The 57,671-nt window shown below is 39.8% G+C and carries 54 protein-coding genes (1 of these 54 cut by a window edge); 24 read left to right on the top strand and 30 right to left on the bottom strand.

Annotated features, from left to right (window positions below; all coding sequences use genetic code 11):
* Both PROVRUST_RS13465 and umoD read left to right on the top strand, forming a co-directional pair.
* Positions 1 to 485, top strand: the final stretch of a protein-coding gene (locus tag PROVRUST_RS13465; protein ID WP_006815409.1) for an NAD(P)/FAD-dependent oxidoreductase. It extends 820 nt beyond the left edge of the window; the window shows 485 of its 1,305 coding nt (coding positions 821-1,305); the start codon falls outside the window, past its left edge; it ends in the stop codon at positions 483 to 485.
* Positions 486 to 974: 489 nt separating this feature from the next.
* Positions 975 to 1,580, top strand: a complete 606-nt coding sequence (gene umoD / locus PROVRUST_RS13460) for a UmoD family flagellar biogenesis regulator (RefSeq protein ID WP_006815408.1) — start codon at positions 975 to 977, stop codon at positions 1,578 to 1,580.
* A 61-nt stretch (positions 1,581 to 1,641) separates the two neighbouring features.
* Here the strand turns inward: umoD and mfd are convergent, their stop codons facing one another.
* The gene (gene mfd, locus PROVRUST_RS13455) at positions 1,642 to 5,088 is read right to left on the bottom strand and encodes a transcription-repair coupling factor (protein WP_006815407.1); all 3,447 of its coding nucleotides are present in this window, start codon (positions 5,086 to 5,088) and stop codon (positions 1,642 to 1,644) included.
* Positions 5,089 to 5,315: 227 nt separating this feature from the next.
* Here mfd and lolC point away from each other — a divergent pair, with 227 nt between their 5' ends.
* From lolC to lolE, 3 genes are read left to right on the top strand one after another with little or no spacing between them, the layout of a single operon-like run.
* Positions 5,316 to 6,518, top strand: coding sequence for a lipoprotein-releasing ABC transporter permease subunit LolC (gene lolC / locus PROVRUST_RS13450; protein WP_039855287.1), 1,203 nt, complete (start codon positions 5,316 to 5,318; stop codon positions 6,516 to 6,518).
* Entirely contained in the window at positions 6,511 to 7,212 is a 702-nt protein-coding gene (gene lolD, locus PROVRUST_RS13445; protein ID WP_006815404.1) for a lipoprotein-releasing ABC transporter ATP-binding protein LolD, read from the top strand. The genes lolC and lolD overlap by 8 nt, the downstream gene beginning before the upstream one ends.
* Positions 7,213 to 7,214: 2 nt before the next feature.
* Positions 7,215 to 8,459, top strand: coding sequence for a lipoprotein-releasing ABC transporter permease subunit LolE (lolE, locus tag PROVRUST_RS13440; protein WP_211207515.1), 1,245 nt, complete (start codon positions 7,215 to 7,217; stop codon positions 8,457 to 8,459).
* A gap of 36 nt (positions 8,460 to 8,495) precedes the next feature.
* Here lolE and PROVRUST_RS13435 read toward each other — a convergent pair whose 3' ends face one another.
* Together PROVRUST_RS13435 and PROVRUST_RS13430 are read right to left on the bottom strand one after the other, a co-directional pair.
* Positions 8,496 to 9,677, bottom strand: coding sequence for an SGNH/GDSL hydrolase family protein (locus tag PROVRUST_RS13435; protein ID WP_006815402.1), 1,182 nt, complete (start codon positions 9,675 to 9,677; stop codon positions 8,496 to 8,498).
* A 19-nt stretch (positions 9,678 to 9,696) separates the two neighbouring features.
* Positions 9,697 to 10,305: a TetR/AcrR family transcriptional regulator gene (locus tag PROVRUST_RS13430; protein ID WP_006815401.1), complete on the bottom strand. Its 609-nt coding sequence runs from the start codon at positions 10,303 to 10,305 to the stop codon at positions 9,697 to 9,699.
* A 209-nt stretch (positions 10,306 to 10,514) separates the two neighbouring features.
* Between PROVRUST_RS13430 and PROVRUST_RS13425 the strand changes: the two genes are divergently transcribed.
* Positions 10,515 to 11,492 (top strand): alpha/beta fold hydrolase, encoded by a 978-nt coding sequence (locus PROVRUST_RS13425; RefSeq protein ID WP_039855283.1) that lies wholly within the window; start codon positions 10,515 to 10,517, stop codon positions 11,490 to 11,492.
* A gap of 64 nt (positions 11,493 to 11,556) precedes the next feature.
* On the opposite strand, the gene PROVRUST_RS13420 is transcribed toward PROVRUST_RS13425, so the two are convergent.
* Positions 11,557 to 12,054: a TIGR00645 family protein gene (locus PROVRUST_RS13420; RefSeq protein ID WP_006815399.1), complete on the bottom strand. Its 498-nt coding sequence runs from the start codon at positions 12,052 to 12,054 to the stop codon at positions 11,557 to 11,559.
* 272 nt (positions 12,055 to 12,326) lie between these two features.
* Between PROVRUST_RS13420 and cobB the strand changes: the two genes are divergently transcribed.
* Positions 12,327 to 13,154: a Sir2 family NAD+-dependent deacetylase gene (gene cobB / locus PROVRUST_RS13415; protein ID WP_039855281.1), complete on the top strand. Its 828-nt coding sequence runs from the start codon at positions 12,327 to 12,329 to the stop codon at positions 13,152 to 13,154.
* 44 nt (positions 13,155 to 13,198) lie between these two features.
* On the opposite strand, the gene PROVRUST_RS13410 is transcribed toward cobB, so the two are convergent.
* Positions 13,199 to 13,909: an SDR family NAD(P)-dependent oxidoreductase gene (locus tag PROVRUST_RS13410; protein ID WP_039855279.1), complete on the bottom strand. Its 711-nt coding sequence runs from the start codon at positions 13,907 to 13,909 to the stop codon at positions 13,199 to 13,201.
* A 404-nt stretch (positions 13,910 to 14,313) separates the two neighbouring features.
* Here PROVRUST_RS13410 and pepT point away from each other — a divergent pair, with 404 nt between their 5' ends.
* On the top strand, positions 14,314 to 15,558 hold the full coding sequence (pepT, locus tag PROVRUST_RS13405) for a peptidase T (protein WP_006815396.1): 1,245 nt from the start codon (positions 14,314 to 14,316) through the stop codon (positions 15,556 to 15,558).
* 89 nt (positions 15,559 to 15,647) lie between these two features.
* Here pepT and PROVRUST_RS13400 read toward each other — a convergent pair whose 3' ends face one another.
* The 8 genes from PROVRUST_RS13400 to rluE form a co-directional block, all read right to left on the bottom strand.
* Complete coding sequence (locus PROVRUST_RS13400; RefSeq protein WP_006815395.1) at positions 15,648 to 16,772, bottom strand: ribosomal protein uL16 3-hydroxylase; 1,125 nt, start codon at positions 16,770 to 16,772, stop codon at positions 15,648 to 15,650.
* A gap of 89 nt (positions 16,773 to 16,861) precedes the next feature.
* Complete coding sequence (gene phoQ / locus PROVRUST_RS13395; protein ID WP_006815394.1) at positions 16,862 to 18,319, bottom strand: two-component system sensor histidine kinase PhoQ; 1,458 nt, start codon at positions 18,317 to 18,319, stop codon at positions 16,862 to 16,864.
* Position 18,320: 1 nt separating this feature from the next.
* The gene (gene phoP, locus PROVRUST_RS13390) at positions 18,321 to 18,995 is read right to left on the bottom strand and encodes a two-component system response regulator PhoP (protein WP_006815393.1); all 675 of its coding nucleotides are present in this window, start codon (positions 18,993 to 18,995) and stop codon (positions 18,321 to 18,323) included.
* A gap of 197 nt (positions 18,996 to 19,192) precedes the next feature.
* Positions 19,193 to 20,563 carry an adenylosuccinate lyase gene (purB, locus tag PROVRUST_RS13385; protein ID WP_006815392.1) on the bottom strand — a complete coding sequence of 457 codons (1,371 nt, stop codon included), beginning with the start codon at positions 20,561 to 20,563 and terminating at the stop codon, positions 19,193 to 19,195.
* A gap of 17 nt (positions 20,564 to 20,580) precedes the next feature.
* Positions 20,581 to 21,207, bottom strand: coding sequence for a high frequency lysogenization protein HflD (hflD, locus tag PROVRUST_RS13380; protein ID WP_006815391.1), 627 nt, complete (start codon positions 21,205 to 21,207; stop codon positions 20,581 to 20,583).
* A 2-nt stretch (positions 21,208 to 21,209) separates the two neighbouring features.
* Positions 21,210 to 22,331 (bottom strand): tRNA 2-thiouridine(34) synthase MnmA, encoded by a 1,122-nt coding sequence (gene mnmA / locus PROVRUST_RS13375; protein ID WP_006815390.1) that lies wholly within the window; start codon positions 22,329 to 22,331, stop codon positions 21,210 to 21,212.
* Positions 22,332 to 22,414: 83 nt separating this feature from the next.
* On the bottom strand, positions 22,415 to 22,864 hold the full coding sequence (locus tag PROVRUST_RS13370) for an NUDIX domain-containing protein (protein ID WP_006815389.1): 450 nt from the start codon (positions 22,862 to 22,864) through the stop codon (positions 22,415 to 22,417).
* Complete coding sequence (gene rluE, locus PROVRUST_RS13365; RefSeq protein ID WP_006815388.1) at positions 22,857 to 23,528, bottom strand: 23S rRNA pseudouridine(2457) synthase RluE; 672 nt, start codon at positions 23,526 to 23,528, stop codon at positions 22,857 to 22,859. Before rluE ends, PROVRUST_RS13370 begins: the two co-directional genes overlap by 8 nt.
* A gap of 314 nt (positions 23,529 to 23,842) precedes the next feature.
* Here rluE and icd point away from each other — a divergent pair, with 314 nt between their 5' ends.
* From icd to PROVRUST_RS13340, 6 genes are all read left to right on the top strand, one after another.
* On the top strand, positions 23,843 to 25,096 hold the full coding sequence (icd, locus tag PROVRUST_RS13360) for an NADP-dependent isocitrate dehydrogenase (protein WP_006815387.1): 1,254 nt from the start codon (positions 23,843 to 23,845) through the stop codon (positions 25,094 to 25,096).
* 267 nt (positions 25,097 to 25,363) lie between these two features.
* Entirely contained in the window at positions 25,364 to 25,810 is a 447-nt protein-coding gene (locus PROVRUST_RS13355; protein ID WP_006815386.1) for a DUF3290 domain-containing protein, read from the top strand.
* Between the two features lie 8 nt (positions 25,811 to 25,818).
* A complete protein-coding gene (locus PROVRUST_RS13350; RefSeq protein WP_006815385.1) occupies positions 25,819 to 26,454 on the top strand; it encodes a DUF421 domain-containing protein in 636 nt (211 codons plus the stop codon).
* 276 nt (positions 26,455 to 26,730) lie between these two features.
* Positions 26,731 to 26,907, top strand: coding sequence for a hypothetical protein (locus tag PROVRUST_RS19785; RefSeq protein WP_006815384.1), 177 nt, complete (start codon positions 26,731 to 26,733; stop codon positions 26,905 to 26,907).
* Positions 26,908 to 27,222: 315 nt separating this feature from the next.
* A complete protein-coding gene (locus PROVRUST_RS13345; protein ID WP_006815383.1) occupies positions 27,223 to 27,981 on the top strand; it encodes a YnfC family lipoprotein in 759 nt (252 codons plus the stop codon).
* 221 nt (positions 27,982 to 28,202) lie between these two features.
* Positions 28,203 to 28,961: a YnfC family lipoprotein gene (locus PROVRUST_RS13340; RefSeq protein ID WP_006815382.1), complete on the top strand. Its 759-nt coding sequence runs from the start codon at positions 28,203 to 28,205 to the stop codon at positions 28,959 to 28,961.
* 38 nt (positions 28,962 to 28,999) lie between these two features.
* Here PROVRUST_RS13340 and PROVRUST_RS13335 read toward each other — a convergent pair whose 3' ends face one another.
* Entirely contained in the window at positions 29,000 to 29,566 is a 567-nt protein-coding gene (locus PROVRUST_RS13335; protein ID WP_039855272.1) for a cytochrome b/b6 domain-containing protein, read from the bottom strand.
* A 191-nt stretch (positions 29,567 to 29,757) separates the two neighbouring features.
* Here PROVRUST_RS13335 and PROVRUST_RS13330 point away from each other — a divergent pair, with 191 nt between their 5' ends.
* On the top strand, positions 29,758 to 30,147 hold the full coding sequence (locus PROVRUST_RS13330; RefSeq protein ID WP_039855271.1) for a hypothetical protein: 390 nt from the start codon (positions 29,758 to 29,760) through the stop codon (positions 30,145 to 30,147).
* A 73-nt stretch (positions 30,148 to 30,220) separates the two neighbouring features.
* Here the strand turns inward: PROVRUST_RS13330 and PROVRUST_RS13325 are convergent, their stop codons facing one another.
* Positions 30,221 to 31,063 carry an MBL fold metallo-hydrolase gene (locus tag PROVRUST_RS13325; protein WP_006815379.1) on the bottom strand — a complete coding sequence of 281 codons (843 nt, stop codon included), beginning with the start codon at positions 31,061 to 31,063 and terminating at the stop codon, positions 30,221 to 30,223.
* 220 nt (positions 31,064 to 31,283) lie between these two features.
* Between PROVRUST_RS13325 and PROVRUST_RS13320 the strand changes: the two genes are divergently transcribed.
* The gene (locus PROVRUST_RS13320; RefSeq protein WP_039855268.1) at positions 31,284 to 31,622 is read left to right on the top strand and encodes a GlpM family protein; all 339 of its coding nucleotides are present in this window, start codon (positions 31,284 to 31,286) and stop codon (positions 31,620 to 31,622) included.
* Between the two features lie 208 nt (positions 31,623 to 31,830).
* Positions 31,831 to 32,175 carry a hypothetical protein gene (locus tag PROVRUST_RS13315; protein ID WP_223844679.1) on the top strand — a complete coding sequence of 115 codons (345 nt, stop codon included), beginning with the start codon at positions 31,831 to 31,833 and terminating at the stop codon, positions 32,173 to 32,175.
* Between the two features lie 28 nt (positions 32,176 to 32,203).
* Here the strand turns inward: PROVRUST_RS13315 and PROVRUST_RS13310 are convergent, their stop codons facing one another.
* Positions 32,204 to 32,983 (bottom strand): class I SAM-dependent methyltransferase, encoded by a 780-nt coding sequence (locus PROVRUST_RS13310; RefSeq protein ID WP_006815376.1) that lies wholly within the window; start codon positions 32,981 to 32,983, stop codon positions 32,204 to 32,206.
* 186 nt (positions 32,984 to 33,169) lie between these two features.
* Between PROVRUST_RS13310 and PROVRUST_RS13305 the strand changes: the two genes are divergently transcribed.
* Positions 33,170 to 33,514 carry a DMT family protein gene (locus tag PROVRUST_RS13305; protein ID WP_006815375.1) on the top strand — a complete coding sequence of 115 codons (345 nt, stop codon included), beginning with the start codon at positions 33,170 to 33,172 and terminating at the stop codon, positions 33,512 to 33,514.
* A 38-nt stretch (positions 33,515 to 33,552) separates the two neighbouring features.
* Here the strand turns inward: PROVRUST_RS13305 and PROVRUST_RS13300 are convergent, their stop codons facing one another.
* Entirely contained in the window at positions 33,553 to 34,704 is a 1,152-nt protein-coding gene (locus tag PROVRUST_RS13300) for a pyridoxal phosphate-dependent aminotransferase (RefSeq protein WP_006815374.1), read from the bottom strand.
* A 413-nt stretch (positions 34,705 to 35,117) separates the two neighbouring features.
* Positions 35,118 to 35,459 carry a hypothetical protein gene (locus PROVRUST_RS13295; RefSeq protein ID WP_006815373.1) on the bottom strand — a complete coding sequence of 114 codons (342 nt, stop codon included), beginning with the start codon at positions 35,457 to 35,459 and terminating at the stop codon, positions 35,118 to 35,120.
* Between the two features lie 308 nt (positions 35,460 to 35,767).
* On the opposite strand from PROVRUST_RS13295, the gene PROVRUST_RS13290 reads away from it, so the two are divergent.
* A complete protein-coding gene (locus PROVRUST_RS13290; RefSeq protein ID WP_006815372.1) occupies positions 35,768 to 36,142 on the top strand; it encodes a hypothetical protein in 375 nt (124 codons plus the stop codon).
* 50 nt (positions 36,143 to 36,192) lie between these two features.
* Here PROVRUST_RS13290 and PROVRUST_RS13285 read toward each other — a convergent pair whose 3' ends face one another.
* Complete coding sequence (locus PROVRUST_RS13285; protein ID WP_039855263.1) at positions 36,193 to 36,564, bottom strand: hypothetical protein; 372 nt, start codon at positions 36,562 to 36,564, stop codon at positions 36,193 to 36,195.
* A gap of 332 nt (positions 36,565 to 36,896) precedes the next feature.
* Entirely contained in the window at positions 36,897 to 37,145 is a 249-nt protein-coding gene (locus tag PROVRUST_RS13280) for a DinI-like family protein (RefSeq protein ID WP_006815370.1), read from the bottom strand.
* A 635-nt stretch (positions 37,146 to 37,780) separates the two neighbouring features.
* Between PROVRUST_RS13280 and PROVRUST_RS13275 the strand changes: the two genes are divergently transcribed.
* Together PROVRUST_RS13275 and yddG are read left to right on the top strand one after the other, a co-directional pair.
* The gene (locus PROVRUST_RS13275; protein ID WP_039855261.1) at positions 37,781 to 39,241 is read left to right on the top strand and encodes an alanine/glycine:cation symporter family protein; all 1,461 of its coding nucleotides are present in this window, start codon (positions 37,781 to 37,783) and stop codon (positions 39,239 to 39,241) included.
* Between the two features lie 167 nt (positions 39,242 to 39,408).
* Entirely contained in the window at positions 39,409 to 40,296 is an 888-nt protein-coding gene (gene yddG, locus PROVRUST_RS13270; protein ID WP_039855476.1) for an aromatic amino acid DMT transporter YddG, read from the top strand.
* A gap of 41 nt (positions 40,297 to 40,337) precedes the next feature.
* Here the strand turns inward: yddG and brnQ are convergent, their stop codons facing one another.
* The 3 genes from brnQ to PROVRUST_RS13255 form a co-directional block, all read right to left on the bottom strand.
* Positions 40,338 to 41,669 carry a branched-chain amino acid transport system II carrier protein gene (gene brnQ, locus PROVRUST_RS13265; protein WP_006815367.1) on the bottom strand — a complete coding sequence of 444 codons (1,332 nt, stop codon included), beginning with the start codon at positions 41,667 to 41,669 and terminating at the stop codon, positions 40,338 to 40,340.
* A gap of 224 nt (positions 41,670 to 41,893) precedes the next feature.
* Positions 41,894 to 42,703, bottom strand: a complete 810-nt coding sequence (gene yidA / locus PROVRUST_RS13260; protein ID WP_006815366.1) for a sugar-phosphatase — start codon at positions 42,701 to 42,703, stop codon at positions 41,894 to 41,896.
* A 170-nt stretch (positions 42,704 to 42,873) separates the two neighbouring features.
* Complete coding sequence (locus PROVRUST_RS13255; protein ID WP_006815365.1) at positions 42,874 to 43,257, bottom strand: helix-turn-helix domain-containing protein; 384 nt, start codon at positions 43,255 to 43,257, stop codon at positions 42,874 to 42,876.
* Positions 43,258 to 43,505: 248 nt separating this feature from the next.
* On the opposite strand from PROVRUST_RS13255, the gene mgrB reads away from it, so the two are divergent.
* Positions 43,506 to 43,646 (top strand): PhoP/PhoQ regulatory lipoprotein MgrB, encoded by a 141-nt coding sequence (mgrB, locus tag PROVRUST_RS19355; RefSeq protein ID WP_071599555.1) that lies wholly within the window; start codon positions 43,506 to 43,508, stop codon positions 43,644 to 43,646.
* A 173-nt stretch (positions 43,647 to 43,819) separates the two neighbouring features.
* Positions 43,820 to 45,184 carry an amino acid permease gene (locus PROVRUST_RS13250; protein ID WP_039855259.1) on the top strand — a complete coding sequence of 455 codons (1,365 nt, stop codon included), beginning with the start codon at positions 43,820 to 43,822 and terminating at the stop codon, positions 45,182 to 45,184.
* Between the two features lie 85 nt (positions 45,185 to 45,269).
* On the opposite strand, the gene pagP is transcribed toward PROVRUST_RS13250, so the two are convergent.
* A complete protein-coding gene (pagP, locus tag PROVRUST_RS13245; RefSeq protein WP_006815363.1) occupies positions 45,270 to 45,845 on the bottom strand; it encodes a lipid IV(A) palmitoyltransferase PagP in 576 nt (191 codons plus the stop codon).
* 465 nt (positions 45,846 to 46,310) lie between these two features.
* On the opposite strand from pagP, the gene thiD reads away from it, so the two are divergent.
* On the top strand, positions 46,311 to 47,108 hold the full coding sequence (gene thiD / locus PROVRUST_RS13240) for a bifunctional hydroxymethylpyrimidine kinase/phosphomethylpyrimidine kinase (RefSeq protein WP_039855256.1): 798 nt from the start codon (positions 46,311 to 46,313) through the stop codon (positions 47,106 to 47,108).
* 211 nt (positions 47,109 to 47,319) lie between these two features.
* Here thiD and trhP read toward each other — a convergent pair whose 3' ends face one another.
* The 6 genes from trhP to PROVRUST_RS13210 form a co-directional block, all read right to left on the bottom strand.
* Positions 47,320 to 48,675 carry a prephenate-dependent tRNA uridine(34) hydroxylase TrhP gene (gene trhP / locus PROVRUST_RS13235; RefSeq protein ID WP_006815361.1) on the bottom strand — a complete coding sequence of 452 codons (1,356 nt, stop codon included), beginning with the start codon at positions 48,673 to 48,675 and terminating at the stop codon, positions 47,320 to 47,322.
* Positions 48,676 to 48,828: 153 nt separating this feature from the next.
* Entirely contained in the window at positions 48,829 to 49,530 is a 702-nt protein-coding gene (baeR, locus tag PROVRUST_RS13230; protein WP_006815360.1) for an envelope stress response regulator BaeR, read from the bottom strand.
* The gene (gene baeS / locus PROVRUST_RS13225) at positions 49,530 to 50,921 is read right to left on the bottom strand and encodes an envelope stress sensor histidine kinase BaeS (RefSeq protein ID WP_006815359.1); all 1,392 of its coding nucleotides are present in this window, start codon (positions 50,919 to 50,921) and stop codon (positions 49,530 to 49,532) included. The genes baeR and baeS overlap by 1 nt, the downstream gene beginning before the upstream one ends.
* On the bottom strand, positions 50,911 to 54,012 hold the full coding sequence (gene mdtC / locus PROVRUST_RS13220) for a multidrug efflux RND transporter permease subunit MdtC (protein ID WP_006815358.1): 3,102 nt from the start codon (positions 54,010 to 54,012) through the stop codon (positions 50,911 to 50,913). Before mdtC ends, baeS begins: the two co-directional genes overlap by 11 nt.
* Positions 54,012 to 57,134, bottom strand: coding sequence for an MdtB/MuxB family multidrug efflux RND transporter permease subunit (locus tag PROVRUST_RS13215; protein WP_006815357.1), 3,123 nt, complete (start codon positions 57,132 to 57,134; stop codon positions 54,012 to 54,014). Before PROVRUST_RS13215 ends, mdtC begins: the two co-directional genes overlap by 1 nt.
* Positions 57,134 to 57,671: efflux RND transporter periplasmic adaptor subunit (locus tag PROVRUST_RS13210; RefSeq protein ID WP_006815356.1), on the bottom strand; the 538-nt coding region annotated here is incomplete at its 5' end. The genes PROVRUST_RS13210 and PROVRUST_RS13215, both read right to left, overlap by 1 nt.

The following is a 57,671-nucleotide window of genomic DNA, read 5'->3' as shown; positions in this document are numbered from 1 at the left end:
CCGGTATTAAAGCACCTGATTTTATGAAAGATATTGCTGGGCTAGAGACTAACCGTATCAACCAACTAGTCGTTAAGCCGACACTACAAACGAGCCTTGATGACACGATTTTTGCAATTGGTGACTGTGCCTCTTGTGCAAAACCAGAAGGGGGTTTTGTGCCACCAAGAGCGCAATCCGCTCATCAAATGGCGAGTTTATGTTATGACAATATCATTGCATTAATGAAAGATAAGCCGCTTAAAAATTATATTTATAAAGATCACGGTTCATTAGTTTCTCTTTCTCGTTTTAGTACTGTCGGTAGCTTAATGGGGAACTTAGTACGTGGAAATATGATGGTGGAAGGACGTATTGCTCGTTTTGTCTATATTTCACTCTACCGAATGCATCAGATAGCTCTACATGGCTATGTGAAAACAGGGCTGATGATGTTGGTTGGAAGTATTAACCGTATTATTCGTCCGAAACTTAAGCTACATTAATCCACAACGATTATTGTTCATCGTTATCGATGATAAATAAACCCTCTATTATTTATTCGATAATAGAGGGTTATTCATATTATTGGCCCAATTAATAACAATGAATTAAATAGATTAGTGACATTGATTAATTAAATAGAGGTGATAAAACAGTCTAATTGTCGCCATTGATTTTGGTTAAGTATGTTTTAATATTTAAAATTACCTATAAATAATCATTTCTAATACATAGATATACTCACTAGTGAGTATGGTTAGTGTTTTGTGTTATATAACCTGATGTAAAATATATATTTTTTATAATAGATTAAAAAATAAATAGTTATTATTTACGGTATTAAATATGAAGCGATGTAAGAGTTTAAAAATATATTTACCGAGGACTAAGAAAAGTCTAAAAAAAAACTATTTTCAATAGGTAAATATCGTAGAACCTTAGCGATAGGTTACAATGATTTTATTCGTTCATTTAAATGTTAAGGGCAAGCTATGAAGCTAAAAATAAAGTTGTTATTAGCCACATTTCTTATTGTTTGCCTGACTACGCTTATTTATTTTTCTTTTTTTTATCACGCCAATGACCCCAAACTTGCCACTGTATTATCGACAGAGCCGATAAAATCTAGCCGCCTTATTGAGCATGAAAATTGCTCAGTGACAGGGATCCTAGGTTCGTTTAGTCAAGAATCTTTATCTCGTTATCATCCAGCGCAACGAGAATGTAGAACCATTTTAATTATCCAGTCTTTACAGAGTAAAACATTACCTTTAAGGATGGAAAACCAGCAAAAAACCTGCGTAATAACAAATAGTATTGAGCAAGTTATTGTGAGTTATGACGTGGTTTATCAAATAGGGAATTCAGTCGGTAAAGTGAGAATGCCATACAAACCAAATATGTTTATTCCATTAAATGAGGATGGGCGTTTAGATTTAAGTATGGCGAGTCGAGCTGTGTGTGAAAGTGTTCGTAGTGGAAGCAAAGATTTAATGCCATTTTACTGCTTACATCCAGATGAATTACCTTTATCGACCCAGCAGAATGATGTTCTTGAAGTACAAAAAAGCCAAAATACTTTTGGGATTTTTCAGTAATTCTAGAATAGAAAAGGCTATCAATTTAATGTGATAGCCTTTTTCGCACCGGCTTAGATATTTATGATGGTAATTGATGCTCTTCGAAATCAGAGATTAGCTGCTTAATAAATTCTAAGCGCCCAGCTCTATCTGCCAGATCATGGAAAAATTTCAGTCTAACGGGGCCGTCTAGCCGGAAGGTTTTTGGCTGATTTTGCAGTAAGCTAATCAAGAAACTTGGGTCGACCTTATTTTTCTCACCAAATTCGACAAACCCGCCTTTTTCATGAGCTTCGATACGTTTGACTCCCAGTTTTTGGGCTTGTAATCGGATCCCCGCAGTGGCTAATAAAAATTTACCAGCATCAGGTAACATGCCAAAGCGGTCAATCAACTCAATGCGAAGTTCATCCAGTTCCTGTTGGTCTTTAGCGCTAGCAATACGCTTATAGAAAGAAAGTCGAATATTAACATCATGAATATAGTCATCCGGTAAAAGTACCGGCATACGTAATTCAATTTCAGTTTGCTGGCTGGTGAGATCTTCAAGAGAAGGCTCTCGACCTTCTTTCAAGGCATCAACCGCACTTTCGAGCAGTTCCATATATAGCGTAAAACCAATCGTGGTCATTTGACCGCTTTGGTCATCACCGAGTAGCTCGCCAGCCCCGCGGATCTCAAGATCATGGGTCGCAAGAGCAAAGCCAGCGCCTAAATCCTCAAGGGATGAAATAGCTTCCAATCGTTTTTGAGCGTCCGTCGTCATGGCTTTTGGATGTGGAGTTAACAAATACGCATAAGCTTGATGATGAGAACGACCTACGCGTCCACGCAGTTGGTGTAACTGGGCTAAACCAAAATGATCAGCACGTTCAATAATGATGGTATTGGCCGTTGGAATATCGATACCGGTTTCAATAATTGTGGTGCAAATTAATACATTAAAACGCTGATGGTGAAAATCGGTCATAACGCGTTCTAATTCTCGTTCACGCATCTGACCGTGACCAACCACAAAGCGCGCTTCAGGAACCAAGGCTTCAAGTCGAGCTTTGGCTTTTTCAATATTTTCGACGTCGTTATATAGATAATAAACCTGACCACCGCGTAAAGTTTCCCGCAGGATTGCTTCGCGAACGATCAAATCATCATATTGGCGAACAAAGGTTTTTACGGCTAATCGGCGAGCGGGTGGAGTTGCTATAATCGAGAGATCGCGCATTCCACTCATGGCCATATTTAAGGTTCGAGGGATAGGCGTTGCGGTCAATGTTAAAATATCCACATCGGCGCGCATGGCTTTAATGCGCTCTTTATGGCGCACACCAAATCGATGCTCTTCATCAACGACCAGTAGCCCAAGGTCTTTCCAGTGGATATCATTTTGCAATAATTTATGGGTACCAATCAGAATATCCACTTTACCTTCTGCGGTATCACTAATAATTTGCTGCTGCTCTTTCGCGGTTCTAAAGCGGGATAACATTTCAATTCGTACGGGCCAATTTGCAAATCGGTCACGGAAATTATCAAAATGTTGCTGAGCTAATAGGGTCGTTGGCACCAGTACGGCGACTTGCTTATTATTACTGATGGCTAAAAATGCTGCGCGCATGGCGACTTCTGTTTTACCAAAGCCCACATCACCACACACTAAACGATCCATCGCAATAGGTTGGCACATGTCACTCAAGACGGCATTGATTGCCATCTCTTGGTCAGCAGTGGTTTCAAACGGGAACCCGTGGCAAAATTCTTGATATTGCTGCTTATCGTGTTTAAATGCAAAGCCTGCTTTGGCAGCGCGCTGAGCGTAAATATCCAATAGTTCAGCAGCCACATCACGGACTCGCTCCGCCGCTTTTTGGCGAGCGCGTCCCCAGCTATCGCTACCCAATTTATGCAAGGGTGCATTCTCATCAGCGCCACCTGCGTAACGGCTGATCAAATGTAATGAAGAGACAGGCACATACAGCTTGTCATTCCCAGCATAGGTAAGGATTAAATATTCGGCTTGGATACCGCCAGCCTCTAGAGTTGTTAAACCCTGATAGCGGCCGACACCATGCTCAATATGCACCACGGGTTGGCCAGGGCGTAACTCTGCAAGGTTGCGGATCAGAGTATCGGTGTTAATTGTTCGACGGGTGTCACTACGGCGACGGGCAACACGTTCACCCAGCAAATCACTTTCACAAATAAGGGCGCGACGGCTTTCAGTTTGAATAAATCCATGCTCAGCAGCCCCGATGGTAATGGCAAAGCGGCTTTCTGTCGGAGATGTGTAATGGGGAATAATCTCTGGACGAATTTTTAAGCGCGCTAGCAGCTCGCTAACCGTTTCTCGGCGACCTTCACTTTCTACAGAAAAAACAATCGTACCATCGAACTGTTCCGTAAACTGGCGTAATTTTTCTAGCGGTGTTTTACTCTGACCTTGGGTACTAATGTCCGGTAGTGGTTGGTAATCTAAATTGGTATTTGCCGCTTTCTTCGGTAATGAATCAATGGAAAGTTGAATCCGTGGCCAGTTTTTTAAATGTTGATTCAGTTGTTCGACGGTTAACCACAGTTCTTCAGGAGGAAGTAGCGGGCGCATTGGGTCAACACCACGGCTCTCATAGCGTTGTTTGGCATCTTGCTGAAAACGCTCGGCAGGTTCTTGTAGGTTTTGTGAAACAAACAAGGTATTTGCAGGTAAATAGTCAAACAAAGAAGGCAGTGGCTCAGCAAAAAATAGTGGCTGCCAATACTCAATACCACTGGGTAAAGTCTGTTTACTCACTTGCTGATAAATATGCTCAGGATCACGGCGTACTTCAAAACGTTCCCGCCATTGACTGCGAAAACGCTCAATCGCGTCTTTATCTGTTGGGAATTCGTGAGCCGGCAGTAAATTAATGTCAGGAACTTCTTCTAAGGTTCGTTGGGTATCTACATCAAAGGTACGTAAACTATCGATTTCGTCGTCAAAAAAATCAATGCGGAACGGTAAGTCACTGCCCATGGGAAAGAGGTCGAGGAGTGCACCACGAATAGCATATTCACCATGTTCAAGAACCTGTTCAACATGACGATAGCCCGCCTTATCCAGTTCTTCTCGTAAATTGTCTCGGGACAGTTTATCCCCTTTCGCCATCACCAATGCATGCCCAGTAAGAAAATCGGGTGGACACACTTTTTGCATCAGCGTATTAACAGGGAGGATCAGCGCCCCTTTTTGCATAGTAGGCAAACGATACAACGTCGATAAGCGATGAGAAATAATTTCTTGATGTGGTGAAAAATTATCGTAGGGGAGAGTTTCCCAATCTGATAAGGCTTCAATAGGATATTGAGTGAACTGGTGGAGTTCATCACGAACGCGTAGTGCATTTTGCATATCGCGAGTAACAATAACAACCGGTCCTTGGTGGCGTTCAATCATTTCCGCACATTCGAGGGGACCTGCGGCACCAACTAAACAACCTAAATGGCGGATATCACCAGCACGGCTTGGGAGTTCATAACGAAATTTTGACGACATAGAAATATTCAGCTTCTCATATCTAACTAGCTAATTAATGATTAGTTAGGCAATTAAAAATCAAGTAAACAACCCACAGAATTCATTGAATAGTCTGAAAGTGATCTAAACAAATTGTATCAGTAATAAAAAAAACCACAAAAGCGTGGTTGGGTGGTTCCATTCATCTATCGTACCCTTTATTATCCCTGAACACTTCGCTTTGGCAACAGGGACATTACGTTTTGATGCACCAATCTGTCTCACTATTTATAGGTCTACGTTATATGCGTGGACGGGCTGTCGATAAGTTTGGTCGTTTTGTATCAAGCTTGTCGGCAATAGGCATCACTCTAGGGGTTGCCGCACTCATTACTGTAACTTCTGTAATGAACGGTTTTGAACGTTCATTACAAGATAGCATACTCGCTTATATGCCACAGGCTATATTGACATCAAGTGCGGGAAATATCGACCCAAAACAATACCCGATCACCGATTTACAGCATTTACAGGGTGTGAAGAAAATCGAACCCATTGTGCAATCGGACGTGGTATTACAAAGTCGCACTAATGTTGGTGTTGGGGTAATGGCTGGGATCAATTCCGATGAATCATCGCTATTACTCGATAAATTAATTAGTGGAGACCGTAATGACCTGATTGACGGGCGTTATAACGTCTTTCTCGGTAAGCGTCTTGCGGAAACGTTAGGCGTTAAGCGCGGAGAAGACATCCGCCTTATCATTCCAGGTGTTAGCCAATTAACCCCAATGGGGCGTATTCCTAGCCAACGTTTATTTACGGTTGCGGGTATTTTCCAAACTAATGGTGAAGCCGATACTAGCGAATTGATCGTTGCTCAAGCTGATGCTGCACGCATGCTTCGTTATCCTGCGGGCAATATTACAGGCTGGCGTTTATATCTTGATGAACCACTGAAAGTGGATGTATTGAGTGAACAGATATTGCCAAAGGGATTAATTTGGACCGACTGGCGGGAACGTAAAGGCGAATTTTTCCAAGCCGTTAGGATGGAAAAAAATATGATGGGATTATTACTTAGTCTAATTATTGCTGTCGCAGCATTTAACATTATTACGTCCTTATCTTTGTTGGTGATGGAAAAACAAGGGGAAGTGGCAATCCTGAAAACCTTAGGACTCAAACGTAGCAAAATATTGGCTATTTTTATGATCCAAGGAGCGGGGGCTGGAATTGTTGGAACGTTAATTGGCACAATTATAGGAACGATCCTTTCCAGCCAATTGAACGTCCTGATGCCGCTAATTGGACTACTACCAAAAGGTGTTGAATTACCGATTGTGCTCGACTATTCGGGTATTTTAATTATTGCGCTTTGCGCAATGCTGATTTCATTGCTAGCGACGCTTTATCCTTCTTGGCGTGCGGCTGCGGTTCAACCTGCTGAGGCTTTACGATATGAATAATCAACCACTTCTGATCTGTGAAAATTTAAGTAAGGTGTACCAAGAAGGGACATTGTCGACAGAAGTGTTAAAGAATGTCAGCTTTACGATGAGCGAAGGGGAAACCATGGCTATCGTCGGTAGCTCAGGTTCAGGTAAAAGTACTTTGCTGCATTTACTCGGTGGCTTAGATACGCCATCTCAAGGTAATGTTATTTTCCGTGGTCAGCATATTAATCAGTTGTCTTCTGATGCACGTGCCGCTATTCGTAATAAAGATTTGGGGTTTATTTATCAATTTCACCATTTACTGCCAGATTTTACGGCACTTGAAAATGTGGCGATGCCACTATTAATTGGTGGTATGGCTAAAGCCCCCGCGTTTGAAAAAGCCACTGAAATGCTAAAAGCAGTGGGATTAGATCATCGCGCGAATCACCGCCCATCGGAATTATCAGGTGGTGAACGACAGAGAGTAGCGATTGCTAGAGCGTTGGTCAATGACCCTGCATTAGTGCTGGCGGATGAACCAACGGGTAACTTGGATTTACGTAATGCAGACGCTATTTTTGAGTTGTTAGGCGAATTAAATCGTAAACAACGCACGGCATTTTTAGTGGTCACCCATGATATGAAACTAGCAAGCCGCTTATCGCGTCGCTTAGAAATGCGAGATGGTCATTTGCAACAGGAAATTACGTTGGGGGCGATGTAATGATCAAAATGCCCCTGACGCTATTAGCGGCATTGCGTTTTAGCCGAGGACGCCGTCGTACTGGCATGGTGTCATTGGTTTCTATCGTATCTACACTGGGGATCGTTCTTGGGGTAGCGGTACTCATTATTGGTCTTAGTGCCATGAATGGTTTTGAGCGTGAGCTAAACAATCGCGTGCTTTCAGTGGTCCCTCATGGGCAAATTTATGCGGTTGAAGCGCCTTATAATGATTGGGAATATGCACAGAAAATTATCCGCAATACACCGGGAGTTCAAGCGGTTAGCCCTTACGTTAATTTTACTGGGTTATTAGAACGCGGCGTTAACCTCAAAGCAATTCAAATCATGGGCGTTTCTCGCGAAACTGAATCCCAAGTCAGTGCATTGCCGCAATTTATTTTAAATGATGCATGGCAGCATTTTGAAGCGGGTAAACAATCGATTATTTTAGGGCAAGGCGTTGCGAATTCCCTGAATGTGAAGGAAGGGGATTGGGTAACGATTATGATCCCCAATACTGACGCCAGCATGAAAATCCAACAACCTAAACGTATTCGCGTGCAGGTGACGGGGATTTTCCGCTTAAGTGGTTTACTTGATCACCAATTGGCATTGATCCCACTGGCGGATGCACAAGAATATTTGGGCTATGGGGATGGTATCAGTGGCTTTGAAATTAAAGCGACCGACCCATTTGAAGCTGACAAAGTTGTGTACGATGCTGGGCTAAAAACGATGCATCACGTGGTAGTCAAAAGCTGGATTGGTGATTATGGCTACATGTACAACGATATTCAAATGGTGCGCAGCATTATGTATTTGGCCATGATTTTGGTCATTGGTGTTGCCTGTTTTAATATTGTCTCGACATTGGTGATGGCGGTAAAAGATAAAAGTAGCGATATCGCGGTGCTCAGGACATTAGGCGCAAAAGATAAACAGATCCGCGCCATTTTCTTATGGTATGGGTTGTTGGGTGGATTGGTCGGCTCTTTGATAGGCGTTGTATTGGGCGTCTTGGTCTCTCTGAACCTTACGACGCTGATCAAAGGATTAGAAATACTGGTTGGGCATCCTATCTTATCTGGCGATGTCTATTTTATTGATTTTTTACCTTCAGAGTTGCATGTGATGGATGTGGTTTACGTATTAATCACTACGATTATCCTAAGCTTGTTAGCCAGTTGGTATCCAGCTAGACGAGCCAGTAAATTAGATCCAGCTCGCATTCTAAGCGGCCAATAATATCGGTGAGAGTCAGTTTTTACTGGCTCTCATTTTTTAGCATCTTAAAATCGAATCAAGGGAGATCGACTCCGCGATATGGCGATGCCCGGCTTTATTGAGGTGAAGGTGGTCGCCGGAATTATAGATTGATTTCAGTTGCTGAGAATTTTCCGCATCACAGACGAGTTGGTCACTATCAATTAACGCATCGAATTCCCCACTAGATCGTATCCATTGGTTTACCGTTTGCCGAATAGCTTCCTTTTCAGATGAATAGAAGTTTTCCAATCCATATTCCTCTTCACATCGTAGAGGAACAAGGGTCACACCGACAACATGAAGACCTTTCTTATGCGCCATCTTAAGTAATTGCTGATATCCATTAATCAACATGTTGGCGGATGGAATGATATCCGTAGGCGCAAGAGCGGTTTCAGCGAGTCCTAGATCATTTAAACCTACTTGTACAATACACGTGGAGATACAGGGTTGGTCGATGACATCCTGTGTAAAGCGAGATAATGTGCTAATACCAATACCATCTTTTAGTAAGCGAGAACCGGATTGCCCAGCATTAACTACCGCTGCCGATTTTGAGATCAGCCGCTCAGCGAGAAAATCAATCCAGCGCGCATAAGTCCCCATTTCAACCCCATTACCATCCACCATTGAATCACCAATGACGACCACTGTTTGGCTTGGAACGTTAGGCTGAATGTCGACACTTTCTAGTAGCAGGCGAGAACTTATCAACAGACTGTTTTTATCTGCCTCTTCCCGAATTCGATTGCCTGACTCCAACTGGGAATAGTGGCGCGCATCCCAGTGAAATGTTTTTAAATGGACTAGCTCGGGTAAATAGGTTCGAAGCTCTATTTCGGATAATGCAGGAACTGATTGTATAACTTCATCACTATAGATGGTTTTTCCTGTGGGAATTACGATTTCGCATTGACCATCAAATGTAATGGGCATAATCCACTGCTCCCCTGATGGGGCTTTCAACACAAAATGACTTTCTCCCAAAGTTAAGGGTTGTGTCCCATAACGATTAGAAAACTTAAAACGCAACTTTTGCCCGCCTAAACTAATCCGTAAAGTTTGACGCACGGTTTGATTACACAGCGTTGCGGGAATTCCTACAGGAAGTGGAAAAGCTTCACCGTATGTGGGTTGTGACGTTGCAAGCCATGTACAAACCCACGGATTATGGGGAAATGAATCTAAAACGGGCATGATGTATATTTCCCTAAAATTAATGGATATTTGATGGTGAGGTTAGCGTATTAAACGCGTTCATAGCGGTATGCACCATGCTAAGTAGATTGTCTTTACTTACGCCGTCGCGTGCCTGAATAGAGATGCCATGAAATAGGGTTGCTATATAGTTACCAAGCGCCAGAGCATCGGTATCTTTGGGTAAATCGCCGACATTCATTCCCTCTTTTATGCGTTGAATAATGGATGTCGTCCGTGCTTGTCGATAGCTCGCTAGCCAAGACATAATGCTTTCATTTTCACGAGCATAGTTGGTCAGTGATAGCACGACCATGCAACCATGGGGCCTATCTTGCTGCGTATAAGTTTCAACTGCTTGAGTTAATAACTTTTCAATTGCGAATCGAGTATCGGCTTCTTGTAGAGCCTCGTCAGCAAAAGCACCTTCTTGGCTAAGATAAAGTGAAATAGCTTCACGGAAAAGATTTTCTTTTGAACCGAATGCAGCATAAATACGGGCAGAGGCAATGCCTAGTGCCGCCACTAAATCAGACATCGATGTGCCTTCATAGCCCCGTTGCCAGAATACAAATTTTGCTTTATTTAACGCTGCTGCCCGATCGAACTCTCGTGGTCTTCCTGCCATAAATAATTTTCCTCTTAGTGATGACTGAATTTATCGTAGCATTTCTTTGTGGATTAACAAAGAATAATTATTTATCGATTGACAAAGAATGTTAAAGCCATCTAACCTATTCATTGTTGATCGACAAAGAATTGATTTTTACATAATCCCAATAGATTCTCACACCTGAAAAATGGCTTGTGATACTCAACCAATTTTATGGAATAGATATGAACGCAATATTTGACAAGCTATTACTGGTTTTTCTGATGTTTTTTTCTTTACACAGTACCGTCACATTCGGGATGAATAACATTAAGCAACCAGCCGCAACTGCCATAGCATCAACGATTCAGGCGGATGAAGATAATTTTGAACATCATTATGTCATGGTGAATGGGCTGCGCCTTCACTATGTTACTGCTGGAACAGGTGAGCCCGTATTACTGATCCCTGGTTGGCCACAAACATGGTATACGTGGCGTTATGTCATGACGGAACTTGCTGCAAATGGGTATATGGCAATTGCTGTCGATCCACTAGGTACAGGGTATTCAGACAAACCAGAGAGTGGTTATGATACGGGAGCTGCTGCGACAACATTGCATGAAATGATGACGCAGTTAGGCCATACCCAGTATTCTATTGTCGGGCATGATATCGGTATGTGGGTAGGGTATGCCTTGGCGAGTGATTACCCAGAAGAAGTGAAAAAAATAGCATTAATGGAAGCGGTTATTCCAGGATTAGCACCAGCGCCAAGTCTATTTGTTAGCCCGGAAGAAAATATTTTCTTGTGGCATTTTATGTTTAATCAGGTACGAGATTTACCTGAAATGCTAACCGCTGGCAAAGAGAGTGAATATCTTAATTTTATTTTTGATAACTGGGCGTATCGACGTGATCGTGTTGCCGCACAAACCTATATTGACGCTTATGCTTCACCGGGTGGATTAAGAGCGGGTTTTGCTTATTACCGTGCAATCCCCCAGACCATACAGCAAAATAAGTTACGGGCGCAGAAAAAACTCACTATGCCAGTATTGGCGATTGGCGCTGACCACGCAACACGGGATGCGCCACAACTGACGCTACAGGGAAGAGCAAATCAGTTACAAGGTGCAATGCTTGGTGAATGTGGTCACTTTGTGACAGAAGAGTGCCCAGAACAGTTAATGAGCTATTTATTGCCATTTTTGAAACAATAATTTGATATTAAATAAGGGAAGGCTAGGAATGCTTCCCTTATTCTTATTGGGTAATTTTTGTTACTTAATATTTATTCTTCTTAGTCATTTTATCCAAATAACCCATCACAAAAGCAGATAAAACAAATGTCAGATGCAGGATCACATACCACAGTAATTTGTCATTTTCGATATTTTTGAGGTTCATGAAAATCTTCAATAAATGGATCGATGAAATTGCCACAATAGACGCAGCGACTTTATTTTTTAGCGAGGTGGCATCCATCGTGCCTATCCAATTCAGTTTTTCTTGTTTATCAGAAAGGTTGAGTTGCGAGACAAAATTTTCATATCCAGAAAACATCACCATGACTAACAGACCGCCCACAAGCGCCATATCGATCAATGATAATAGCGTTAGAATCAGGTCTGCCTCAGGAATAGATAAAATATTAGGTAGAATATGAAACATTTCTTGGAAAAATTTAATTGTTAACGCGAGCAGTGCCAGTGATAAACCTAAATAAACGGGGGCAAGAAGCCAGCGCGATGCATACATCATTCTTTCAAAAAACTTTTCCATGTAAACCCTTCAAATTATGAGAATCGAAATTAACAGATAAGGAGTATTCTAACGGTTTGCTGTGACGGGGATAAAGTTTTTTGTCGTTTAAAAGTAAAAAAAATGTCCTTTTAATGATAAAAAAGTTATCGAATCGAGGTTATTGATATATTTGTTTTGCTTTGCAACAGATGATGAGTTTAAGTATGTTACTATCTGAATTATGTATAAATAATATAATATACAGCATTTATATTGATACTCACTTACTGCAAGGATAAAGGATATTTCCGATGTTGCGATTCAGTCGTAGACTAAAAAAAATCAACAAAAACAAATGTAAACGCCGCCAACGAATTCGTAACCGTTCTTTTTACATTGATAGTCGATTGCCAACTATGCAAAAAATTAAAGTGGTTGTCTTAACCGGAGCTGGTATCTCTGCCGAATCTGGCATTCAAACTTTTCGCTCAGCGGATGGTTTATGGGAAGAGCATCGCGTGGAAGATGTGGCAACACCGGAAGGTTTTGCACGTGACCCAGCATTAGTGCAACGTTTTTATAATGAGCGCCGAAAACAGTTGCAGCAAGATAATATCCAGCCAAATGCCGCACATTATGCCTTGGCAAAATTAGAACAGGCTTTAGGGGATAATTTCCTACTAATTACCCAAAATATTGATAATCTCCACGAGCGAGCAGGAAGTCAGCGTGTCATTCACATGCATGGCGAATTATTAAAAGTACGTTGTAATTGGTCTAACCAAGTGTTGGAGTGGACAGGGAATTTATCTGTGGATGAGCGATGCCATTGCTGTCAATTTCCACAGCCGCTACGACCTCATATCGTTTGGTTTGGTGAAATGCCATTTGAGATGGATCGTATTTATCAGGCATTAGGTGATGCGACTATTTTTATCTCGATTGGGACATCAGGGCATGTCTATCCTGCCGCTGGATTTGTCCATGAAGCACGATTGCAAGGGGCACATACCGTGGAACTGAATTTAGAGCCTAGCCAAGTAGAAAGTGAATTTGAAGAAAGACATTATGGACTCGCAAGTGAAGTGGTGGTGGAATATGTGGATAATTTATTGGCTGAGTTAAATGGCGAAAAATAATGCAAGAGTTAGGACGCTGAATCTTTCCTAACTCGGGTTTCTATTTAGACATTTTCGTCCATCATCGCGGGCATGGTTATCTCTTTAACACAGGTGGCGTTACTGGTGCTGAGTATAAAGCGAACAGCGCTAACAACATCTTGCAGAGGAATGGATTCCCCATTGTTCTGAGCTATCACTTCATTAACGGGCATTGATAGCGGATATTCTGTAGCAAGATAGCCTAAATTTAAAATAGAGATACCAATTTTATCGTGACGCAACGTTTCCCTCAGGGATTGAACAATCCCTCGTAGTGCATATTTTGTGGCACTAAATACCACTTCTTGGCCCTTATGATTATCTAATCCCCATGTTGACCCGATTAAAATCACTTTGCTGTTTGTGCCTAAGCGTAAATTCGGTAATAAGGCTTTCAGATTTAAGAGACAGGCACTGATATTTGTCTGGATCATCGCCAGCAATTCTGTGTCATCGGTAGATTCAAAATGGTAGTCAGGTGTAAAAGCCAGTGTCTCCCAGATTCCCACATTATAAATTAATGTATCAATAGGTTGACCACCCATATGCTGCTTAATTTTTGAGGCGGAATGACTCTCACTTAGGTCTGCGGCTATCCAGTGAAATTGAGGGTTGTTAAAGGGTGGCTCTGAACGAGAAACACCATAAATTGTGTCAGAGGTACTGGGCAATCCTTCGACTAATGCTTTACCTAAACCTTTACTTACACCATAAATTAAAAATGTTTTTGCCATATTTATTTCCATCGCTAAAGCTGTTTTTATCATAGGGATGGTGCATATATAACATAATTTATAACGTAATCAGTTATTAAAATGTGCATATCAATCTTAATAGTAAAGCTAATTTATTATTTTTCTTATATATTAATTAATCGAAAGTCGACTATTTAATTAAGTTGTTCAAAGGGTTTTGTTTTTTTGTAATTCATTGTTTTTATGCTGTATTTTTGATGTTAATAATTTCAGGTTACAATTATTAGCATCTAATATAAACCATATTAATTCTATGGTTAATATTCGGATTGCTACTGTTTTATTAGATATTTTCATTATTTAGCTGCAAAGCTGATTTGAAACAATAATTGATTCTGTGATCTTTCCCATAATATGCCTGTTGATATTTAGGGGGATGAGGTATGGACAAGCTCTTGGAGCGGTTTTTTGAATATACAGCTTTTGATACACAGTCAAAACTACATGCAAAAACAGTACCCAGTAGCACTGGTCAGCTAAAATTTGCCCGTGCGTTGGCAAAAGAGCTTACTCAGCTTGGTTTTGACAAAGTGACTTTAACGGATCAGGGGTGTTTAACAGCGTGTTTGCCATCCAATGTTGATTGGGATGTTCCTGCAATCGGTTTTATTTCCCACTTGGATACCGCTCCTGATTTTTCAGGTAAAAATGTTTGCCCTCAAGTACTAGAAAACTACCGTGGTGGAGATATAGCTCTCGGTATTGGTGATGAAGTTTTATCACCCGTTATGTTTCCTGTATTACATGAAATGATTGGCAAAACATTGATCATGACGGATGGTAAAACCTTATTAGGTGCGGATGATAAAGCCGGTATTGCTGAGATCATTACGGCATTGGTGCGCTTGCAAGGTCAAAATGTTCCTCACGGGAAAATTTGTATTGCTTTCACTCCCGATGAAGAAATTGGGCGTGGAGCACAACATATCGATTTAAAAGAATTTGATGCAAAGTGGGCCTACACCGTTGATGGCGGAGGTGTTGGGGAATTAGAGTTTGAAAACTTTAACGCAGCTAACGTTTCAATTAAAATCGTCGGAAACAATACTCATCCGGGTAAGGCAAAAGGTGTGATGGTTAATGCTTTAGGTTTAGCAAACCGAATTCACTCCATGCTACCTGTGGATGAAACACCTGAAAAAACCGAAGGATATGAAGGCTTTTATCACTTAACCTCGATTAAAGGTAACGTGGAGAAAGCGGAAATGAATTATATTATCCGTGATTTTGATTTTGCTAGTTTTGAAGCACGGAAGAAAAATATTATCCGTATTGCAGAGAAAGTGGGAGAAGGGTTACATCCAAATTGCTATATCGAACTCACTTTGGATGATAGCTATTACAACATGCATAAAGAGGTGATGAAATATCCTCATGTTGTGGAATTAGCCAAACAGGCAATGATTGATTGTGAGATTGAGCCAATTATCCAACCCATTCGTGGTGGAACCGATGGTGCTCAATTGTCATTCCGCGGCTTACCTTGCCCAAATATTTTTACAGGTGGATATAATTTCCACAGTAAACATGAGTTTATTACTCAGGAAGGCATGGAGCAGGCGGTGAGTGTCATCATGCGTATTGCCGAATTAACCGCTATTCATGCTAAGTGCAATACCTTGAAATAGATTGAATGTAGTAGTAGGTAAGAAGTGAAATGCCCCATTTAAAGTCAATTTGAATGGGGCATTTTGCTATTTAAGGATTGGCTAAATGATTAATCTTCAAAATACCAATAACCACTATTCACCAGCGCGGTAATCAGTGCGATGAAGTTTACATCATCAAGGGCATCGCCTAGATTTTCGTGATTGACTGAGTCAAAGCGACATAAACTGTCCGCAGCTTCATAGCATTGAGTATCCAAAGACTCACCATTCACAAAGAACTGATCACCGACACGTAACGCTCTGAGACCATTTAATTTGAACAGTGTTTCTTGTTGCTCTTTCAGTAAGTTATAAATCTCATCCTGCTCGTAAGGAGGCTCTGGTGGAGCCAAATCTAGCTCGTGACGGGATTGTGAAATAAACTCGCCTAGCCATTGGCGGAACAGGTCAGGATCATTGATCAATGACTGCATCATTTCACGCAGCTTGATTTGCTCACCTTGCAGAATTTCTGCCGGATTATCGCGGAAAGAGAGATCAGGATCGCTATAACGGTAGCTGCCCAAATCATTAGAAATTAAATGGTCAGCAAAGCTACTGATCAATTCACGTGTGTTGGGTGCTCGGAAGCCAACAGAGAAGTTCAACGATGGCTCAATAGCATAGCCTTCGTGAGGAAATCCAGGTGGGATATACAGGATATCGCCGGGTTCCATCTCTTCATCGATAATGGCATCAAACGGATGAACTTGTAGTAAGTCAGGATGAGGGCAGTGTTGCTTCATTGGGATTTTTTCCCCAACTCGCCAACGGCGGCGACCTTCACCCTGAATGATAAATACGTCGTATTGGTCTAAGTGGGGACCGACACCGCCTCCCGGTACAGAGTAGGAGATCATTAAATCATCCATACGCCAGTCAGAAAGGACTCTAAAAGGTTTCATGAGCTGTGCACTTGGATGATGCCAGTGGTCAACAGCTTGAACTAAAATAGACCAGTTTTCGTCACCAAGGTGGTCATAGCTTTTGAAAGGTCCGTGTGCAACCTGCCAATTCCCATCTTTATGGCTGACTAAACGGCTGTCAACTTCATCTTCCATCGCTAATCCCGCGAGTTCATCAGGCGAGATAGGATCAATAAAACGCGTAAAACCCTGTTTGATAAGCAGAGGTCGTTTCTGCCAATGACTGTCCAGAAAACTCTGCCAGTCAAGATTCAGTTTATAATCCATCTTATTGTTCCCTAGTTATTACAAATCTTCCTAAATAGTATACCGGAAATGGATTGTAAGACAGGGTTTATAGGGCGCCACTTCACAGATTAACTATCTTCAATTACCACTTGTTGTCTAAACGTGACGGCGACACGTGCGCCCCCTAATGGACTATCCGAAATTGTAATTTCGCCGTCATACTGATCGATAATATCGACTGCGATTGATAATCCTAAGCCTTGACCTGGACGGAGAGTATCAGCTCGTTGGCCACGAACGAAAATTAAACTTCGCTTACTTTCAGGCACTCCGGGACCATCATCATCCACAATAATAGTCAGACTATCATGCCCAGAAATGGCGGTGACTTCGACAAACTCAAGGCAATATTTACAGGCATTTTCCATTATATTTCCCATTACTTCCATAAAGTCATTCGGCTGTCCCAGCCAAGTGGTTTCAGGAGAAATATCCACAGTGATAGACACGCCCTTATGCAAATACACTTTATGTAACGCGCTAGAAAGACTGTCTAAAATTGAGGGGACAGACGCAATTTCACGTAACATGAGATTGTCGTCCCCTTGGTTGGATGCGCGGTGTAAATAGTAACCAACCTGCTGAGAAATTCTGCCAATTTGTTCTAACATAATGGGTTCTGCTTGCTCGACCGTCATTTGTTTACCGGAGCGTAGCAATCTTAGTGTGGATTGTAATACCGCCAATGGCGTTTTTAAACTGTGGGTGAGATCAGATAAGGTCGTACGATATTTACTGTAGCGTTTGCGTTCATTACTGAGCAAAATATTGAGGTTACGAACTAATCCGCGCAATTCTGCTGGTGGGTTTTCATCAAGAGTTTCTCGCTCACCTTTTTCAAGACTACTAATTTGCGAAATTAGCGACTTAATTGGGCGAACACTCCAATAAGCGGCAAGCCATAATAGCGGCAATACCAGAATTAAGTTTGCGAGTAGCACATAACCAAACCAATCCCAGACAACACCGGTATTTTGTAAGTCTTGAGGAAGCGTATCAACGACGACGATGGTTAATTGGGGAAGATTTTCCGTCGCTAGATATTGGTTAACCGATACTGAGTGAGTTAACGGTTCATCGACATTATCAATATCATTAAGTCGATTACTGTAGTCGGGATTATTATTCAGTAATTGACGTGTCTCATCGATATCCGTATCAATTTCATATAACCCATTCTTTTTTAACCAATCGAGTTGGATTAACCGTTCAACGCCTGGGACTTCTCGTTGGCGCCATAATGCCTGACCATTTTTATCATAAATGATGATCAACGAGGGGTTATTTAATGTGACATTCGGAGGAACACGAATATCAATTTTACCATCTTGCCATTGAACAAGGCTGTAAATTAGGTTGCTCTGGCTACGCATTACGGTGTATGTGGTTCGGTCAAAACTCACTAAATAACCAACCACTGCGACGATGCCATAGGATAAGGTGAGGGCAAGGATCACGGCTGACGTTGCACAAATGAAACGTGCCTGTAGAGACAGAGGCTTAAACCTAAATTTACTCAATCGCATATTAGTTATTCACATCGAAACGGTAGCCTTGTCCACGAACCGTCACGATCACTTCTTGTTCATGGAATTGCTGGATTTTTTTACGTAGGCGCCCCATTAATACGTCAATAGTGTGACTTTCTCTGAGTTCAGCATCTGGATACAGTTGGCGCATTAATGAATCCTTGCTGACGACTTTACCGTTGTTACGTAGCAGTGTTTCAATAATGGTGTATTCAAAGGCGGTAAGTTTTACTGATTCACCATTGACAGTGAATTCTTTACGGGATAAATCAATAACAAAATTTTCTAATTCAAGAACTTGGGATGCTAATCCGCTATTTCTACGCATTAATGCCTGCATCCGCGCTACTAACTCTTCAAGTTGGAACGGCTTGGTCACATAGTCATCCGCGCCACTGTTTAACGCTTGAACTTTTTCTTGCCAACTTTCACGCGCAGTTAAGACTAAGATTGGAATAGTGACATGATTGCTGCGCCAGCGTTTGATCATAGATAAACCATCTTCATCAGGTAAACCTAAGTCAACGACGGCAATGTCAGGATGACTTTCATTGAGAAAATAGTCAGCTTCTTTAGCATCTTCAGCGGAATCCACTTGATGGCTTAGGTCTTTTAATTGAACCGTTAAGTGGTGGCGAAGTAGGGCATTATCTTCAACGATAAGAATGCGCATCTGAGAACCTCATAGAAAGAAAGCATGCAAATGATTATAGTATAATTGACATGGTAGAAAGAGATGGGATAAGGAACAAGATCTTAACTAAATATAAGTAAAACAAATCTGAAAAATAGTCTTTTCCGAAAAGTGATTGCCTAATCATTCGATAGAAAAATAGGTGACCTACTGGCCACCTATTCAAAGAATATTAATTACTTAATTTCATCAATAAAATTTACAGCATAACCAATGTAATTTGCTGGAGTCATCGCTTTCAGACGCACTTTTTCACTTTCTGGTAGCGCTAAGCTATCAATGAATTGTTGCATTCCTTCCGCCGTAACGCGTTTACCACGGGTCAACTCTTTCAGCTTTTCATACGGTTTTTCAATGCCATAGCGGCGCATAACTGTTTGAATTGGCTCTGCTAATACTTCCCAATTTTGGTCTAGCTCTTCCAGTAAATGTTGTTCGTTGACTTCTAATTTATTCAATCCTTTCATTGTGGATTGATAAGCAATCAGTGAATAACCTAAACCAACACCTAAGTTACGAAGAACTGTAGAGTCAGTTAGGTCACGCTGCCAACGAGACACCGGTAGTTTACTCGCTAAATGACCTAATACGGCGTTTGCTAGACCCAAGTTACCTTCTGAGTTTTCAAAGTCGATTGGGTTAACTTTATGAGGCATGGTTGAAGAACCAATTTCACCGGCAATGGTTTTTTGCTTGAAGTGATTTAATGCAACGTAACCCCAGACATCACGATCAAAATCAAGAACGATAGTATTGAAGCGTGCAACACAATCAAACAGCTCGGCAATATAATCGTGTGGTTCGATTTGTGTCGTGAACGGGTTCCATTTGATGCCCAGAGAAGATACGAATGTCTCACTGAATTCGTGCCAATTAACCTCAGGATAAGCAACAATGTGAGCGTTATAGTTACCAACGGCACCATTAATTTTACCAAGAATTTCAACTTGTTCCAGTTGACGGAATTGACGCTCTAAACGGTAAGCGACGTTAGCAAATTCTTTACCAACCGTAGAAGGTGTTGCTGGCTGACCGTGGGTACGGGACAGTAATGGCAGTGAACGGTATTCGTATGCCATGGCTTTAATTTTATCAATAATCTGGCGCCATTGTGGCAGTAAAACCTCTTCACGAGCTGTTTTCAGCATTAATGCGTGAGACAGGTTATTGATATCTTCAGAAGTACAAGCAAAGTGAATAAATTCAGATACTGCATGAAGTGCAGGAATATGAGCCACTTTTTCTTTCAGGAAATACTCAACTGCTTTTACGTCGTGGTTAGTCGTACGCTCAATTTCTTTGATACGCATCGCATCTTGTTCACTAAAATTAGCGACAATTTCGTCTAAGTAAGCGATTGCGTCAGCGTCAAATGAAGGAACTTCTTTAATTTGTGCAGTTGCAGCCAGTTTTTGTAGCCAGCGAACTTCAACTTGGACACGAAATTTCAGTAAACCAAACTCACTAAAAATAGTGCGTAAAGCGCTGACTTTATCACCGTAACGGCCGTCAATCGGGGATACAGCGGTCAGTGAGGATAATTCCATTGGTAGCAACTCCAGATTTATAGGTGAGACAAAATTTGTTTCGCCTGATTAGACAGACGGCTTCGAGAAAACATCAGTTGGAGACGGCTGCCACCAACTTGTTGCCATAGCACGGCACAACGAATACCAGCAAGCAGCATGGATCTAACTTTTGCCTGAGCAAGGGTATTTTTCAGAATATCAGGGGAGCCCGTGACTTGAATGCGGGGACCTGCTGGGCTCACTACATCTACATAGATACCGGCAAGGGCATTGAAAACACCTTCAGACATGGGATCAAAATAGCTCGCTTGGCGTTCAAATTGCTCAATACGCTGACCTAGTTGGTTCATTGCGTTGTCATCTTTACTTAAACGACGTTCTAGCGCCATGATACTGAGCATATAACGGGTCATTTCAGCCGAAATTCCGCTATTTCCACCTGTTAGCATACCAAGTAACGCACTTAAGCCAGTTTTCAAATTAGCTTCATCATTACCGAACACATCCAGCGTACTGGATGGGTTCATGTTGGTCAGACTGTCGACCATGGTTTTGCCATCTTGCTCATTAAAGGTCCCTTCATGAGCAAGTTTTTGTACCATTAGGCTAGCTTGACAGATACCCGCTAATGCTAGCGTAATATCGTAATAGTTTTTCGCCACACTTACTCCTGAATACGGGCTTCAATAACGCCGCCACCGAGGCAGACTTCATCAATATAAAATACCGCAGATTGCCCTGGAGTAACAGCAGCAACTGGGTAATCAAAAGTAACTTGAATTTTATCGGCACTTAATGGCGTTATAGTACAAGGTATATCCGCTTGACGATAACGGGTTTTCACTACGCAGCGTAATGGCTCAGTGAGAACTTGTCTATCTACCCAATCTAATTGTTGAGCAATCAGGCCAACAGACATTAATCGAGGATGTTCATGGCCTTGAGCGACAATTAATTGATTTTTCTCAACATCTTTGTCTACTACGTACCAAGGTTCTTCTGAACCTTCTTTAGTACCACCGATCCCCAGACCTTTACGTTGACCTAACGTATGGTACATCAATCCTTCATGTTGGCCGATGGTTTCGCCATCTACAGTGACAATTGGACCCGGTTGAGCAGGGAGGTAGCGCCCTAAGAAATCACGGAATTTGCGCTCACCAATGAAACAGATACCAGTAGAATCTTTTTTCTTCGCAGTCACTAAGCCGATCTCTTCGGCAATACGACGTACCTCTGGCTTTTCTAGTTCACCCACAGGGAACAGGCTTTTGGCAATCTGTTCATGGCTGAGGGTATAGAGAAAGTAACTTTGGTCTTTATTATTGTCGAGGCCGCGTAATAGTTGGCTTTTACCATTGACGTCACGGCGGCGAACATAGTGGCCTGTCGCGATATAGTCTGCTCCGAGATCTTCCGCAGCAAACTCTAAGAAAGCTTTAAATTTAATTTCTTTGTTGCACAAAATATCTGGGTTTGGGGTGCGTCCCGCTTTGTATTCTTCTAAAAAATGTTCGAAGACATTGTCCCAATATTCGGCTGCGAAATTGATGGTGCGTAACTCAATACCCAGCTTGTCACAGACAGCTTGGGCATCAGCAAGGTCAGTTGCCGCAGAGCAATACTCTTCATCGTCATCCTCTTCCCAGTTTTTCATAAACAGACCAACTACCTGATACCCTTGCTGCTGGAGTAAATAGGCGGAAACGGATGAATCAACACCACCGGACATACCGACGATGACCTTAATTTGGCTGTTATCTGATTTGGTACTGTTATCTGACATGAAAATAGTCTCACTACGGAAAAATCAAGCCCCATACTTTAGCACGTTGCACCCTTGTTGCACCAGAGTTAGGGCGAATTATGTTAGTCGTAATGATGACCGAATGCGGTCAAAATATCTAAAGGATAAGATATTCCTTCTTGAAAACAGCGGATGCTCTGTGCAACTAATGGAGATCGTAGACAGGGGCTAGATAAAATATCTTCTGCGGTAACCCAGTGGCAGGCGCTAATATCACTGTCATGGGGACTTGTTTCGCATGGTGCATCTAGTTCAAGGGAAAACAAAAATCGAATAAACTGGGTGCTATCGGGGGCAATCCACTGATGAACTTTAATGAGCTTTTGTGGTGTACCTTGGATACCCGTTTCTTCAAAGAGTTCTCGCTGGGCGGCTTGTAGTAAAGACTCATTGGCTTCCAAATGCCCAGCGGGTTGATTCCATGTTGGTTTATTATTGACCCACTCCTCAACCACTAAAAACTTATCTTGAGCGTGAACTATAGTGGCAACAGTAACATTAGGCTTAAACAACAGTGACCTCCTTCCATTCACCAGGGGATAAGTTATCCAAACTAAATTCACCCGTGGAATAACGGATCAATCTTAGTGTCGGAAAACCAATATTAGCTGTCATTCGGCGAACTTGCCGATTTCTTCCTTCAAAAAGCGTGATTTTTAGCCAACTTGTTGGAATGTTTTTACGCTCTCGAATAGGCGGAATTCTTTCCCATAACCAATCTGGCTCTTCAACTAATTCGATTTCTGCGGGGAGGGTTGGGCCATCATTGAGCACAAGTCCTCGGCGAAAATTAGCTAATGCAATTTCATCGGGAATACCCTCTACTTGAGCATAGTATATTTTCCCCGTTTTCTTCTGAGGCTGGGTTAATCGTGCTTGCAGTTTCCCATCATTGGTTAATACCAATAATCCCTCGCTATCGCGGTCGAGACGCCCAGCTGCATAAACATCGCTAATTGGAATATAATTTTTTAATGTTTCTCGCCCTTGTTCATCGGTAAATTGAGGGAGTACATCAAAAGGTTTATTAAAAATAATAACCTTACGAGGTGTTGACGGCTTTGAGGCGGTAATAGTGGTATTTTTATTTAGTCGATGATTATTCTTTAAGCGGGTTTTAGGCGCATTTTCAGTTCGACGTGGAGATGATGATATTCGATTCGTTGGTTTGGACATAATAATAAAATAGGTTGAATATAAATTATTGGTTATTGTAGCGGAGTTTTGGTTACCCTTTAACTCTTATCCTTGATAGGGCGGGATATTAATTAAAACCATTAAAAGCATATAAACGTTTTATACGGATTTTCCCTTTTAAAATAATGGGATAAATAATTAACTGATTCGAATAGTGTGAGCGCAATATATTTTTCATGTCAAATATTTTGTTAATGTGAAACTCTATTTGGCGATCGATGTAGATTCAAGTAGTATTGACATGTCTCTTACAAAAAATTAACAAGTAAAATACGCAAGTGAAGGAGAGGTTAATGGAAAGCAAAGTAGTAGTTCCGGCAGAAGGCGCTAAAATTACCATTGATTCAAAAGGCAAATTACACGTTCCGAACAACCCAATCATCCCTTTTATTGAAGGTGACGGTATTGGTGTTGATGTCACTCCTGCAATGTTAAAAGTTGTTGATGCTGCAGTCAAAAAAGCCTACAACGGTGAGCGCAAAATTTCGTGGATGGAAATTTACACCGGTGAAAAATCTACTCAGTTGTACGGCAAAGATGTTTGGTTACCGCAAGAAACCCTCGATTTAATCCGTGACTATCGCGTTTCAATTAAAGGTCCTCTGACTACCCCTGTAGGTGGCGGCATTCGCTCTCTGAACGTTGCACTTCGTCAGCAACTCGACCTCTATATCTGCCTACGTCCTGTTCGTTACTACAAAGGCACACCAAGCCCAGTAAAACAGCCTGAGTTAACGGACATGATTATTTTCCGTGAAAACTCTGAAGATATTTATGCTGGTATTGAGTGGAAAGCAGGTAGTAAAGAAGCAGATAAAGTCATCAAATTTCTGCAAGACGAAATGGGCGTAACTAAGATCCGTTTCCCACAAGATTGCGGAATCGGTATTAAGCCGTGTTCTGAAGAAGGAACTAAGCGTTTAGTTCGTGCAGCAATTGAGTACGCAATCGATAATAATCGTGATTCAGTGACCTTAGTTCATAAAGGCAACATTATGAAATTCACTGAAGGTGCATTTAAAGATTGGGGTTACCAATTAGCACAAGAAGAATTTGGCGGTGAGTTAATTGATGGCGGTCCATGGGTTAAGATTAAAAACCCTAAAACTGGCAAAGATATTATTGTAAAAGACGTCATCGCAGATGCCTTCTTACAACAGATCCTGCTGCGTCCTGCAGAGTATGATGTTATCGCATGTATGAACCTGAACGGTGATTATATTTCTGATGCATTAGCGGCACAAGTTGGCGGTATCGGTATTGCTCCGGGTGCAAACATTGGTTCCGAGTGTGCTTTATTTGAAGCAACTCATGGTACTGCGCCTAAGTATGCAGGCCAAGATAAAGTAAACCCAGGTTCAATCATTCTGTCCGCAGAAATGATGCTGCGCCATATGGGTTGGGTCGAAGCGGCTGACTTAATCGTTAAAGGTATGGAAGGCGCAATCGCGGCTAAGACTGTAACTTACGATTTCGAACGTCAATTAGAAGGCGCTAAATTACTGAAATGTAGCGAATTCGGCGACGCAATCATTAAACACATGTAATTTATTACGTAGTGTAATTAATAACGGGAACTTAATAGTTCCCGTTTGTTTTTTGTTCAATTATAATCTTCCCCAAAACCCCACCAAAACTCTTCCCCAAAAAACTGTTCAAAAAACAGGCTATCTAGATCGCAATAATTTATCAAAATTATGCCTATATCGCGACCGTAATTAAAAAAGCAACAATAAGCCTAGAACAATGTCGAAGAATAGATTTATTATAACTAAAGAAACAGAAAATCTTAAATAAGCAGGAATGGTGTCTATATGATATTTTATGGGATAAATTATCTACAAGAGCAGTCTAATTTAAATGACTATCTTAAATATATTATTATATTCAGTACATTGTTTGTTTTAATCGTTGTTTTTAGCCTATATATGCGTCACCGATTACAGACAAAATATCGGGATTTAACTATTATGGCCTTCTTATTTCTGCTGTTCATTTCCGGCGTTCAGTATTCAGATTATACAAATAGTCAAAATATACACTCACAATCATCCCGAATGGTTAATTTTGTAAAACTATTATCAAAAGAAAAAGATGTAGATGTAAACTCTATTTTTTCAAGCTCAATACAACTCTCGGATGGTGTGATTATAAAAGTCAATAATATTTATTATCGTGTGAGTTTGAGTCCGGATCAAAATACATATAGCTTAGTAGAAGCTAAATTAACAAACCCAGACACCATTATTATAAAAAAGTGAGGAAGTAAATGATTATATATATGCCTATAGTTATAAAATTGGGTCTGGGAATATTGTGTTTAATTGTGCAGATAAATCTTATGGGAAAAGGGAACCTTGCCCCATCCTCTGCAATGGATCAGGTTCAAAACTACGTTTTAGGTGGGATCATTGGCGGTGTAATTTATAATGAGTCAATTACGGTGCTGCAATTTGTCCTAGTGTTGATTATCTGGACTTTACTTGTATTTGTTCTTAAATTCTCAAAAGAAAACAATCGATTAATTAAACAAATCATAGATGGAAAGCCTATTACCTTAGTACATAATGGCAGCGTTGATGTTAAAGAATGTTTAAGAAATGGTGTTTCTGCAAATGACTTAATGTTCAAACTCAGAGCTAATGGTATCTATGAAGTTGAGCAGTTAAAACGCGTAGTCCTTGAACAAAATGGACAGTTGACGATTATTCAAAATGGTGATGAAAATATTCGTTATCCCATCATTGTGGATGGATTAGCTAATGATGACTTGCTTGAAATTATTAATAAAGATAGAGAGTGGTTGGAAGCAAAAGTCGCGGAACAAGGATTTAATAAAATCAGTGAAATTTACCTAGGTGAATATTTATCGGGTAAGATTAATTTATATGGATATGCTAGATAGTATCTAAAGTTAAGTTATCGTAATTGAGATGGCTAATTTTATATCAAATGGGAAGGATTATGAGATCCAAAAAAATTGATTATGGAATTTTCCGTTTTAAATTTAGTCAATGAGTTTGTTTTTATTCTGCACCAAGCGAGAGTATGCGCTATAAGCTCTCTTATCAATATTATGCGATACATGTCTGATTTTTTTTGTACCTCTTCAGCCCAACCGGTATATCGAATATTCCTCTATATTTATTAAGATAAAATGATGAATCCATAAGGGGATAGCATGGCAATGACAGTGATAGAAGCAAAAGCTAAAGCGGCAGAAATTTCAGGAGAAATTATGAAACAGCATATTGCGTCCGTTCCTGGGGTATATACATCCGCAGAATATAAATTGGATCTTTCGACAGTTTTTGAAAGGCTGTATGACTCAATAAGTAAAAAAATGGACATTAAATAACACTAGTCGACCTTTAACTAATTTTGTGTGCAAGCCATCCACTAAAAATGGATGGTTTTTTATTTTTTTTGTATCTAAACAAATCAATCACTATTGGACTGATTATAAAAAGATGTACTAATAAATACTTAAATAAAATTCGATGTGTAGGCATTTATACTTATTTTTAGTGTTATGTGTGATAAAAAGAGTCGCTCTATGGAAGTTCATTGCAAAGGTGTTAAAATGACCGAAACTATTTTATAAAAAATAGTGGTATAAATTAAATAATTATACATTTTTAGCACAGCGCTCTGGTGGTCTTAGAGGTATAAAATGAATAACACATATTTATTACTAGCTATACAGTTAATGACCTTTTTTATCTCTTTTCGAGCAATAGCATTTCAAGAAAAAGAGTATAACCCTGTAGTATTTAACATGGCTCAACTCTATGATTTTAATCCGGTTAGAGGAAATATCAAGGAGCTAAAAACAGTAGTCTATAATGAAGATAAGTCTATTAATTATCAATCATTTCTAAAAATTGGACGAGATGGCTGTGTAGATAGTTTTACTTATGACCAAAAAAAAGATGAATACCTGAATAGTGTCCATAACCATCTTTCACTTAAAAAAATTAACAATAAATTAGTGGGTAATGATGCCAATGGTCCCGTTGAAATGATTGTTGGCAAAAATTGTTTGATACTCTCAAGAGTGGACACGAATGGTGAGTTAATTTATCAATACAATGACGATGGGATTATCATTGGTTCACAGATCGCAAATCCTAGAACACAATATAGTGAAAATCATTACAATAAATTTAAACTTCCGGATTCGATAATTTACTATAAAGATAATATCGTATTTTCTGAAAGCATAATCACATATGGAAAAGATATTAATAAACCATTTGATCTTACCATGGAAATTAAAGCGCTAGGGCAACCAATTCTATTTGTTATTTCTACATGTGAGTATAATGAGAAGAATATTGCTCACAAATGTGATTTTGTATTGACAATAAATGCAAATGGTAAAAATATCAATTTGTTAAAAAGCAGTATAACGGAAGCTACTTTTTATTGAGAAAATATTCCATTTAACATCAGGATAATAACTAAATCACATGATATAAATACGAATTATTTTTATTTCCGGGTTGATGGTAAATAATTAAATTTAAATAAATGATGTTATAAAAAGTAATTTCCCATGAAGTATGATTAAAATGTCAGCGAATATTTGAAGTAAATTGCCTATCTCAATATAGAGATAGCATAAAAATAAATCTAGGGGCTTTCATATATATGAAAATCGAAATATTACCGGTAGTTGCCTATACTGTGGCAATATTGATACCATTTAAAGCTACAGCAATGTCAGAACAAAAATATAACCCTGTCGTATTTAATATGGCACAAATGTATGATTTCAATCCCGTCAAAGGTAATGTAAAAGAAGTAAAATCAACGATTTATAATGAGGATAACTCAATAAATTATATTTCCAATTTAAAAATTGGGCGTGATGGATGCATTGATGAATTTTCTTTGAGCCAAGTAAAAGATGAGTATATCAATAGTATTCATAATGAGTTATTCGTAAAAAGAGTTAAAGATAAACTTATCGGAGAAGATATTAATGGACCAGTTGAAATGGAAATAGGCAAGGATTGCCTAGTTTTATCTAAAAAAGATTCGAATGGTAAGTTATTGTATGAATATAATGATGATGGTTTTATCAAAGGCTCTATGATTAAAAGTCCAAATATTAAGTTAAATGAATATCACTATGATAAAGATAATCGGCTGTATGCAATCACTTATTACAGTGAAAATAAAGTATTTTCAGAGACAGTGGTTGAGTATGATAAAGATCCCGCTAAACCTTATGATGTACTTCTCGAAGTTAAAGTGATGAATCAATCCGCACTTATTGCAGATACTAAATGTGAATATGATAAGCGAGGAGTATCCTATAAATGTAATTTTGTACTTACATTAACGCCAAATGGTAAAACCATAAAATTAAACAAAAGAAGCACAACAGAGGTAATCTTTTATTGATAAAATAGCCCCTTGTTGGGACTATTTATACATTATTATTAATGGTTTTCAGATTTGGAGCTGTTGTTTTTCCATAGAATGAAATGCAGTAAACCCATCAAGCCATGACCAATGATATAGGCTTCAATGAGTCCTGTGAGCGTTTTATGTATGTTGCGAGCTTCTGGCGCTAATGCTGAATTTTGTAGCCATAAAATAAACCAAATTACTCCAGATAAAACGACGATAGCTAAAGCTCCTAGACCTAATCCTTGTATCGTTGTGGCTAAACCTCTTGGAGAACTTTCTGGTAATTTTAATTTAAATAATAACGTAATATCATTTTTTATTTGAGTAAAATCTCCCCATAAATAAGGGAAAAAATAACGAAATCCTCGATTAGAAAAACACACGAGTATTAGGAAGGCGGCTAGGAATAGCAGACAAAAGCCTATCCCAATATGAATCCATGTAAAATAGAACGAGTATCCGTCTGTTGGAATGAGTCCTGCCTTTGTTACTTGCATCCAATTGCTGATAATAATTTGAGTTATGACAAGTATAAAAATAAAGCAGTGTAGCAATCGGGTCGTCTTATTTTGATATATGCCAAAAAATCGCCAAATCGATTTTAATAAAAGTCTGGTTACTTCTTTGTAAACCTTTTATTTTTAGTATTCAATAAGTTTATTTCGATGATATGAATTGGATGTTCTTATGCAGATAAATTTTATTGTTTTTCTTGGCGGGGTTGAAAACGTTAAATAAGCCCGAATATACAAGTAAACAAAGCGGGAAAATAAAAAAAGAGGATACGATGAATAAGATGATGCTTGTAAAACAAGCTTTAACCACTGTGTTAGGGAAAGATATAGGTAATTTGGCGATTGTTAAAAAATATTTTTCCACAGATTATATACAAATTGTTGATGGAAAACAGATTGATTTTGAAGAGTTTTATGAGCACTTGAATGTATTAAAAGAAGCGACTAAAAGTATCACGGTCACAATCAAATCGATAGCTGAAGGCGATAACTGTGTGCATACACAGCATATAGCGCGTGCAATTAAAAATGATGGCTCAGTCAGTGAATTTGAGGTATTTGCTAGCTTTCAATTGGGCAATGAAAAAATTATCCGTTGTGAAGAGTTAACGAGAATGTTATCAGGTTCAAAACATGATAGTGATTTAGGATCACGGGTATAAAAATTTTAAGAAATAGAATATGTAGTTAGTACTAAATCTAAAAATATTAACTACATATGGATTGATATCATCATTATGCAGGATAGGTTAATTGCATCCCAGACCCCACTTCTTTAACCGGAATATATGTAGCTAAATGTATTTTTGCAGCTAAATCGGTGCAATGGCATGGATGGATTTGTGATAAATTTTGCTGTTTAAAATAATGACTAGTTTGGTTTAGTAAATTATCAGAGGCGTGCTGTAGATGAAAACCACCTATAACGGTGATAATTTTATCCACTTTGGTCACTTGCTTTGCATACTCAACAATATTACAAATACCTGAATGTGAACATCCTGTAATCACAATTAAGCCTTCCGATGTTGTAATTGCTAGAGCGGTATCATCAAGTACATAGTCATCAACACAATTATTTTCTTGGTCTACGGTTTTACCAATTGGATCTTTTCCTTCAAATGCATTATTTCTCGGGATTTGACCAAGAAAAATAACATTATCAGAAATATAGTAAGTATTTTGTGTTTCAACTAAATCAAAATAGGCTGTGAGAACATTTCTGGGTGTATTCGCGCCAATGACCTTAGTTTTATAGTTTTTAGGTAACAACGCATTAGGATGACAAATAAGCTTTTTAGTTTGTTGGGATTCGAGGTTACGTCGGTCTAGATATTGGATTAAATGGTTGATTCCCCAAGTATGGTCATTGTGACCATGGGATAAGACTAGATCGGTAATATAGGATAAATCGATATTAAGAATATTAGCATTCTCAATGAATACATCAGAATAACCAGTATCAAATAATATTTTTTTTCCATCAGCCTCGATGTAGTAGCAAACACCAGGCTCACCACAAAAGTAACTATCTATTAGGGTATTGTTATCAACGAGAACAGAAATATTTATTGTCATTTTTAGCTCTTTTTTTCAAATTTAGTTAATAACGTTATATCAGATTAACTGTAAAAGATATTCAACCAGGTATAAACATATAATTCGTAATACAATGATTTATTTAATCATATGATAAGTAAGGCTTAGGCTTTATTGCTGTTATGATACTAACAACACGTTAATGCCATACATTTTAAGAGATAATCAACCAAATCGTAGAATGACACTTGAGTCCATTATGTTTTCACTTCTAATCAAATGCTTATTTGGCGCATTAGCTGTTCTGGTTATAGCTCTTTTTTCTCGTAGTAAGGTCTATTATATTGCAGGCTTAGTTCCATTATTCCCAACTTTTGCATTAATTGCGCATGTGATTGTGGTGCAAGAACAAGGAGGTGAAGCCTTACGAAAAACAGCGCTGTTTGGCTTATGGTCTTTAATTCCCTATGCAATGTATTTGCTCACTGTCTATTTGTTTGCTACTCGATGGAGTCCATGGGTTTGTTTAAGTGTAGCGACACTGATTTGGGTAATTACTGCGATATGTTTAGTTTATATTTGGACTCAGCTACAATGATTAGGGTTTAATGCTAAATTCGTCAATATAACAAATTTTTATATCGGATCTGAAGGGAAGTTCATCGTTAAAGAATAATGTCATCGCAAATATTTTCATACCAATTATAATAATTCGAAATATTTCTTAATAAATCGCGTTGTGAAACATGTTGCTAAGATCATTGATATTATTGTTAGTTGCGGGCTGCGCATATATAGCCGGTTTGATGACTGACCTTTCATCATCAGCAAAAGTTAATACTGAAAGTAAAGTAAAAAATGTAGTCAAAGATTTTTTAGATTATCCCGAAGCGGCGACCTATAAAAATTTTGAGTATCATATGCTTACGAAAAATTCACGTGGAGATGAAACAGGCTATTATTGTGGGGAAGTGTTTGGTTTTGAAGATGAACTGTCCAATAGCTATAGACGGTTTATTGTTAGGGTATATCAAAATGTTGAAGGTAATACTTCAATTTCAATTCCTTTAATTGAACAAATAGATGATATTATCCCACCAGAGCAATTTACTGCAATTTGGGAACGTTATTGTGAGGATCGTAAATTGTAAGGATCAGTGTGGGAGGTTATTCACCAGTTTAGTTTTTTATTGCTAGTGTTGCTAGGAATGTTGGCAAGTAATTATCAATAACAAATCGAGGGTTAGGTTGCCAATCCTCTTGAAAACCTGTAATGGTAAATCCTACTCTTATCTGCCCACCAATTAAATCTGTTAATGAATGGCCAAAAACAAAAGCTTCCTGATTTTTTTGTTTTACCTCAATTTGTTCTGGTGATAAATTTTCTAATTCAGAAAATGGCATTCTATAACACGGTCTTATAATATTGTGCTCATCGGTTAATTTTTCTCTGTCATCGACAAAGACGATAGGATTAAAGAAGCTAGATAATAACTTACCTTGAGGTTTCAATACCCGATAGCACTCTTGCCATACTGGATTGACATCTGGAATATATAAATTGGATATAGGATGAAAAATGATATCAAAGCTATTATCTGGGAATATTTGTAAGGAACGCATATCCCCTTGAATTATGTTTAAGGATAAGTCATCACGTAGTGCGACTAATCTGTCTTGCTCTAATTGTTTTTCTGAAAGGTCAAACACTGTCACTATTCCTCCTGCAGCGGCAAGTATGGGTGCTTGTTGGCCTCCAGCAGATGCTAAACATAAGATATGTTTATTTTGAATATCACCCAACCACTGTTTATTAAGTGCTGTTGGGGTTAAATGGATTTGCCAATTTCCTTTCTTTGCTTCATCAATTGTCGCTGAGTCAACAGGAGTTGACCATGCTTGCTGTAATTCAGCTTGTTTATCCCATGCTTTTTGGTTTGCAGATATAATGTTAGTCATCAAGTGTACCTTTTAATACATTAATTGAGGGGATTCTAATTGAAATGGAATAAATGTAAATTAAATTGTACTACATAATACTAATTTTTGATGAGTTGAAGTAAATTTAAAGAATATGACATGATTGAAATAAAGGCTGCTTATTTGCATAATGTCAGCAACCTTTAGCTTTTAGAGCTGATTAATATGTTAGCTAAATTTTATCCTATTATTTTATTGGTTATTTCCAATGTTTTCATGATGTTTGCTTGGTATGGCCATTTGAAGTTTACGAACAAACCCCTTTATATTGTTATTTTTATTAGCTGGCTTATCGCATTTGTTGAATATTGTTTTGCCGTGCCAGCAAATCGCTTAGGGCATCAATATTATAGTGCTGCTGAGTTAAAAACGATGCAAGAGGTTATCACCTTATGTGTTTTTGTAGGTTTCTCCGTTTTGTATCTGGGAGAAAGCATCACTATCAATCATATTATTGGTTTTATACTGATATTTGCAGGTGCTTTCTTTATTTTTAAAGGGCCATTTTGAAGGAAAACTCCTTCTATCTAGTAGAAGGAGTTTTCAATTTATACCCAGCCTTTTTGACGAAACTCTTTTAATACAAGAACAAACTGTTCCATTTCTTCAGGAGTTCCTAGAGTGAGGCGATTCCAGCCTACAACAGGTGGGAATTCTCTTCCTACCATGATGTTAGCTTCTTGCATTCGTTGCTTATACGTTTTCACATCACCTTTAACTTTGTGGAAAATAAAATTAGCTTGAGATGGCGCATATTCTAATCCAAGGTCATTTAATGCCTGTTCGACAATCTTGCGAGAAAGGTTATTTGATTTCAAGCTATACGCAATAAATTGCTTATCTTTTAATGATGCGATAGCTGCTGCGGCTCCAGCTGTATTGGTATTATCAATTGAATTAAATTCATCAACTGCAGCGATAATATCTGGAGTTGCAATACCATAACCCACACGTAATCCTGCTAAGGCATATATTTTAGAAAAAGTTCTGGTCACAATAAGATTATTTTGACCTTTTTTTACTAATTCTATAGCGCTAATAAACTGTGGATCTTCAACGAATTCGGCATATGCCTCATCTACAATAAAAAATTGCTTATCGGTAACTTTTTTCATCCAACGATCTAATGGGCTATGTGGTGTGATCATTGCGGTTGGATTGTTAGGATTGCAGATATAAATAATAGAGAGTCCATCAAAATTATTTGCGATCTCTTCCATTTTTTCTAAGTTAAAAGAGAGGTCGGCACTCAGTGGAACTTTTTTGATTTCAATATCTAAAGGTAGAGAGTAGAGTTCTGCATAATTAAACGTTGGATCTGGGGTAACTAATTGAATTTTTAAATTTTGTTTTCTCGCCTTATTTGCCAGCATGGCTACCGCTGCTTGAATGGTTTCCGATGAGCCATTACCTATGGAAATATGCTTGTCCGATAAGTTATGCATAGCACCTAAATTTTCAATCAACTCTGATCTGGCAGCATCAGGGTAACGAAAAGAGCCTGGTAGAGATTCCACGACTGCTGCTTGAGCTTTTGGTGACATACCGAGAGAGTTTTCGTTGAAATTAAGCAGTAAAGGATGCTCTGCACTTGGTTTGATAACAGAGATTGTCTTTGCATTTGCCTGATTTAAAACGGAGTTTATTGCTAAACCACCAGCGATAAGTGAGCTTGTTTTTAAGAATGAACGACGATCCATGAAGTGTTCCTGCAATATATTTACGTTGTGTTACTAGATTACTTAAAATAATTGCAATGTAAATAAATATGTTAATAAAGTGATTTTTTATTCGCTCTTGTTGTTTTTATCGCTGGAAATGCATGGTCTTCATGTTGTGTTAACTGGTTAAATATTCATCTCTTCAACAATATTTCTCAGAAAGTTACCGATGAGGTGATAAATGGGCTATTTCAGAGAAATACAAATAACTAAGTGGATTAAGAGGGGGATAACCGATTAATTATCAAATATAAGTGAAAGTATGTTAACGCCACATTGAAAATCAACATTTACTAAAGATGCTATTAAGAATAAATTTATTTTAAAAAGATAATCTTTTTGAAAGGACAATTTAAAGTGAGAAGATTATCTCTTCTCACTTTAAATAATATTTATTGATTTTGAATTGGAGCATTAGTCTCCGCATCTATAACTGCAACATGTACTCTGTATTGTTTACCATTTTCACCTTTTGGTAGATCAGAGCTGATTTTTTTCAGTGTTTCTTCGGGTTGAGTTGTTTGAATCGTTGTAGAGTATTGCATAGCAGCTTGATGGCGACCAGAGTGTCGTCCATCTGCATAGTTACTGCATGGGCGTTCATATTGAGCTTGAGTATGGTTGTTATGATTAGGCCAAGAACCATGTCCAGTACCATTACCATGATATGCAAAAGTTGAAAAGCTAATGGCCAATAAACTACTAGCAATAATAATAGATTTTGAAAGTTTCATATTTTATCTCCTTTGTCTTTATATTTAATTTGCCATTTAAATATATTTAAGCAATTCAATTTACTTAATTATAGAGATTATTCTTATTGTACTCACAGTCATTCATTATTTCTTCATAATGCTAATTTCTTGTTAATTAAACTAGTTATTTATAAATAAATAAAAAATGAATTTTTATTATGTTCTATCTATGGGAGATGGATCGTACTTTTTGTGCTGCACTAATTAGGTAAAGCTTATAAAGACAATAGCAAAAATGTTAATATAGCTATATCTGTTAGATTTTATAACCTGAAAAGGATCGCAGTTTGAAACGAATAAAAAGTAAGCTATTGATTATTATATTACTGGCAGTTGGCGCATTTGGTTACCAGTTTTATACAAGTATTGGGGATTCGGATATTAAAAAAAGTGCCGAAAAACTTGTTGAGAGCAAGTTAGGTACAGGAAGCTCCATTATCTTTACTGATGTAAATATCGTATTGAAAAGCGAATTTAAAGATGGAGAAAGCTATCGAGTTTGTGGTTTTTATCAAGTTAAACAACAAGATGAAAAGCTGCCATTTGTTGCTAGTATCAATGTTCAGGAAGGTGTTTTTTCAGAGCATAATCAGTTAATTGTTAGCGAAACGCCAGAGTTACGTACCGCAATTACCACCATTTGTGAAAAGTCGAAAGAGTAACTTTGTTGATGTGCCCATAGTCCGTCAGGGCACATTCTATTTATAAGTTATTATGATTTATTCAGTAATAGCTCAGTTTGGATTTTACACGCAGCTATTGAATCATTCAGTGATTTATTAAATTCTGCATCAGATGCAAATTTAGATTTGTTTTTTCGTACCCCATCAATGGCTGCCATTAAATTCTGACGTAATTCTGCTTCAGTGGTTTGCAATAGTTTTAAATCCACATTTTCACTTTTGAGCTTTGTGATGGTATTGCTAGTCAGCTCGCTACTGCTTTTATTAGTGCCGTATGCGTTATGCAGTGCTTGCCCTGTTGCATCACAATAGTCTTTAGCTAGTTCACTAATATTTAAAGGCTCGTTGGCTGCTAAGGCAATAACAGGGCTTAAAAATAGTGCTAATAATAAACGTTTCATAGGCATACCTCTGATTTGTAATGAATGTGGGTCTGTAGAGACTATAGCAGACTGGGACGTAAATCATAATCTCAGAGGGTTTTTTAGCATCAATTCATAAAAAAGAGCCAGTATAAATACTGGCTGCTATAAATTAGCAAAAGCAATGTAAATGAAAATTCGTTATATACATTATCATATAACGAGAATAAATAAAGGACTTTGTTTGGGTCGGATTTGGTATTCAAAGCAAAGATGATTTTGATCAGAGTTTAAGGTGAATGGAAAATAATGTAGGACAAGGAATACCAGCCTGAAATACTTAGGTAGGCTGGTAAAGGAGGTGGTTTAGGTTAGTTTTTTAACCAATGGCCATGATGCAAAACATCTTCAACGAGCTCATGTAAGACAATATGAGCTTCTTTGTCATCATGAAATCCGCTGGTATTAAATGTTGTTGGCCCCATATCATGTGTAATCTTCAGATTGCTACCGGGATAAACTTCCAATATGCGAGCATGCAGCTCGGCAACGAATGCTTCATGGGATTTTTCAGAGAGTTTTGCCACTGCGTCGTCGGAAACTTTAATATTGATATCCATATGTTACCCTTTGATGTAAAAAGCTAATTTTTAATCAGTGTATTGTTATCATAAAACATAAGCAATAATCTTATTTGGATGATACAAAAAAGATTTAATGAGCGAGGACAAAAGTTATTATTAGCTTGGATATGATTTTATTATTATATGGATCTTTTTAGATTATAATTTTTCTATATTTAATTATAGTCAAAAGTTAGATTTGTAATTTTTTAAGTTTAAATCCCTACGAAAAATTTAAATTATTTATATAAGTAAAATGAACTATTTAGATAATGAAATCAATTAAACCAGTCTAAAAAACAACCAAATTCAAACGATTGTTTAATTTTGAATAAAAAACAATCAATGCAATCTTATCGTGATGATATTTAATGTATTATAATATTGAGGCTCAAGGCTTTTTTAACAAAGGCATGTTAAAAAACAAGCATCATCATGTATAAAAAACAGAAAATAATTTACATGAAAAGCAAAAAAAATATAATTCAGGCGTCGTGTTGAATTACGTTGATTTAAATTATGAACCTTTATGGCTCATAGTTTTTATGTGTTTAACTATTATTGGCTAATATGGAGCGAAATTAATCATCAACTAAATATTAATTTAGTTGTTCTAATAAAAGGAGAGTAATTTGATAGAATTTATAAACTCAATCAGTAATTTTATTTGGGGCTCATTACTAATTTATTTATTACTCGGAGCCGGTCTTTATTTTACATTACGGTCTAAATTTATTCAGTTTAGACACTTTGGCCATATGTTTGGCATACTTAAAAACAGCACTCAGGCAGACAAATCAGGAATTTCGTCATTTCAAGCATTATGTACCAGCTTAGCAGCCCGAGTTGGCACTGGAAACTTAACTGGGGTGGCTATTGCTATCACGGCAGGGGGGCCTGGAGCCATATTTTGGATGTGGGTTGTAGCCCTATTGGGTATGGCAACATCATTTATAGAATGTACCCTCGCTCAGTTATATAAAACCAAAGATGACCAAGGTAACTATCGTGGTGGGCCTTCTTATTATATGCAAAAAGGCTTAAAACAACGTTGGATGGGAGTTTTATTCTCAATCTTTTTAATCATTGCCTTTGGTTTGGTTTTTAATGCCGTTCAAGCTAATTCTATTGCTCAAGCCACTGCGGTAGCATTTGATTTTAATCCTCTCTATGTTGGTATCGTATTAGTTATTTTAAGTGGAGTGATCATTTTTGGTGGATTAAGATCAGTTGCTAAAGTCGCGGAGCTGGTTGTGCCTATCATGGCAATTGCATATCTACTGCTCGCTTTTTGGGTTGTTGGGCACCATATTGAACGCTTACCCGATGTATTTATGTTGATCTTTCGTAATGCATTTGGCTTACAAGAGGCTGCAGGGGGAGCTGTGGGCTATGGTGTCGCACAAGCTATGACCCAAGGAATTCAGCGGGGACTATTTTCTAATGAAGCTGGAATGGGTTCTGCGCCGAATGCTGCTGCGTCTGCATCTCCTTATCCCCCTCACCCTGCATCCCAAGGGTACGTACAGATGTTGGGTGTCTTCATGGATACAATCGTTATTTGTAGCGCTACGGCAATTATTATCTTGGCATCTGGTGTGTTAGATGGCCCAGTTGAACAAGTTAATGGCATCGAACTTACTCAGCTCGCATTGTCATCTTCTGTCGGAAGTTGGGGGTCAACTTTCATCGCTATTGCTATTTTCTTTTTTGCTTTTACTTCAATCATTGCAAATTATGCTTACGCAGAAAGTAACATGATTTTCCTCGAAAATAACCATACCGCAGGTTTGTTTATTTTCCGCTTAGCTGCTTTAGGGATGGTGATGTTTGGTGCTTTAGCCGAAATGCCATTGATCTGGAAACTCGCTGATTTATCAATGGGCTTGATGGCGATTACCAATTTAATTGCGATTCTCCTATTGTCTGGAGTGGCATTTAAGTTAGCCAATGATTACAACCAACAACGCCGTGATGGAAAGGTGCCTACTTTTGATATCAATGACCATCCAGAGTTAAAAAAACAAATTGAAGATGGAATTTGGGAAAAAGAGTCTGTAGAGCAGTGGGTGAGTAAGGAAGTTCGCTCATAGCAATGATGCTGTAGTATTAAATAATGTTAAGCACTTAGATAAATGTCTAAGTGCTTTTTTTATAAATAGAAATTGATAAAAAAGACTTGCTTTCTCGTGCTTGGAGCGTAATGTTTTTGAAATATACTCATGGATATTTTACCGATTACGAGGATGTTATTCAGGCTATGAAACTAGGGCAACATGCAGCAACATTCTACGGCATAATTTCCATATTATTATGGAGCACGATGGTTGGTTTAGTTCGTAGCACAAGCGAAAACTTTGGTCCCATAGGTGGTGCAGCCTTAATCTATTCTATTGGTAGTCTTGTGTTAGTGGCGGTGATGGGGCTACCTAAAATCCATTTATTTCCTAAGCGCTATCTGTTTTGGGGTGCTTTTCTATTTGTTAGTTATGAAATTTGTTTCATATTGGCTCTGGGTTTAGCCAATAACCGTCAACAAGCGATTGAGCTGGGAATGGTGAATTATCTTTGGCCGAGTTTTACAATCGCGCTCGCTGTATTATTTAATCGACAGCGATTTACATTGTTATTGATATTAGGACTAATATTGGCATTTGCGGGGCTATTATGGGTGATTTCTGGAGACCAGCCTCTATCGCTAGATGCTATTTTATCGAATATTCAAAGTAACCCGATAAGCTATGGATTGTCCTTTGTGGGAGCAATATTGTGGGCGTTTTACAGCAATATTACGAAGCGTATGGCGAATGGATGCAATGGAATGGTCTTATTCTTTATCATGACATCTATTGGGCTATGGGGACTCTTTTTACTTTCTGAGCCAGCGCCATTTAATATTAATCTGAACAGTATGAGTTTATTGCTGATCACGGCAATTGCAACGGGAGGCGCTAACGCTCTTTGGACTGTTGCAATTATCAAGGGTAACGTCGCATTTTTGGGAACCCTTTCTTATTTTACCCCTGTGATCTCTACCGCATTTTCTTCAATGCTATTGAGTACGGCATTAACATGGGGATTTTGGCAGGGAGTTGTGATGGTCACCATCGGGTCAATAACTTGTTTTATCGCGACAAGACGCCGCTAAATACGGTATTAGCCCGCAAACTGCGGGCTTCATATGATTAATTAGACCAAATTTCGCTTTACAATAGGATCCATTTTTGCCGTAAATTTACCGATAAGCATCGAAATAATGAAAGCAATCAGTCCCGGAATTAACCAACCCATACCTTGTTCAAATAGCGGCAAATGTGTCATCAGTATTTCTTTCACTGAACCGCTTAATAATTTCATATTATTCAATGTATCAAATAAGCTCATCAAAACAACCACTGCAATGGTAATACCATAAGTGACTCGTGGGGCCGCCATATATTGACGAGCAAATTGCAAGAATACGATAGTTACCGAGGACGGATAAATCATCAGTAGTGCAGGAATTGTCACACGTAGCAACGTATCAAGACCGAAAGTTGAAACGATGGTCGTTAATAAGGTGAAAAATACCACCCAGAACCGATAGCCTAAACGATGATGGAACGTTGCGAAATAATCAGCACATGCGCTGGTAACGCCTACTAAGGTGGTCATACTGGCTAGCAATACGATCCCACACATAATCCACGTACCAATCGAACCAAATAAAACATCCACATAGCGAGAAAAAATTTGTCCGCCATTCGTTGCTGTATTAGCAACTTGCTCGCTCGTCGCCCCTAAATAGAATAAGCAAATATACAGTGCAGCTAATAAACTGACAGAAATTAGGCCGGCTTTGATCGTAATGATGGCAACTTGGCGAGGTTCGGTAATTTGCTTAGAAGCTAATGCACGAGCAACAATCCCCCCGAATGCCATTGCAGATAACACATCCATGGTTTGATAGCCATCAATTACGCCCCCCAAGAAGGCAAACTCTGCATACTGATTTACAGGCTGATTGATAGACGATAGTGGATCTAGCACGACAGCGATACCGACAACCACTAACAGAATTAGCAGTGCGGGCGTCATAAATTTACCAATGGCACTGATCATCGTACCTTGCTTCAACATGAAGAACATAGAACCAAAATTGAAAATGAGTGCAAAAGTCAGATGCGAGAAAGTATTTTTCTCAACCAGACCTAATGGCAGAAAGCCCATTTCGAAAGCGGTATTTGTCACTCTTGGCATGGCAAAGGTTGAACCGACGATCAAATACAGAGCGACCCAAAAAATAACGGCAACCCATTTAGGTAAATCGACTGAGAGTTTTTCACCTCGACCTTTTACCGCGACGGTAACTAGCGTTAAAAAGGGCAATAATACGCCAGTAATCAGAAACCCTAGGGAGGTATTGAACCAGTCTGTTCCTGATTGATATCCGGCCATTGGAGGAAAAATGATGTTTCCTGCACCTAAAAATAAGGCAAAAACCATCATTCCAAGAATTAACATATCTTTTGTTGAAAACATTTTACTACCTGTTAGTGATGTTGATTTTTTATTGTGTTTGTTAGCATATGGTCACTTTTTTGAACGCTGCAGATAGTATCAAATTTGGTAAGGTAAGTAAGGGGAAGGATAAAAGAGTTGGTAAGCTAAGATAGAGGATGGACATGCCAAATGTGCAAACAATAGGCATATCCAATAGCGGCAAAATAAATTTATAGGAATTTGAACTTTAAAATCTAAAATATCTAGACAATAAATTTATTTATTGCGACGGCAACACCATCACAATCGTTGGTCGATGTCACAAATTTCACCATTTCACGGATATGTGGCTCCGCATTCCCCATTGCAACAGAAACACTGGCGTATTTTAGCATCGCAATGTCATTATTTTGGTCTCCGATGCTCATGACCTTATCGGGGGTTATAGCTAGCTTTTCACATAAAACCTGTAATGCGGAACCCTTACTGGCATCTTTGTTCGATATTTCTAAAAAGTAGGGGCTAGTACGAATTAGAGAATAATTTTCGAACGTATTTTCTGGAATATAGCTGATACCAATTTCTAATTTTTCAGGGTAATCAATGACCATGATTTTTGTGAAACTTAATGAGGTATCCATCTCATTGACTGGGCAGTAAACTAAAGGGGTATTCGTAAAATAGGCATCATGGATGGTATAGCGACTGATGTGTCGGTTAGCAGTAAACATTGTGTTATCTGCTAAGGCATGCATATGAACCCCAATATTATTAGCCAGCTCGGCGAAGTACTGATAATCCTCAAAATCTAACAAATCTTCATATACATGGCTTCCATCGTTAGCTTGATGAATAACGCTACCATTATTACTAATACAATAATTATTTGTAGTATCTAACCCAAGCTCTTGTAAATAAGGTTGAATGCCAGAATAGGGGCGACCCGAAGCCAATACAATGCGAATACCTTTTTGCTGGGCATGAGCGATGGCATTTTTAACGTTAGGGGATATTTGGTGTTGGGAATTGAGTAACGTACCATCTAAATCAATGGCGACTAGTTTAATAGACATCAACGCCTCCTAAATTAGAGTTTTATGTCAGTACCTTACTCTGATTATTAAGAATGTAAATTATCTAACTGACTGATGCGGGTATCAATCAAAAAAGATATAGATTATGAATGCCCATGTTTTATTGCATTAAAATGAACGAACTCATTGATAATGCACGTAAAACAAATTCACTCATAGTCTTCGGTTAAGTGTAGTGGTTGCTTTACATCCAGCTGGATCTGGTCATTTTGCCTGAAATCAAACGGAGTAATGCCATATTCTTTACGGAACATATACGTAAAATGCGATTGGGAGCCGAAGCCAAAATCAAGCGCAATATCAAAGATAGATTGATTACTATTTCTCAATAAATTCACAGCGCCCGCTAATCGACGTTGGCGTATATATTTACCTAAAGAAATCCCTGTGACTTCTTTAAAGATTTTTTGCATGTGCCAAAGGGAATAGCCTGAATAAGCAGCCAGCTCTTCCAAGTGGATGACTCGCCCCAGATGCTCTTCAATCCATTTACTTAAAGCAATTACAAGTGCTAAGTGGTTATCTTGTGCCATCTCTAATTCATTTTTATTTTACGGTAACTGAAGTATACACAACTTCATTTCACCATGACAAAGGTTGGTTGTGCGGTATACGAGATTTTTGTATAAAAAACACACACTCAGAGCCAGTTAGTTCACATAAGCTGTAAAAATAAACAATTATTTTATTGAAAAGGGCGAATTGCCTATTTTTGCTAAGTTAGTGATAAAAAAATTAATTAGCATTGAATCAGGTTAACGTTTTAGAGAATCCCTATTTCATGCGTAACATACTGCTAGCTATCACTATTATATTAAGCTGCGTTTTTTTATATCTTCTTGCCATGGATAGCCTGTGTGACCAAGGGGGAGATGACTTTATCTTAGGAATATGCCGCGTAACCAGCTTGTTACCATTTTGAATTTGCTTTTTGCAACGTCATGCTTGATATTAGTTCGTCGTTTTTTAAAAAAATGACAAGACAGGCAGACAGTCCGCTTTTCAGTAGTGTTAATTGAAAAATTCAAATAAACTTGAGTGATTATCACCACTGTGGACGAAGATAAAAAAGTAAGAGGACGAAAGGGTAAAGATATGGAGCAACAGACGCTCAAGCGCGGATTAAAAAATAGACACATTCAATTAATAGCTTTGGGAGGCGCTGTCGGGACTGGGCTGTTTTTAGGAATAGCCACAACGATACAGATGGCAGGGCCTTCAGTATTGCTCGGGTATGCTCTTTGTGGGTTTATCGCCTTCCTCATCATGCGCCAGCTTGGGGAAATGATTGTTCAAGAACCGGTCGCGGGTTCTTTTAGCCATTTTGCATTTAAATATTGGGGCGGTTTTGCTGGGTTCTTATCTGGCTGGAACTACTGGGTCATGTTTATTCTGGTTGGGATGACAGAATTGACAGCCGCAGGCAAATATATGCAACACTGGTGGCCTGAACTGCCTATATGGGTTTCTGCACTTGTTTTCTTTATTGCGGTCAATGCAATTAACTTAATCAATGTTCGCTCCTACGGTGAAACAGAATTCTGGTTTGCACTGATCAAAGTCATTGCCGTTGTTGCAATGATTATATTTGGTTGTTATTTACTGTTTAGTGGACATGGCGGCCCACAAGCTAAGGTCAGCAACCTATGGGAATATGGCGGGTTTTTCGCGAAAGATTTTAGCGGGTTGCTGATGGCACTGGCAATTATTATGTTCTCATTTGGCGGCTTGGAGCTGGTTGGGATTACGGCTGCTGAAGCAGAAGATCCAGATAAAAGTATTCCAAAAGCGATTAACCAAGTTGTATACCGTATTTTGATTTTCTATATCGGTTCTTTAGCGGTGCTGTTAGCCTTGTATCCATGGGTGCAGTTAGATGGCAAAACCAGCCCATTTGTATTAATTTTCCATGAGTTGGGTGATTTGTTCGTTGCTAACGCATTAAACGTTGTCATCCTAATTGCCGCGTTATCTGTGTATAACAGTGGCGCTTATTGTACGAGCCGTATGTTGTATGGTTTAGCTCAGCAAGGTAATGCACCCAAATTTATGGCGAAAGTCAATAAAGGTGGAGTACCTGTGATGGCGCTGATTATTTCAGGTATCGCGACGTCAGGGGGGATCTTAATCAATTTCATCATGGAAGGTCGTGCGTTTGAGTTATTAATGTCCCTTGTGGTGACAACGTTGGTTCTTAACTGGATTATGATTTGTATCTCGAACCTGAAGTTTAGAGCGGCAATGAATAAACAGGGCATAGAAACAAAATTCAAAAGTATTTGGTACCCATTTGGTAACTACCTCTGCTTGGCATTTCTTTTGCTGATCTTGGTTATCATTTTAATGATGGATGGATTACGTATTTCGGTACTTATTATGCCACTATGGATTTTAGTCCTATGGATTGGTTATCAGTTCTCTGGAACTAAAAAGCGTAATGTAGAAAATAAAATAGCGTAATATTTTCGAGTAGAAATACTAAAAAAGAAAGCCGGTGATTTTTTATCTACCGGCTTTTCTTTTGAGACTAGTTTTTAAGTGGTGATTACCACTGCCAACGTAGCCATGCAAACAAGACGTTACCATTGTTATAGGTTCCCGGAATATAGGTTGCTTGGACAGAAAGCTTATCATATTCAATAGAAACTAACGGTAATGGAACGGGAATAGGGATATAGCTATACTCTTCACGGGCTGTAATCCCCAAAGTGAAACCAGCTCCCATTCGGAAACCATCAATTTCACCAGGGATCCACATTTTTTGGAAACCGTAACCTACAATCGGTTCAACTTTATTGTGAGAATCCATAAAGGCCATCGCATATAACGCATGCCAATCATTGTCTTCATCGTAACGATACTTACCAATACCAAAACCCCAAGGTTCTTCATTATAAGTATCCGTTTTTTCTTTATCGTACATAAAGCGGTTATGCCACGTAAAGAAGGGAACATATAATTCATACTTATCAGAATCCCAAGTAGCGCTGACATTGTTGGTAAATTTATCCCATAAACCGACGGATTCTTCTTCAGCTAAGGCAGGTGATGACATGCAGATTGAGGCTGACATAATGATCGATGCGCCTACAACCAACTGTATGTTTTTATTTACTCTCATTGCGGATCCAGTTCTGGTTATCTTTTGATAATTTCAAATAATTGACATGATAATAATTAATGCATTATCGCTATTGGAATAGTTATAATTTTAATTATTTTAATAAAGATAAGCGGAATAGGATAGTAGTAATTAGTTAATTTAGGATAATGACTTAATCATTCAGTAATATAGTGTAAGTAATCAATATATTATCTTTATTGGGTTTTATCTATTTAACGATGATAAGTAAGGATAAAATGTATCTTTAATCGCCAAAAAAGCTGAAATCATTCTAAATTAGAATGAAAAATTAATATTCATCACATTAGAAAATATCTTCACTGGTAATTGATATCGCATATGAGACAATCAAAATAATATTATTGATTGATTATTTTAATGAATATTCAAGTTTGCCAAGATAGAGTCTAACCATAATATGTGCAAATTAGATTGATATTTAATCAGAAAGAGAGGTGATTAGTGAGAGTGAATGCATTAACGATTGCAGGAACTGACCCATCGGGTGGTGCCGGTATCCAAGCCGATCTTAAAGCGTTTTCAGCACTTGGAGCTTATGGCGCGAGTGTGATGACCGCATTGGTGGCTCAAAATACCCGTGGAGTGCAATCTGTTCATAACTTGCCGCCAGAATTCGTGGCTGCTCAACTTGAATCGGTATTGAGTGATGTACGTATTGATAGTGCCAAAATTGGCATGCTGTCGAACCAAGATAATGTCATCGTAGTTGCTGATGCACTAAAACAATATTCTATTCCCTATGTTGTGCTTGATACCGTGATGGTCGCTAAAAGTGGTGACCCATTACTACTACCTAATGCGGTAGACTCTCTAAGATGTGAATTACTACCGATAGTTTCTCTTATCACTCCCAACTTACCTGAAGCTGCAGTACTGCTTGATGAAGCAATGGCTAAAACCGAAGAGCAAATGATTGATCAAGGTCGGCGATTATTAGATTTAGGCTGCCAAGGCGTTCTGATGAAAGGAGGGCATTTAAGTGATGCTGAAAGTCCTGATTGGTTGATTACACCCCAAGGCGAATGGCGTTTTACATCTTTGCGTATTAATACCAAAAACACCCATGGCACGGGTTGTACACTTTCTGCTGCATTAGCCGCACTCAGACCTCGTTGCACGGATTGGCAACAAACGGTTATTGAAGCAAAAGCCTATTTACAGGGCGCATTAGAACAAGCGGATAGTTTAGAGGTAGGCTCAGGATTTGGCCCTGTCCATCATTTTCATCGTTGGTGGTAAGAATTTATCAGGGGACAGATAAAAGAAATGGCTAGCTCAAGGGAGATTGAGCCAGCCAAGGAGGTGGTTCCTAGTCTTAATTTATGACTTTCTAGTTCTTCGTTTTCGACAGTGACTATACGATATCGAATAACCAATTGATGTGATCTGTTGCATAAATTTGGATATTGACTGCATTTTTTCAAGCCATTGTCAAGAACGAGAACTATTCTCAGCTAGGGTTTCTTGTTGTTGTACCTGCTAGGTTGCGGATCAACAAGCCAAAGCTGATATCGATATCTTCAGGTACAGGTAAATAAACAATATGCCCATTACCTGGAGCCACATCAATGGCTTCGCCTTTGCGGTTCGCTAAGGACTCTAATGTGAAGACGATATTACCCGATGGCGTCATCAACTCTAAACTGTCACCAACACTGAATTTATTTTTCACATCGACTTCAGCCAAGCCATTCACACGTTTCCCCGTAAATTCGCCGACAAATTGTTGGGTATCCGAGACAGAATATCCATACTCATAGGTTTGATAAGCATCGTGGGTGTGGCGGCGTAAGAATCCTTCGGTATAACCACGGTGTGCTAATCCTTCAAGAGTGGATAGCAGAGTAGGGTCAAAAGGTTTACCTGCAACGGCATCGTCGATAGCACGGCGATAGACTTGAGCGGTGCGAGCACAATAATAGAATGATTTTGTACGTCCTTCGATTTTTAGAGAGTGAACACCCATTTTGGTCAAGGTTTCCACATGTTCAATGGCACGTAAATCCTTAGAGTTCATGATATAAGTGCCATGCTCATCTTCAAAGGCGGTCATATATTCGCCTGGACGTTTGGCTTCTTCAATCATGAAAACTTTATCGGTTGGTTCGCCTTCACCTAATGTTGGTGCAATATTTTTCACCGGAATTGGCTCGTGAACATGCACGATATTCCCGACCTCATCTTCTTTACCTTCTTCAACTTTATACTCCCAACGGCATGCATTCGTGCAAGTCCCTTGGTTTGGGTCGCGTTTATTAATGTAGCCAGAAAGTAAGCAACGGCCAGAATATGCCATGCATAATGCACCATGGACAAACACTTCAAGTTCCATATCAGGAACCTGTTGGCGGATCTCTGCAATCTCATCGAGCGAAAGCTCACGAGATAAAATCACGCGAGTTAATCCCATTTGTTTCCAGAACTTCACTGAAGCCCAGTTAACCGCATTCGCCTGTACTGATAAATGAATGTCCATCTCAGGAAAAGCTTCACGAACCATCATAATTAAACCGGGGTCCGACATGATCAGCGCATCAGGCCCCATTTCAATCACAGGGGTTAAGTCGCGAATAAAAGTTTTCAACTTGGCATTGTGTGGGGCAATATTCACCACAACATAGAATTTCTTGCCTAGTTCATGGGCTTCTTGGATCCCTTTAGCGAGATTCTCATGGTTGAATTCGTTATTACGCACGCGCAGGCTATAGCGGGGTTGACCGGCATATACAGCATCGGCACCATAAGCAAACGCATAACGCATGTTCTTCAAGGAACCTGCTGGGGATAATAATTCTGGTGTAAACATGTTAGTTCTCAGTCTGATGTCAGGTCAGCACTAAGCCGGATGGCTTAGCTTAAAAATTCGAGGGTGGGGATTTTAACGCTAAATGGCGGGAATGCCAAATTTCCCTTGTAAAAAACATGGTTATAATTTTGTTACGGCATTTAGACTAAATGTTTAACACTCATCCCAACGATAGCCTAAGCCATAGATTGAGCGGATAAACGTTTTTTCTGGGTCTAAAAATTCCAATTTTCGACGTAAATTTTTGACGTGACTATCGATGGTTCGGTCTGTCACGATGCGGTGATCGTCATAGAGGATATCAAGAAGCTGGTCTCGAGAAAAAACTGTGCCGGCATTATCAGATAGGAATTTCAATAGACGAAATTCGGCGGGTGTGAGTTCCAATAGTTTATCGCCATAACGAACTTGGAACGCATTTTCATCGATAACCAATTGTTTCTGTTGCTGCTCTAAACTATGGGTGTGGGTATTCTGACAACGACGTAAAATAGTTTTTACTCTAGCGACCACTTCACGAGGACTAAATGGCTTGCAGACATAATCATCGGCACCAATTTCTAACCCTAATAAACGGTCGATCTCTTCTGTTTTAGCGGTCACCATAATTACTGGAACATCGCTAAATTTACGCAGCTCACGGCAGACGGAAATTCCATCCATTCCTGGTAGCATCAAATCTAATAAAATCAGATCAGGAAAATGTTTTTGTACATAAGGGATAACCTCATCTCCGCGCATTAGCAATGCGGGGACATAACCCGCAGCTTGAAGATAATCAAACAGAAGTTGCCCTAATTTAGGCTCATCTTCGACAATAAGAATATGCGAACTGGTTGATTCTGCGGTTACCACTATGCATTCTCCTGATGAGATATCGGAAGTTGGATTGTAATTCGTACACCACCTAATGGGGAAGGGGCGGCGCTTATGTTTCCATTGTGCGCTTCTACAATATTATAGCAAATTGCTAATCCTAAACCGGAGCCCCCACTGGCACGGTTTCTTGAGACTTCAGCACGATAAAAACGTTCAAATAGGCGTTGGCAATGTTCTACATCTAACCCGGGAGCGCTGTCTTCCCATTGAATCAGTAATTGTTGCTGTTGTTCTGTTACTCTGACCACAATTTTACCGTTTGGGTCAGTATAGCGTAGGCTATTTTCCATCAGATTATAGAATAACTGCCCAATACGGTCAGGATCAGCAAACACGGAACTATGGGAGAGAAATTGAGTATCTAGGTGTAATTGTCGGTCTTCAAGACGACGCTTAGCTTGCCCAAGCGTCATCTCAATAATAGGGACAATATCTACCGATTGCATACGATAAACCAAAGAGCCACGATCAGATAAGGATAGCTGGTGAAGGTCGTTAACTAATTTAATCAGCGTATGGGTTTCATTAAGTAATGAATTGATGGTTTCAGGAGTAGCTTGGCGAACGCCATCCTGCACTGCTTCTAATTCGCCACGTAAGACGGATAATGGCGTGCGTAGTTCATGGGAAATGTCTGCCATATAATCACGGCGCATTTGTTCATTTTTTTCAAGGGTAGATGCGAGATGATTAAAATCCCTTGCGAGTTGCCCTAACTCGTCTTGACCGATTTCTGGTACGCGGGTTGCAAAATCTCCTTTGGCTAATTGGTTGGTACCTTCAAGTAACCGCTTGATAGGTTTTAAAAAGCCGCGAGCTAGCAGTAGTGTCACAATTAAGGCGACAAACAGAGATAACCCGGCAATCATCAAGCTGGTGATCATTTGCTGTTTATCAAACTGTTTATCCAGTTGGCTACTAATGCCATCGTCATAAGCAGCAATAACCCAGCCAACCGTTTCATTATTAGCCGTGACAACGGGCTCTTTAATAATGTTATTAGGTAATGGCACATCTCGACCAAAGATCAGTCTATCTTGAGCGTCATAGACCCAGAAAATTCCTCTTCCCCGATTATGCCCATGGGGTGGACGTTTTTGTTGCTGCATATCGACATTACGTAAGATGCGAAAAAATATTCTTTCGTTATCTAATAAGAATCGCCAATTACCAAATTCTTCATATTGCTCTGCAAGTGCAGTGGAGAGTAATTCAGCTCGTTGTTGGTCATTTTCTTTAATGTAATCGATAAAGCCATGCTGAAAACCCATACGCACACCTTGATGCATCATGATGACCAACAGCAAGCAGGTGGCAAAAATCGCTAGAAATAATCGAGTACTAAGACGCGTTAATTTAAGTTTCATGGCGATTATCCTGAGTCAGGGACGTCGATATTTTCTTACGAGAAAAGCGCTGTCTGAGGCTATCAAAACTGAGATACACCACTGGGGTGGTAAATAATGTGAGCAATTGGCTCATGACCAAACCACCAACGATGGCAATCCCCAAAGGCTGTCTAAGCTCAGCACCATCTCCACTGCCTAACATCAGGGGTAAGGCGCCAAAAATAGCAGCGAGCGTCGTCATTAAAATAGGTCGAAAACGTAGTAAACTAGCACGTAAAATAGCTTCCCGAGCAGAGATCTGACCGCTACGTTGAGCCTGCAAGGCAAAATCCACCATAATAATGGCATTTTTCATTACGATCCCGATTAATAGCATGATACCAATGAGTGCAATCAAGCTAAATGGGGTATTGAAAAGCTCTAAAGCAAGTAACGCCCCAACGCCAGCAGAAGGCAGTGTAGACAAAATGGTCAGTGGATGAATATAACTTTCATACAATATCCCCAGAACCAAATAGACCGTCACAATCGCGGCTAAAATTAAAAATAGCTGAGATTTTAGAGTATCTTGGAAGACTTGTGCCGTACCAGCAAAGGTACCACGTACGGTAGAAGGAACGCCGAGAGCCGTCATGGTTTTCTCAATTTCGACCATTGCATCATTAAGGGTATATCCCTCTGTAACGTTAAACGAAATGGTTGATGATGCGGATAAACCTTGATGGTTAACACTCAGCGGTGCATTCGACGGTTGCCAACGAGCAAAATAAGAGAGTGGAATCGCGTCGCCTTGCTTGTTGACTACAAACATCTTATCCAATGCGCTGACATCTTGCGTATATTCTGGCGCCACTTCCATTACGACTTTGTACTGATTCATTGCTTCATAGATAGTGGAAATTTGGCGTTGCCCAAAGGCATTATTAAGCAGGTTATTGGCATCTCGAACATCAATACCCAGCTGAGCCATCAAATCACGGTCATAGGTCAGGGCCATTTCAGCCCCTTTATCTTCTTTATCCGAGTTCACATCGGTGATTTGAGTTAATTCACCAAGCGCACGGCGAATAGCCGGTTCCCAAGCCCGTAAAGCATCAAGTTCATCAGCGAGCAGCGTGAATTGATAGCTGGCTTCAGATTGGCGTCCACCCACTCGAATATCTTGCACCGGCATCATAAATAAGTTGGCACCGGGTTCTTTGGCGAGTTTTATCCGTAGACGGTTAATAACACTATTAGCACTTTCTTGACGCTCATCGAGGGGTTTTAATGAAATAAACATTGAGCCACTATTGACGCGGCTTCCACCTGTAAACCCAGTGACACTCTCTACGGCAGGATCCGCTTTTACTTCCTGCATAAAGCGGGTCATTTTTTGCTTCATGGACTGGAATGAAATGCTTTGGTCTGCACGTACAAATCCTAATAAACGCCCCGTGTCTTGTTCAGGGAAGAAGGCTTTTGGGATAGAAATATACAGGTAAACATTCAGCCCAATAGCGGCGAACAATACAGCAAGTACACTACGGCGATGGGAAAGCACCCAATTTAACGTGACGCCGTAACTTTCCTGTAGGCGAATTAAAAGTCGACCGAAACCACGATGTTTCGCATGAATATCGGTGGCGCGTTTTTTCAAAAGGTGGGCACACATCATGGGTGTTAAGGTCAGAGAAATTATTAAGGAAATACCAATAGCAGTGGCTAAGGTAATCGCAAATTCTCGGAATAAACGGCCCACTAGTCCGTCCATTAACAGCAGCGGAATGAATACTGCCACGAGAGAGATACTCATGGAAACAACGGTGAAACCGACTTCAGAGACTCCTTTGACGGCAGCAATAAAGGGTTTTTTACCATTTTCAATATGGCGCGAAATATTTTCGAGCACCACGATAGCATCATCTACTACAAAACCGGTGGCAACGGTAAGCGCCATCAATGATAAGTTATTGAGGCTAAATCCACACAAATACATGGCGGTAAAAGTACCGATTAGCGATACCGGAACCGCAATGGCTGGAATTAGAGTGGCTCGTCCTGAACGTAAAAAGAGTAAAACCACCAAAATGACTAAAGCAACGGCGATCAATAGCGCACGTTCCACTTCCACTAAGGAGGCTTTGATAGTGGGAGTTCTATCCTGAGCAACTTGTAAATCAATTGCAGCGGGAATTAACTCTGTCAGTTCAGGAAGCTCTTCTCGAATACGTTTTACCGTTTCGATGATATTTGCTCCAGCCTCGCGACGAATAATGATCAAAATAGCGGGTTCACCGCTCGACATGCCCGCAGCACGAACATCCTGTACTGAATCTTTAACGACGGCGACATCGCTGAGTTTCACTGCGTTCCCATTATTATAGTGAACAATAATTGGGCGATAATCAGCGGCTTTTTTTAGCTCGTCATTGGTTTTTACCTGATAACGATTTTCATCGTCATTAATATAGCCTTGGGGTTGACGAACGTTGGCGCTACTAATGGCTGAGCGCACAGTGTCAAGGGACACCCCTTGATTAAATAGGGCGGTTGGGTTGAGTTCTACCCGTACAGCGGGCAGTGAGCCACCGCCTACAGAAACCTCACTAACCCCTTCAATTTGAGCAATACGCTGAGCTAAACGGGTCGAGGCGATGTCATAAATTTCTCCGGTATTCATGGTTTTTGAGGTTAATGTCAAAATCATGATCGGGGCATCGGATGGGTTCGATTTGTAGTAACGAGGTCGGCTTGGCATACCGCTGGGTAACAAGTTTTGTGCTGCATTGAGCGCAGCTTGAACTTCTCGTGCAGCATTATTGATATCTTTACTGAGGTCAAATTCAAGCGTGATTGTTGTACGCCCCAACGAGCTGCTGGAGGTCATTTCATTTAATCCAGCAATACTGCCAAGTGAGCGCTCCAGTGGCGTGGCAATAGAAGATGCCATCGTTTCCGGCGATGCACCAGGAAGTGACGCTGTCACTCTTATCACAGGGTAATCAACCTGTGGCAATGGGGCCACAGGGAGGTACAAAAAGCTTAATGCACCGCACAGCGTGATCGCCACACTAATAAGTGTGGTTGCCACGGGTCGACTGATAAATAAAGCAAACAGGCGTTTCATTACGACTCCTGAATCTTATCAGCTCGATGATGGCGGCTTATACGACGGGATAAGCGGTCGAACATCAGATAGATAACGGGAGTCGTAAACAGTGTGAGGATCTGACTCATAATCAAGCCACCCACCATACAAACACCTAATGGTTGGCGTAATTCAGCACCAACACCCGTACTGAGCATTAATGGGAGTGCGCCCAATAATGCCGCCATAGTTGTCATTAAAATAGGACGGAAACGTAATAAGCATGCTTGATAGATAGCGTCATACGGAGACATACCTTGCTCACGCTCTGCGGCGAGTGCGAAATCGATCATCATGATAGCGTTCTTTTTCACGATACCAATCAATAAGATAATCCCAATAATCGCAATCACATCCAGTTCATTACCTGCCATAATTAAGGCGAGTAGCGCACCGACACCCGCAGTAGGGAGTGTTGAGAGAATGGTAATAGGATGAATAAAGCTTTCGTACAAAATGCCTAATACAATATACATGGCAACAATCGCAGCAAAAATCAGCCAGACCGTACTACTCAGCGCAGACTCAAAAGCCAGTGTTGATCCTTGGAATTGGGTCGTTATGGATTTCGGCATGGTAATTTGTTTCTCAGCCTGTTTAACAGCATTGACAGCCGCCTCAAGGGAAGAGTTGTCCGCGACATCGAAAGAGAAAGTGACCGCTGGGAACTGATCTAAATGATTAATAGACAGAGGCCCGTAACCCTCTTGGATGTTCACTAGAGTACTAAGTGGCACAATCGCCCCATCAGTGCCTTGTAAGCGAATATCGTTCAGCGCCTCGATACCTTCTCGGGTCTGAGTATCGTGCTCTAAAATCACGCGATATTGGTTGGCTTGGGTATAAATTGTAGAGACCATTCGTTGCCCAAAAGCATTGTATAAGGCGTTATTGATGCTCGACATGGTAATACCAAAGCGGCTCGCGGTGTCTCTATCGACATTCACATAAGCCACCAGCCCTTTGTCTTGCCAGTCACTACTGACATCGGTGAGTTCCGGTTGTTGTTGTAACGCAGTCAGTAATTTGGGTACCCAAATACTTAATTCATCGAGCGTAGTTGCCTGCAAAGTGAATTGATATGGCGTTCGTGAAACCTGAGTATCAATAGTTAAATCTTGGGAAGCTTGCAAATAGAGATTTACGCCTGCAACGCTATCCGCAGCTTGTTGTAAGCGAGGAATAATTGTTGGAACTCGGTCGTCACGCTCATCAAGAGGTTTTAGCGTAATCTGGATACGCGCATTATTCAGTGTTGCATTACTGCCATCGATACCGACATACGTGGTGACGTTTTCTACCGCAGGATCTGCCAAAATAATTCCCGCCACTTGCTGCTGTTTTTGTGACATTGCTGCGAACGAGATAGATTGACGGCTTTCGATAGTACCTTGAATAATGCCACTGTCTTGCAGAGGGAAAAAGCCTTTAGGTATCCACATATACAGTAAAACGGTCAATACCAAAGTACCCAATGCGACACATAACGTGAGCCATTGATGATTCAGAATACGTTTTAACCAGATGGCATAACCGGCAATCATCCATTCAAAGAAGCGTTCACAGGCAATTTCAAAGCGGTTATGTTTATGCTGAGATTCTGGCTTTAATAAACGAGCGCACATCATTGGCGTGAGAGTCAACGAAACCACGGCAGAAATTAAAATAGCCACCGCTAAAGTGATAGCAAATTCCCTAAATAGTCGCCCGACAATATCCCCCATAAATAGTAATGGAATTAGTACGGCAACGAGGGAGAAGGTTAGGGAGATAATCGTAAAGCCAATTTCGCCAGCGCCTTTGAGCGCAGCGACCATAGGCTTATCACCTTGTTCGAGATAACGGGAAATATTTTCAATCACTACAATAGCATCATCCACCACAAATCCGGTGGCAATAGTGAGTGCCATTAACGTCAGGTTATTGACCGAAAACCCACAAAAATACATAACAGCAAATGTACCGACTAAAGATAGCGGTACGGCAATGCCGGGAATTAATGTAGCAATGCCGTTGCGAAGGAATAGGTAAATCACCATTACCACAAGAGCGATGGCTAGCACTAATTCAAATTGCACATCATTGACAGAAGCTCGAATAGTGCTCGTTCTGTCGGTCAAAATTTCAACATCGACTGAAGCAGGTAAGCTTTCAATTAATTCAGGAAGTAAGGCACGAATAGTATCGGTGGTGTCGATAACATTGGCACCCGGTTGACGTTGCACATTAATGACAATGGCCTGCTGGCTATTTGCCCATGCGCCTAAATAGGCATTTTCAGCACCTTGCTCAATGTTGGCAATATCCCCTAGGCGAACAGGAGCTCCGTCTTTGAAAGCCACAATCAGTTTCCGGTAATCTTCGAGAGATTTCATTTGATCGTTGGCTGAGAGCGTAACCGAGCGGGTTGGCCCATCAAAGCTACCTTTTGCGGAATTTACGTTCGCATTATTAATGGCACTACGAATTGTTTCGCTATCTAACCCTTTAGCGGCCATCGCTTGTGGATTGAGGTTTACACGCACAGCAGGCCGTTGACCGCCCGCAAGAGTGACTAACCCAACGCCATTCACTTGGGAAATTTTTTGGGCAACCCGAGTTTCAATAATATCTTGTACTTGGGTTAACGGCATCGCATTCGATGTGACCGCTAAAGTGAGAACCGGCGGATCTGCGGGATTGACCTTATTATAAATAGGGGGATAAGGTAAATCAGAAGGCAGTAAGCTGGTGGCTGAGTTGATTGCTGCCTGCACCTCTTGTTCTGCAACATCCAATGGCAATGTGAGCTGGAACATTAACGTGATCACGGATGCACCGCCAGAACTGCGCGATGACATCTGTTTTAACCCAGACATTTGACCAAATTGGGTTTCTAATGGCGCCGTGATAGCCGAGGTCATCACATCAGGACTTGCTCCCGGGTACAAAGTGACGACCTGAATGGTTGGGTAATCAACTTCAGGTAAGGCGGAAACAGGTAAAAAACGGTAGCCGATGATCCCTGCCAATAAAATGGCGACCATAAATAGCGTGGTTGCGACGGGACGTAAAATAAACAGACGGGAAGGACCTCCGCCTTTGAATTTTTCCGACTGCATTACGCTTTCTCCGCGCTATTACGCGTTTTTTTGCTGTCAGATGGTGCATTTTTAGTCGTTGGAGAGTTAGAAACTACTTCAACTTGGGCTCCATCGATCAGTTTATCCACACCATCGGTGATCACTTTAGTGTCTGCATTTAGACCACTTTCGATAACAACCTGCTGACTATCTTGTATTCCGACGGTAACGAGATGCTTAGAAACACGATTATCGTCACTGAGAACCCAGACATAATGTCCTTCATTACCCATTTGTAGAGCTGCCGTTGGGATCACTACTGCATCTTGCAGGGTTTCCACTTGCATCTTCACATTCACAAATTGGTTTGGAAATAGTTTTTGGTCTTCGTTAGTAAAACGCGCTTTAATTTTTAACGTGCCTGTTGCTGGGTCAATTTGGTTATCGGTACTGAGTAATTTTCCTTGGGCAATCATGGCGATATTATTGCGATCCCAAGCTTCTATGAGTACGTTATTACCGGACGCTTGAGCCTGTTGAATTGCTGGAATATCTCCTTCAGGTAATGCGAATAAG

It is taken from the genome of Providencia rustigianii DSM 4541 (assembly GCF_000156395.1).
In the GTDB taxonomy this organism is placed as follows: domain Bacteria; phylum Pseudomonadota; class Gammaproteobacteria; order Enterobacterales; family Enterobacteriaceae; genus Providencia; species Providencia rustigianii.
Note: the sequence above shows the minus strand (reverse complement) of the source record. Positions and strands in the feature narration are given on the sequence as shown.

What these genes read in the sequence shown, in the direction of transcription:
- pagP (WP_006815363.1), bottom strand. Translation starts at nt 45,845, where the DNA reads ATGAGAGTAAATAAAAACATACAGTTGGTTGTAGGCGCATCGATCATT.
- PROVRUST_RS13280 (WP_006815370.1), bottom strand. Translation starts at nt 37,145, where the DNA reads ATGGATATCAATATTAAAGTTTCCGACGACGCAGTGGCAAAACTCTCT.
- phoQ (WP_006815394.1), bottom strand. Translation starts at nt 18,319, where the DNA reads ATGCGATTGAGTAAATTTAGGTTTAAGCCTCTGTCTCTACAGGCACGT.
- PROVRUST_RS13320 (WP_039855268.1), top strand. Translation starts at nt 31,284, where the DNA reads ATGTTTTCACTTCTAATCAAATGCTTATTTGGCGCATTAGCTGTTCTG.
- lolC (WP_039855287.1), top strand. Translation starts at nt 5,316, where the DNA reads ATGCACCAATCTGTCTCACTATTTATAGGTCTACGTTATATGCGTGGA.
- PROVRUST_RS13255 (WP_006815365.1), bottom strand. Translation starts at nt 43,257, where the DNA reads ATGGCACAAGATAACCACTTAGCACTTGTAATTGCTTTAAGTAAATGG.
- PROVRUST_RS13295 (WP_006815373.1), bottom strand. Translation starts at nt 35,459, where the DNA reads ATGAAACTTTCAAAATCTATTATTATTGCTAGTAGTTTATTGGCCATT.
- trhP (WP_006815361.1), bottom strand. Translation starts at nt 48,675, where the DNA reads ATGTTTACACCAGAATTATTATCCCCAGCAGGTTCCTTGAAGAACATG.
- PROVRUST_RS13435 (WP_006815402.1), bottom strand. Translation starts at nt 9,677, where the DNA reads ATGCCCGTTTTAGATTCATTTCCCCATAATCCGTGGGTTTGTACATGG.
- PROVRUST_RS13310 (WP_006815376.1), bottom strand. Translation starts at nt 32,983, where the DNA reads ATGACTAACATTATATCTGCAAACCAAAAAGCATGGGATAAACAAGCT.
- PROVRUST_RS13215 (WP_006815357.1), bottom strand. Translation starts at nt 57,134, where the DNA reads ATGCAGTCGGAAAAATTCAAAGGCGGAGGTCCTTCCCGTCTGTTTATT.
- PROVRUST_RS13325 (WP_006815379.1), bottom strand. Translation starts at nt 31,063, where the DNA reads ATGACAATAAATATTTCTGTTCTCGTTGATAACAATACCCTAATAGAT.
- PROVRUST_RS13425 (WP_039855283.1), top strand. Translation starts at nt 10,515, where the DNA reads ATGAACGCAATATTTGACAAGCTATTACTGGTTTTTCTGATGTTTTTT.
- mgrB (WP_071599555.1), top strand. Translation starts at nt 43,506, where the DNA reads ATGCGTAACATACTGCTAGCTATCACTATTATATTAAGCTGCGTTTTT.
- PROVRUST_RS13430 (WP_006815401.1), bottom strand. Translation starts at nt 10,305, where the DNA reads ATGGCAGGAAGACCACGAGAGTTCGATCGGGCAGCAGCGTTAAATAAA.
- PROVRUST_RS13350 (WP_006815385.1), top strand. Translation starts at nt 25,819, where the DNA reads ATGATTATATATATGCCTATAGTTATAAAATTGGGTCTGGGAATATTG.
- PROVRUST_RS13250 (WP_039855259.1), top strand. Translation starts at nt 43,820, where the DNA reads ATGGAGCAACAGACGCTCAAGCGCGGATTAAAAAATAGACACATTCAA.
- PROVRUST_RS13420 (WP_006815399.1), bottom strand. Translation starts at nt 12,054, where the DNA reads ATGGAAAAGTTTTTTGAAAGAATGATGTATGCATCGCGCTGGCTTCTT.
- PROVRUST_RS13345 (WP_006815383.1), top strand. Translation starts at nt 27,223, where the DNA reads ATGAATAACACATATTTATTACTAGCTATACAGTTAATGACCTTTTTT.
- PROVRUST_RS13330 (WP_039855271.1), top strand. Translation starts at nt 29,758, where the DNA reads ATGAATAAGATGATGCTTGTAAAACAAGCTTTAACCACTGTGTTAGGG.
- yddG (WP_039855476.1), top strand. Translation starts at nt 39,409, where the DNA reads ATGAAACTAGGGCAACATGCAGCAACATTCTACGGCATAATTTCCATA.
- PROVRUST_RS13305 (WP_006815375.1), top strand. Translation starts at nt 33,170, where the DNA reads ATGTTAGCTAAATTTTATCCTATTATTTTATTGGTTATTTCCAATGTT.
- baeS (WP_006815359.1), bottom strand. Translation starts at nt 50,921, where the DNA reads ATGAAACTTAAATTAACGCGTCTTAGTACTCGATTATTTCTAGCGATT.
- mnmA (WP_006815390.1), bottom strand. Translation starts at nt 22,331, where the DNA reads ATGTCAGATAACAGTACCAAATCAGATAACAGCCAAATTAAGGTCATC.
- pepT (WP_006815396.1), top strand. Translation starts at nt 14,314, where the DNA reads ATGGACAAGCTCTTGGAGCGGTTTTTTGAATATACAGCTTTTGATACA.
- PROVRUST_RS13300 (WP_006815374.1), bottom strand. Translation starts at nt 34,704, where the DNA reads ATGGATCGTCGTTCATTCTTAAAAACAAGCTCACTTATCGCTGGTGGT.
- PROVRUST_RS13410 (WP_039855279.1), bottom strand. Translation starts at nt 13,909, where the DNA reads ATGGCAAAAACATTTTTAATTTATGGTGTAAGTAAAGGTTTAGGTAAA.
- cobB (WP_039855281.1), top strand. Translation starts at nt 12,327, where the DNA reads ATGTTGCGATTCAGTCGTAGACTAAAAAAAATCAACAAAAACAAATGT.
- PROVRUST_RS13315 (WP_223844679.1), top strand. Translation starts at nt 31,831, where the DNA reads ATGACTGACCTTTCATCATCAGCAAAAGTTAATACTGAAAGTAAAGTA.
- mdtC (WP_006815358.1), bottom strand. Translation starts at nt 54,012, where the DNA reads ATGAAACGCCTGTTTGCTTTATTTATCAGTCGACCCGTGGCAACCACA.
- mfd (WP_006815407.1), bottom strand. Translation starts at nt 5,088, where the DNA reads ATGTCGTCAAAATTTCGTTATGAACTCCCAAGCCGTGCTGGTGATATC.
- umoD (WP_006815408.1), top strand. Translation starts at nt 975, where the DNA reads ATGAAGCTAAAAATAAAGTTGTTATTAGCCACATTTCTTATTGTTTGC.
- yidA (WP_006815366.1), bottom strand. Translation starts at nt 42,703, where the DNA reads ATGTCTATTAAACTAGTCGCCATTGATTTAGATGGTACGTTACTCAAT.
- icd (WP_006815387.1), top strand. Translation starts at nt 23,843, where the DNA reads ATGGAAAGCAAAGTAGTAGTTCCGGCAGAAGGCGCTAAAATTACCATT.
- phoP (WP_006815393.1), bottom strand. Translation starts at nt 18,995, where the DNA reads ATGCGCATTCTTATCGTTGAAGATAATGCCCTACTTCGCCACCACTTA.
- lolD (WP_006815404.1), top strand. Translation starts at nt 6,511, where the DNA reads ATGAATAATCAACCACTTCTGATCTGTGAAAATTTAAGTAAGGTGTAC.
- purB (WP_006815392.1), bottom strand. Translation starts at nt 20,563, where the DNA reads ATGGAATTATCCTCACTGACCGCTGTATCCCCGATTGACGGCCGTTAC.
- PROVRUST_RS13285 (WP_039855263.1), bottom strand. Translation starts at nt 36,564, where the DNA reads ATGAAACGTTTATTATTAGCACTATTTTTAAGCCCTGTTATTGCCTTA.
- PROVRUST_RS13340 (WP_006815382.1), top strand. Translation starts at nt 28,203, where the DNA reads ATGAAAATCGAAATATTACCGGTAGTTGCCTATACTGTGGCAATATTG.
- rluE (WP_006815388.1), bottom strand. Translation starts at nt 23,528, where the DNA reads ATGTCCAAACCAACGAATCGAATATCATCATCTCCACGTCGAACTGAA.
- brnQ (WP_006815367.1), bottom strand. Translation starts at nt 41,669, where the DNA reads ATGTTTTCAACAAAAGATATGTTAATTCTTGGAATGATGGTTTTTGCC.
- PROVRUST_RS13400 (WP_006815395.1), bottom strand. Translation starts at nt 16,772, where the DNA reads ATGGATTATAAACTGAATCTTGACTGGCAGAGTTTTCTGGACAGTCAT.
- PROVRUST_RS13355 (WP_006815386.1), top strand. Translation starts at nt 25,364, where the DNA reads ATGATATTTTATGGGATAAATTATCTACAAGAGCAGTCTAATTTAAAT.
- PROVRUST_RS19785 (WP_006815384.1), top strand. Translation starts at nt 26,731, where the DNA reads ATGGCAATGACAGTGATAGAAGCAAAAGCTAAAGCGGCAGAAATTTCA.